Here is a 57,357-nt window from a genome sequence, read left to right as displayed (position 1 = left end):
CGACCGGCAGGCCGAGTTCGGTCAGGCCGCCGCCCAGTACGCGGTGCCCGAAGAGGTGCTGCTCGCGGTGTCCTACATGCAGTCGCGGTGGCGGGACCACGACGGTGAGCACAGCACCACCGGCGGGTTCGGTCCCATGCACCTGACCGACGTCGCCTACGCCACGGCGGGCGGCACCGGCCACCACCACGACGGTGAGGAGGATCCGCGCGGCGACGACCGGCGGCCCATGACGGTCACCGCCGAGACCCCGGACGCCCCACTGGACTCCGAGGCGTTGCAGACCGTCGACGCCGCCGCCGCACTGACCGGGTTCACGGCAGAGGAGTTGCGTACCGACAGCGCCGCCAACATCATGGGCGGTGCCGCGTTGCTCGCCGAACACCAGGACGGCTTCGGCGGCCCCAGTGCCGATCCGGCCGACTGGTACGGCGCGGTCGCGATGTTCTCCGGCGCCTCCGACACCGACACCGCCGCCCGCTTCGCCGACGACGTGTTCGCGTTGATCAACGAGGGCGCCTCGGCGGCCACCGACGACGGCACCGTCACCCTGGCGGCGTCCCCGGTGACCCCGGAGACCATGCAACTGGCCGACACGGGACTGCGCGAGGCGAGCGACGCGCCCACCGACTGCCCCGCCGAACTGGGCTGCGAATGGATTCCGGCACCGTACGAGCAGTACGGCGAGGGACCCGGTGACTACGGCAACCACGACCAGGCCAACCGGCCCGAGGACATGGAGATCGACTACATCGTCATCCACGACACCGAGGGCTCCTACGACACGACGCTGCGGCTCGTGCAGGACCCGACGTACGTGAGCTGGCAGTACACGCTCCGGTCCGCGGACGGGCACGTCGCGCAGCACGTCAAGCCCGAGGACGTCGCCTGGCAGGCCGGGAACTGGTCGGTCAACTCGCACTCGATCGGCCTGGAACACGAGGGTTACGCCGCCGACGGCTCCTGGTACACCGAGTCGCTGTACCGGTCGTCCGCGCGGCTGGTCAAGTACCTCGCGGACCGGTTCGACGTCCCGATCGACCGCGCTCACATCATCGGCCACGACAACGTCCCCGGTACCCGCCCCGCCACGATCCGGGGAATGCACTGGGACCCGGGACCGTACTGGGACTGGGCGCACTACTTCGAACTGCTCGACGCGCCGCTTGAACCGGAGTTCCAGTGGGGTTCCCGCCTGGTCACCGTCGCGCCCGACTTCGAGGACAACCGTCCCGAGATGATCGGCTGCGACTCCGGCGCCCCGGCGGAACCGTGCCCGTCCCGGCCGTCGTCCACAGTGTTCCTCTACAGTGAACCGAACCACGACGCTCCACTGTTGAAGGACATCGGGCTGCGGCCCGACGGCGGCGACTCCACCACGCAGGTCAGCGATCTCGGTTCCCGCGCGGGCACCGGCGCGACCTTCGCCGTCGCCGAGGTCAGGTGGAACTGGACGGCCGTGTGGTACCTGGGCCAGAAGGGCTGGATCTACAACCCCTGGTGGGAGCCGACCCTGATCCCCGCCGCAGGCCAGTGGATCGAACCCAAGCGGGACGACACGCCCGTCTACGGCGTCGCCTACCCCGAACCGGAGGCGTACGAGGGCACCGGCGTCCCGGTACAGACCGTCGAGGCACTTCCGTACACCTTGGACAAGGGCGAGGCGTACTCGGTCGGCATGACCGTGCAGTCGCAGTACTACTGGGCCAAGACCTTCGACGGACCGAACATCGTCGTCAACGGCGACCGGGTGTACTACCAGGTGCAGTTGGGCAACCGCGTCATGTACGTCGACGCGGCCGACGTGAAACTCAAGGGCCGCCCGTAACCGACGGCCCACCGAAGCCGCCCGGGTCTCGCCCGGGCGGCTTCTTCGTGTTCCCGCCTCGGCGGCCGGTCCGTTGCCGCGACGGGCCGTCACGCCCGAGTCGCCCCGGTGCGTACGCGCCGGTGAGTGACGGCCCCGGGGTTGCGGCGGGTGGCGCGCCTGCGACGTCGCCGGGTCGCGAGGGCGTGAACGTGATGCTGGATTCCGCCGTGCCAGCCGTGGACGCGGCGAAGATGCGCGATGAGCGGATTGCACGGCCACGGCTCACCGCACCGCGAATGGCCGCAACGCGGCAGGAACCACAGGATCGGAAACAGTCCGAGCGCGATCACGAAACGCAGCCTGCGCACCGGTAGGTGTTCGCGCGGGATGCGCGCGGCGGCCTCACGTTCGGCGCGGATCCGTGCCGCGCGACGGGCCAACGGCGCGTGCGGATAACGCAGCAGCGAGACCCGGAACTCCCGCGCCGGCCGGTACCCGACGGCGGGACGGCCGGACGTGGCGGTGATGGCGTGAACGGTGGTGCGGTGAACGCCGCCGCCGTGGTGAACGATGGACACGATGCCCCTCCATGATCGATCGGTGTCACCCGGTTCTCGACTCTCCGTTTCCGCGCCTTGGGTGGCCTGGAGCCCATCGACATGCCTCGAATAGGCGCGGATGTCCGATTTGACGCGGGCCTCAGACCACCCAAGCCGGGCCTCAGGCCACCCAAGCCGTGTTTGACAGCGGTGTGGTTCAGCCGTCGCAGTCGCGGACGGTCGCGGGCCGGCCGTTGCGGGTCTCCCAGTCGGCCCGTGCGGCGGCCTCCTTGCGCCGGAACCGTTCCGTGAAGTCCGCGGCGAGCCGTTCCCGCGCGGAACGCCGGAGCTCTCCGTCGAGCCGCCGGTCCCCGACCTGCTCCAACGCCAGGATGTCCACGGCGCGCAGCAGATGCCCGCAGACCCGCGCGTGCCCGTACCGGTCCGCCCATTCGATGTCGGCGGCGGTGACCTCGATGTCCATCACGAACTCCGTTCGGCCGTCTCGGCGGACGGTTCGGTCGCGGCGTCCGGAGCCGGAGCGAGCTGGGGCACGGATTCCGGGACGTCGTGCGCGCCGTCGTGGAACGGCGGCCGGAGACACCCCTCCCGTTCGCAGAACAACGACATCGGGCTGCCGGACTCGTGGCAGACCGTGGTGCCCTGCCGGAGTAGGCCGGGCTCGGACTCCGCCACGACGTCGAGGATGTCCAACGCCCGCGCCCTGGCGTCGGCGGCACCGAACGCGATCAGCGGCAGCGAGACGATCCAGTACCGCCCGTCCTGCCGTTCGGCTTCGACCGCCGCGTCCGAGCACAGTGCGGTGTCGCGGTCCGCGTCCACCCACACCAGGTGCATGCCCGGCAACGGCATCCGGGCCAGCGCGGAATCGACCGACACGTACCACCCGAACGGGTGCCCGCCGTCGCCCAGCAGCACCGCCGAACCGTCGACGTGCCGGATGCCGTGCACGATCAACCCGATCTCGGTCCGGTGGTCGGGATGGGTCGCGGCCTGCACGAACGCGAACCGGCGTGGCCGTTTCGCCCGGACTGCAGCGACCAGTCGCGCCTGCACCTCCGGGTCGGGATGCCCGGTGGCCTCGGGCGGATCGGCGTCGGGACGGTGGATCTCGTAGTCGCAGCGGCGTATCACCATGACGGCGGAACCTTTCGAGACGGAGAACGGTGAGCCGGAGCGGGCAGGGACGCACCGTGAAGTGGCCCGGAGGTGCCACCGGTGGACATCTGCCCGCCCCGGAGCAGCAGGGCGCCGGGTGTCGCCCGACTGCGGGAGACCGCCGGTACAACATGGACGGATGTCGTGCACGCCGGCGGGAGAATGAGGACGACGCGGAATCGCGCGTCGTGGAAGGCGAGCGCCCACCGGCCGCCCCCGACCGGGTACGAGCGCCACCGCTGTGCGCGACCGACCGGTCACGCATGGCACACTGAGAGCTGGATCCGGGGCCACACCTCCGATCTGTTCAGGGGGCCGGGGCGGGCTGGTTTGGGGACCTGTGGACCGCCCCGGTCGTCACTCCGATCCTGTCTCAATGGAGCGACTTGTGATTCGATGTTCACACACCGTACCATCACTGATGGTAACTAGCAAGTTGTGATTTATGGCGGAGGGGCGTCGCATGAGCCAGTCACAAGGACCCACCGTTCGACGGCGGATCGTCGCGTCCGAACTGCGGAGGCTTCGCCTGATAGCCGCGATGAAACAGCAGGATGTCGCCGCTGCCGTGGACATCGATCCCAGCGCACTGTCGCGGTACGAACAAGCGAAATCCTCGATGACCGTTCACGTGGCAGCGAGGCTTTTCGATCTCTACGGCGTTGAAGACGCCCAACGTGACGCGCTATTGGACCTGGTGAAAGGTTCTCGTCGGCGAGGATGGTTGAAGGGCTATACGGGTGTAGTCCCGGAGTGGTTCGAGGGGCTGGTGGCATTGGAGCGGGACGCTTCCGCGATCCACGAATTCGCGATACACGTGTTGCCGGGACTCGTGCAGACGGAGGAATACGCCCGAGCAGTGCTACGAGCCGGCGCGAGGGCGGACCGAGTCGAGGAGCATCTAGCGCTTCGGCTCAAGAGAACCGAGTTGTTGAACGACGAAACGGCGCCCGAATACTGGGTCATCATCTGCGAATCGGCGATGAGATGCCTGGTCGGAGGAACCGAGACATTGCGGGGTCAGCTCGAACATCTTCTGGTCTTGTCGCAGCGGCCCAACGTGACGATCCAGGTCCTCCCCAGTTCGTATGGAGCGCATCGTTCCATGACCAACCCGTTCTCGATCTTGAGATTCGCACTCGCGCCGCACTATCGTGTGGCATACCTGGACTATTTGACCGGTTCGCTCTACATGGACGATCCGGGCGAAGTCGAGCAGTATGACGGCGCCTTCAAACACCTCATCAAGGCATCGCTGTCTGAAACGGAGAGCAGAACTCTCATCAAGACGATCGCGAAGGAAGTATGATTCCCGGATTCCCCGCAACGGCGCGCATGACCTGGCGAAAATCCTCCCGATCAGGCGACAACGCTGGAAACTGCGTTGAAGTGAGCGCCCTCAACGACCACATCGCCGTACGTGACTCGAAGAATCCCGCGTTGGGGCTGCTGTATTGCAGTCGGGCCGACTGGCGAGGTCTGACGACCGCCCTACGTGCAGCCTCGTGACCCTGGCCCCCTTGAGGTCCAAGGCTTCAGGGGGCCTCCAACCTCCGCCCCATACTTTGAGCGTAGAACGGATTCGCGCGGGTCGTCCAGCCGGTCGGCCGCTGCTTGTGGATAACTCGCGGTTGTGGAAAACCGCCGGCTGAATCACGCCGATTCCTCGGCTTCGGCACTCCAACTCTGCGCGAGTCGTTCCGCGTCGGCCAGGAAGTCGCCCAGCCGCTCCCTCACCTCCGGAGTCTGGGTACCGACCTTGACGATGACCTGAAACTCCGCGCGGTACACGTCCGTGGCCGACAACTCCTCGAACAGGTGGTCCTCACCGCAATGCGCCCGGATGAGGGCTTCCACCACCAGGGGCTGCATCGGGGGGTTCGCGTTGCGGAAGTCGTGTCGCATCTCGTCGACGAATGTCGAAATCGTCTCGCGGCTTGAGTCGTCCTTGAACCGCTGCTCCAGCATGAGCGCGAAGAACGCCGACACGAATACGTGGAAGTCTCGCCGTTCGGTCTGTGGAATTCGTTCGTTGAGCTCGTCGGCGGTACGTGTGTCACCCGAGACGATCGCCCTGATGAAGTCGTGGTGTGTAGCCGAGATCTTCACTTCTTCTTCCTCCGGAATCTTCTGGCGAATGCCTCGAACGCGAATGCGGTCATGACAGCGGCGTTCCCGACGATATCGGTCGGGTCGATCTTGTCCGCCGTGATGGAGGTCGGCGGGGGTTCCGGGACTCCGACCGTGGTGTACGTACCGGAGGCGGGGGGATCGAAGATCCGTCGGTCGCTGACGACCACCTTCGTCGCCTCCTTGGAGTGCTTCTGCATGGTCTCCGCGTGGCGGATGGCGGCTCGCCCGGCACGACGGAACCTACTCTTCGACTTGTCCTCCTCGTCATGCCCCGCGAGTTCCTGCCGGTGGGGGTCGGGCAGGGCAGCCGGTGGCGCCGTGACCGGGTCACCGACCTTGGCGACCGGTTCACGCACCGCCGCCGGTGCGCGCGTCATCGGGGTCGGTGCCGGCCGGGCCACCGCCCCCGCCGCGTCGTCGAGTAAACCCTTCAACCCCTCCGCCGTCGCGATCGCCTCCTCCAGCTTCGCCACCACCGGACCCAGCAGCTCTTGCGCCTCCTCGACCTGCCGCTTCAACAACAACGACCCGTCCACCAGACCATGCGCCGCCAAGCCCTGAAACGTCGCCACCAACTCGTCCGCGACACTCCCACTCGACGCGAACGCGGCCGTCACCTCGTTCACCGCCGACACGTTCCCCCGCACCGACGAGATGAACTCATCCAACGACGCCATGTAAGCCCCTCCGCGTCTACTCCGTCACCGGCTCATCACGGTATCGGCATGTGGCAATGGCTGAATCGTCGGATGGATGTCACGCCCGAGTCGGGGGTGCGGGACGGATACAGTCACCGCATGGCGGCAGGAGACGACTCCGAGATCACCGAGCTGATCGGCGTCTACCATGCCGACGGCGGACTACTCGGCGAGCTGAGCTACGTGGTGGGGAAGCTGCGTGGCACCGCGCACTGCGGCCTGTGCGACATCACGCACCGCGGCCTCGGCCGCAAACCCGAATGGGACCGGATGGTCCAGGACTCGGGTGTGCCGTTCACCCTGTTGCACCGTAACGAATGTGACGAGCCGATACGCGCCGCCTGTAGTGGACGGACGCCGTGTGTGCTCGCCCGCACCGGCTCCGGTCTCACGCACGTCCTGGGAGCCGCCGAGCTCGACGCCTGCGGGAAGGACGTCACCGCGTTCAAGGTGGCCCTCACGGCGGCGCTGACCGCGCACGGCTTCAGGCTGCCCGACCGGCCGTTACCGGGTCAGGATCCCCCACGCGATCATCCCGCCGACCAGGGCGACACCGCCGATCGTGATGATCCAACCGGTGACCGACATTCGTGACGGTGAATCCTTCGATCGTCGTGACGGGCGGCTCGGTAGTCCCGCGCCGCTCCAGCCGGCACCCGAATCGCCTCCCATGTTGCCGTCCATGCCACTCCTTCCGGACGTCGTGTCCACATCGTACCGACCCGACACACCCCCTACCGATTCACAGCCGTCCACATTGCATCCCCGAGAACAATTCATCCATATATGGACCGGTTGTTGTCGCCGGTCATAGTCTGCCTCCGAGACGGTGAATCCGCCTCACATCCGCAGGTGGCAGCCCCGCGAGCGACCCGCACCCGGCATTTCACGGGCGCCGCGCCGAATGTGGATGACTGTCAGAGAGGAAATGACATGGCAGACGATCCCACCGACATCCGCCGCAGCAGGCGATGGCTGTTGTCCCGGGCGGGTCTGGCCGCCGCCGCGGTCGCCGTCCCCTCGGCCTTCGCGGCGGGCACCGCCGCCGCCGAGGACGTCGGCACCCTGGCGACCGTCGACATGGAGATGGTGCTGCTGGCGGCCCAGGTCGACCCCCGCAAGTCCGGCACCGGCATCACCCCCGGCTGCGGCGACCACGTCCTGCGCGTCGAACAACGCCTCAACGGACGCGGCCACCTCAACTCCGCGCAGGTCGACGGCCACTACGGCACCTCCACCATCTCCGGCTACTCCGCCTACCAGCGGTCGCTCGGATACACCGGACTCGACGCCAACGGCCTCCCCGGCCGGACGTCACTCACCCAGCTCGGCGGCAGCGCGTGGTCCGTGACCCGCCCGGTCAGCCCCGGTTCCCGCACCGACAGCTACGGCGGGAAACGCACCAACACCCGCACCGTCAACATGCTCGCGGCGGCCGACGCGATGCTGTCGTGGCGGATCACCCTCACACAGGGCTCGTACACCTCGTCCAACCCGGGTTCCGCCGGAACCCACGACGGCGGCGGCGTCATCGACATCAGCGTGAGCGGATTGACGTCCACGCAACGGTGGCAGATGGTGAAGGCGCTACGGACCGTCGGTTTCGCGGCCTGGCTGCGCACCCCGGACCAGGGCTTCGCGTACCACATCCACGCCGTCGGCATCTCCGACCCGGACCTGTCCTCGCAGGCACAATCCCAGGTCCACGACTACTACTACGGCAAGAACGGCCTCGCGAACCACGCCGCGGACAACACGCCCAGCGCGTACCGGGTCCCGTTGACGTGGTGGGAGAAGTACAAGCGGAGCTGACCAGAACGTCGGGTCCGTCGCGCCCGGTATCCCGCGCGGCCGGCGGACCCGCGACCCCCGGAGTCGAGGTGGGGCGGTGACCACCGTCCCACCTCCCGCCGATCGCAGGACATTGTGGATGGACGGTGTGGACACCGCCGACGCCCACCCTTCAGCCCGCGTTGCGCGCGACCCGGAAACCGACGTCGTCGATACGGAACGTCGGCATGCTGCGCCGCCTCACCCCGGCGCGGCAACTCCACTGCTCGTCACACCATCCGCCGCCGCGCAACACCCGGTAGTCGCCGTACACGGCGGTGTCGTAGAGGTCCCAGCACCACTCCCACACGTTGCCGAGCATGTCGTGGAAGCCCCACGGATTCGGCGCCAACTCACCCGCCCGATGCGGCCGTTCCCCGGAGTTGCCGCGATACCAGGCGATCTCATCCAGCGCGCCGTAGCGTGGACCCGTCGTGCCGGCCCGGCACGCGTACTCCCACTCGGCTTCGGTCGGCAGCCGGTAACCGGTGGCCGACTCGTCCCACACCACGTCGTCGTCCGTGAACCGGTACGCGACGGACAGCCCCTCCCGCTCCGACAGGGCATTGCAGAACCGGACCGCGTCGTTCCACGACACCGATTCCACCGGCATTCCGTCGCCCTCGGCGGCGCTCGGACGCTCACCGGTGACGTCCGCGTACACGCGTTGCGTCACCTGGAACCGGGACAGCAGGTAGGGCGCCAACTCCACCTCCCAGCGTGTCTCGGTACGCCGATCCGCCAGCGTCACCCGCCCGGCCGCCACGGTGATCATCTCCAACCCCACCGCCGCGATGCTACGCGACCACGCGGACGGCGCCGACCTGGGCGAACCGTTCCGTCACCACGGGCGGAAGGGGGCACCGGATCCGTTGTGTGGCAGGCTCATCAGCCCGCAGGGATACGTTCAGTCGTCACCGGGAGTGCATGCGATGAGGCGTTACGTGAAGACCATGGCGGTCGTCATGGGGGCCGTCGCCGTGACCGGCTGTCAAGGCCAGCCGGAGGGCGACTGCGGTCCGCTCGGTCTCCAGTGGATCTTCACAAGGGAGACGGACATGGACCAACCCGACCTCCATCGGCTCGTGGGCGACGAGATCGAACTCCTCACCCACGACCAGGCGTCGGGGATGCCGAGCCTGTCACCCGACGGTTCGCGTATCGCGTACACCCAGTACAGCGGTGACCTGTCGTCGTTCGGATACGGCGACTACCAGGTGTATGTCATGGACGTCGACGGGAGCGACCGTCGCCCGTTGGCGGACGAGTCCACATACGACCCGGTGTGGTCACCGGACGGAAGGTGGATCGCATATCAGGCGGACCTGCCCCCGGGCGACGAGGGCGACGGAAGGAACGAGACTCGTCTCGTCACGCCGGGCGGTGAAACAGATGTATTGCTGGTCGACGAGACGGCGACCAACCTGACGTGGTCGTACGACTCCACTCGACTCGCATCGGCGAGCGAGAACCGGATTCTCACGATCTCCGTTCCCGACGGACAGGTCGAGGAGATCGTGATCGACTCGGCGGTCTGGACCGACCCGGAATCCGGCGAACGGATCGACCACGTGGTCACCAGCGAGGGAGAGGTGCAGTTGAGGCAGCCGGTGTGGACGGCGTACGACACGGCATTCCTCACCACCGTCCACTGGGAATCCGACATGAAGAGCGGCATCTATCGGATCGATCCGGCGGATGCCACGATGTATCACCTCCCGAGTCCCTCCCACGGCGAGTTCCCGATGTTCCCACTGCCGGACGGTCGGTCCGCCACCCTGCACGAGGTGGACGAGGACCGGTTCAATCTCCTGGTCGTCGACGCGGACGGCCGCAGCGTCGCGGATCACGGCCCGGTGACCCCCTTGGTTCTCCAATACGTATACGGGCTGACCGTCGGGCCGTGCCATGCCTTACAGCCCTGATCGGGGCCGAGTGGCCGGTACGGACCCGGGTCGCCTACTACCCGACGGCACTTCGCCGCTGCGACAACGGCTCGCGGAGGGCCTTCGACGGAGCCGTACTCCGTGACATACCGAGACGAGGGATGAGGCGTCGACGGGACGGCCGAGAGTTGCGAGCCCTGGGCACTGTGAACGGGCACCGCTTCGGTGCGTCCGGTGACGATCGAACGGAGACCCGATGGAGTTCGTGTGGTGGTACCGGGTGTTCTCGTGGGCCGGCTGGGGACTCCTCGCCACCTGGGTGGTGTGGGGCGTACTGCGATTGGGCGTCGTGGCGGTGGTGCTCCCGTATGTGCCGCGGCAGTACTTCTGGGGCATGCTCGGTGTGGCGGTGTTCTGCCTGTTGGCGAAGGGCCGGGTACGTGCCCGACTGTTCGTGCGGCTGTTCGCCGAAGGCCGGCCCGGCAGCGGCACCATCACCCGCCTGAAATACCGAGGCCGGTGGGGAAGCGGTGAAGGCGAGCCGGAATACCACTGGTTCGACCTGTGGCTACGAGTCGTGCCCGCCGCCGACTCCGGCCGCGACTCGTTCGACGCCTTCACCACTCAGCGGGTGAAACTGCAACACCGCGACCTGCTGGCGGAAGGGGTGACCCTGCCCGTCGCCTACGACCCGCCGACCGGAATCACCGTGCTCGTGATCGGCGAGAGTATCGAGGACTTCGGCACCCGCACCCTCCGAAGAATCGGCCGCATCCGCCGGAACAACCGCCGCGCCGCCGCGCACCGGTGAGACGACGAAGCCGGACCATCCCCGCAGGGGGCGGGGAGCACGTGGGGGTGACCGCGAACAACTCGCCAACAAAAGGACCATCCCCGCGTGCGCGGGGAGCACGACCCACCCGGACCCCGGACACGACGGGTCCGGGACCATCCCCGCGTGTGCGGGGAGCACATTCCGTCCCTTCTGGATACTCTGGTGTCGCAGGGGCCATCCCCGCGTGCGTGGGGAGCACAGCGACGGGGCAGGGAACGCGGTCATCGACGCAGGACCATCCCCGCGTGCGCGGGGAGCACATCGCGAAGTACCCGACCATGACGAGAGAGCAGGGACCATCCCCGCGTGCGCGGGGAGCACGGGCCGTGACCAGGCGGTATGTGGCGGCATGCAGGGACCATCCCCGCGTGCGCGGGGAGCACTGGTAGACAGCCACGAGCGTGGCGGTCGGCACGGGACCATCCCCGCGTGCGCGGGGAGCACGCACCGACACCGAATTGAGCGATTCGCACCCAAGGACCATCCCCGCGTGCGCGGGGAGCACGCCTGGTGGCGCGGGGTGAGCCCTCAGACCGAGGGACCATCCCCGCGTGCGCGGGGAGCACCGATGTCGACCAGCGGCTCCCACTGCGCCGGCCGGACCATCCCCGCGTGCGCGGGGAGCACCGCGTTGCCGAAGGGCCGCATCGAGGCTGTCACGGACCATCCCCGCGTGCGCGGGGAGCACGGTTCCCGATGGTTCCGGGCGATGTACAGCGCCGGACCATCCCCGCGTGCGCGGGGAGCACGAGGTGAAGAAGTCCACGGGCATCGACAGCCACGGACCATCCCCGCGTGCGCGGGGAGCACCGGACTATCCCCGCCGCGGCGAGGTAGTCGAGAGGACCATCCCCGCGTGCGCGGGGAGCACACTTGGTGACCTGCGGGTCTACCCGCCGGTAACCGAGTTTCTTACCAAGATCATTTGTCGGCTCACCTGATCACCTTGAGAATACGGTGTTCTGTGATTCGGTGCCCCTCCACAGCAATGGTGTCGGGGGCCGCCACTCCTCCACCCCATGGCTTCAGCCTAGGGCTTGGAGAGTGGCGGCGTCCAGCGTGAGACTGTGCCGGTGTGGACGATCAACGGGTTGTGGAAAAGCTCATGTGGACGACTGGGCCTTCCACTCCGGGGCCAGGATCGCCCAGATCTGCTTGTCGTAACGCTTCCCCTGGTACGGCCAGGCTTCGCGTCGTTGCCCCTCCATCGTCATGCCGAGCCGCTTCGCCACCGCCGCACTGCGTTCGTTGTCGGCCCGGCACACCCACTCCACCCGGTGTAGACCGCGCGTGTGGAAGACCCAGTCGAGCAGCGTCCGGCTGGCGGCCGTGATGAGTCCGTTCCCCTCTGCGCCCGGCTCCAGCCAGCAACCCACCTCGCAGTTCCCCCAGTCGGCATCGAAGCCGACCAGGAGGACACCGCCGACGAGTTCCCCTCGCCACCAGATACCGAACAGGCCACCGGAGTCGGCGGCGCGGCGTTCCGCATATCGACGCAACAGGTCACGCGCCTTGTCGACGTCCTCGGTGACGAAGGTCGGACCGACCCACGGCCGGATGTGCTCCCGCGCCTTGTCCATGTGCGCCGCGAACTCCTCGGCATGCCACACCTCAAGGGGACGAAGTTCTGCGTCTTCACGCAACGCGACCGAGAACACGGGCGACCTCTTTTCACGGGGACACCGGTTCACGCGGAACCGGGACGTCCGGGGTTGACGGAGGCCAAGACTAGTCCTCCGAACCGTTGCGTCGGTGGTGTCGGTCATCACCGATCGCGGGTTCGCCGGTGCGGTGGTCGAGCGCACGGCCACCGGCGCTGGGGAACCGTCACGGGTAACCTTGACGGCAACGCGTCACGAAAGGCGGAGCGTAAATGATCTTGGTGAGAAATGCGGTTACCCACCGGTAGACCCGCAGGTCACCAAGTGTGCTCCCCGCACACGCGGGGATGGTCCGCGCACCCGCGCCTACCCGGGGGACCCTCGGCCGTGCTCCCCGCACACGCGGGGATGGTCCTCGTCCCAGTGTGGCGGCGCCGCGACGTGAAGGGTGCTCCCCGCACACGCGGGGATGGTCCCTGGGGTTGACCGTCACCCAGGATCGCCGTATCGTGCTCCCCGCACACGCGGGGATGGTCCTTCGTGACCGACACGATTGATCAGCTCTCGGCCGTGCTCCCCGCACACGCGGGGATGGTCCGCGCGCCAGCTTCGGGTGGAACTCGGTCATGTCGTGCTCCCCGCACACGCGGGGATGGTCCCACGGAGGCGGGACGCAAAAACAAGGGCGCGATGGTGCTCCCCGCACACGCGGGGATGGTCCCTGATGGCGCGGCGGAAGTTCGGGAAGATTCGCGTGCTCCCCGCACACGCGGGGATGGTCCTACCATGAGCCGCTAGGTGAGAATGACGAATGGGTGCTCCCCGCACACGCGGGGATGGTCCTCGGTCGGTGTCACGTGGGACGCCCGCACATCTGTGCTCCCCGCACACGCGGGGATGGTCCTTCCCGAAACGCGCCAATCAGGACAAAGTCATGGTGCTCCCCGCACACGCGGGGATGGTCCTGCGATGCACGCCAAGGCATTGACACCACATGAGTGCTCCCCGCACACGCGGGGATGGTCCGTGATTTCAGACAGGTTGGACGACATGTGTCCAGTGCTCCCCGCACACGCGGGGATGGTCCCCGACACTTGCGGGCGAACTGGGATTGAGAGACGTGCTCCCCGCGCACGCGGCGCCGACACCTCAACCCGGCGCCCGCAGACTCACGCCTGTAGGGCGGCGCCGGGGATGGCGGCGAGGAGTTCTCGGGTGTAGTCGTCCTGCGGGGCCGCGAACAGCTCGTCCGGTGTTCCACTCTCGACGATCTGTCCGGCCCGCATGACGTGCACCTGGTGCGAGATCATCCGCACCACCGCGAGGTCGTGGCTGATGAACAGGTAGCTCAAGCCGAGTTCGCGTTGCAGTTCGCCGAGCAGTTCGAGGATCTGCGCCTGTACCAGCACGTCGAGTGCCGACACCGCCTCGTCGAGGACGACGAGTTCCGGGTTCAGCGCCAGCGCACGCGCGATGGCGACGCGTTGCCGTTGCCCGCCGGACAGTTCGTGTGGCAGTCGTTCGGCCATGGCGGCGGGCAGCGCCACCTGGTCGAGCAGTTTCCGCACCGACTCCCGCCGGGACCGCTTGTCGCCGATCTTGTGGACCTTCAACGGTTCCGCGATCGACTCCTCCACCGTGTACCGGGGATCGAGTGAGGCGTACGGGTTCTGGAACACCGGTTGTACCCGCCGCCGCAGCGCGAACATCTCCTTACGGCGGAGTCCGGCGACGTCGACGCCGTCGAACTCGATGGTCCCGGCGGTCGGCGTCTCCAGGCCCAGTACGAGGTTGGCGGTGGTGGACTTCCCGGACCCCGATTCGCCCACGATGGACACGGTGAGTCCACGAGGGATGCTGAACGACACGTCGTCGACGGCGGTGAACTCGGTGGGTTCGCCGCCGCGCGCGGATCGGATCGAGAACCGTTTGGTGAGCCCGGATACCCGTACCAGGTCGTCGCCAGCGGGAGTGGCGGGTTCGGCGACCATGCTGACGGAGGTGAGGCTGGGCGCGGCGCGCAGCAGTCGTTTCGTGTACTCGTGTTGCGGGTCGCCGAGGATCTGCCGGGCGCCACCGGATTCGACGATCTCGCCGCGGTACATGACGGCGACGGTGTCGGCGCGTTCGGCGGCGAGCCCGAGGTCGTGGGTGATGAGGAAGACCGCGGTGCCCATCTCGTCGGTGAGCGCGTCGAGTTGGTCGAGGATGCGGCGTTGCAGGGTGACGTCGAGCGCGGAGGTGGGTTCGTCCGCGATGAGCAGGGTCGGTTTGCAGGCCAGGCCCATGGCGATGAGGGCGCGTTGCCGCATGCCGCCGGAGAACTCGTGCGGGTACTGGTCGGCGCGGCGCGCGGGGTCGGGGATGCCGACCATGTCGAGGAGTTCGACGGCGCGATCCCTGGCGGCCTTTCCGCGGGCGCGGCCGTGGACTTCGAGGGCTTCGGCGACCTGGTCGCCGATCCGCATGAGCGGGTTGAGGTTGGACATGGGGTCCTGTGGGACGAGTCCGATTCCGGCGCCCCGGATGGCGCCCATCTCGCGTTCGGTGAGGGTGGCGAGGTCACGGCCGTCGAAGAGGACCTGTCCGGACGTGATGCGGCCGTTCTCGGGCAGCAGCCGGTTGACGGCGGTGGCCGTGGTGGACTTGCCGGAGCCGGATTCGCCGACGACGGCGACGGTCTGGCCGGGCTGCACGGTGATGGACACGTCGCGGACGGCTTCGACCTCGGTCTTGCCGGTCCGGAACGACACCGACAGGTTGCGGATGTCCAGTACCGGTTTCGTGGTTTCCATGGTCACCTCTGCGATCTCGTTGTGAGCTCGGCGCTCGCGGCCTCGTGGGCCTGCGTCCAGAGTTCGTCGGTGGGGACGGGGGGCCGTCCGGTGGTGAGCCGGTTGCCGCACATCGCGAGCGCGGTCCCGGTTTCGGGCGCGAATCCGACGACGCAGCCGACGAATCCGGGGTGGCCGTACATGGTGACGGTGCGGCCGTCGACGGAGAAGGGGTGGCGGCGGAACCCGAGGGCCTGTTCGGGGTCGGGTCCGGGGGCCAGGAACTCGTCGACGACCTCGGGCCGCCACAGCCGGGTGTGGTCGCGGTAGTGGGCGAGGGTATCCGCGAACGTCAGCAGGTCGTCCAGTGTGGAGAACAGGCCGGCGTGTCCGGCGACTTCGCCGAACGCGTGGAAGGCGTTGCCGTCGTTGACCTCTCCGATCAGTGGCCGGGTCCGCCACCGCGTGAACTCCGGTGCCGGTGGCAGCACGGGGTGGGGTTCGCCGGTGGCGACCATGTCGTGTTCGACGTCGTCACCGGGGGCGCTCGCGGCGATGTCGGTACCGAGCGGTGTCGCGTACCGGGTGTGGTCGAGGCGGAGGGGTGCGGTGACGAGTGTGGTGACGGCGTCGGCGAGTCCGAGTCCGGTGACGGTCTCGACGATGCCGCCCAGCAGCATGAATCCGAGGTCGGAGTAGTGCCTGCCGGTGTCGGGCCGGTACCGCAGCGGGAGTCGCTGCACGTACGCGAGGGCGGCGTCGGGGTTGTCGGCGTGCAGGTAGACGGGTTGCCATTCGCGGAGTCCGCCGCGGTGCCGCAGGAGTTGCCGGACGGTGACGGATTCCCTGCCGTCGCCGGTGAAGCCGGGCAGGTGGTGGCTCACCGGGTCGTCGAGCCGGAGGTGCCGGTCGGACACCAGTCGGATGAGCGCGGTCGTGGTGGCGACGATCTTGGTGACGGACGCGAGGTCGTGCGCGGTGTCGCGGGTCATGGGCCGGGGGTCGTCGCCGAGGGTGCGGAATCCGGCGACGCCGTGTCGGCTGACCCCGGGGGCGCGTAGTCCCACGGAGGCGCCGGCGGGTCGTCCGGGTGCGCCGGAGGCGATGCGGGCCGCGAGCCGCCCGAACGCGTCGGCGGGTTCGGGGTCGAGGCGGCGGACGAGGCGGATCTCGGGTGCCCCGAAGGCGTCCTGGGTGCGGCCGGTGCCGTCGGGTATCCAGCCCTGGGCGCGGTAGAAGCCGATGGCGGGGGTGTTGGCCGCGAACACCCACAGTGCCGCCGTGTCGGCGCCGTGGTCGCGGAGCCGGCCGGTGGCCTCGGCCAGCAGGGCGCGGCCGGTGCCGTGTCCCTGGTGGCGTGGCGACACGTACAGGGATTCGACGACGCCGCGCCGATCGGTGACGGGGCCGTGGCGGGTGACGCCCACGATGCCGTCGTCGGTCTCGGCGACCACGACCCCGGCGGCCGCCGGTGACTCCAGTATGTCCGTCCACAGTGTCATGGCGCGGTCGGTGGTCATGGCGGCGGTGACGGGCTCCGGCAGCACGCCGGCGTAGCCGACCCGCCAGCAGTCGAGGAAGACCTCGACGATGCCGGGCAGGTCGGCGGTGACGGCGGTACGGAGCCGGGGGGTCATGGGGTCAGTTCCTCCGGTGCAGTCGCAGCGAGTGCGGTGCCTCGGTGGCCGGTTCGGGCAGCCGCAGCGGTCCGTCGCCGGGGGTGAGGGTGCCGAGGATGCGGCCGCCGCGTGCCCCGGTGCCGCCGGGGTTGTTGCCGGGGAGGCCGTGGAGGGTGCACCAGCCGATGAGGGCGAAGGCGATGGCCTCCTTGTCGTCGGCGGGGACGCCGTACTCGTCGGTGAGGACGACGTCGGTGCCGGGGAGGGCGGCGCGCAGGCCCGCGAGGATGACGGGGTTGCGGGAGCCTCCGCCGGAGACGGCGAGGGTGGTGATCCCGGCGGCGCGGACGTCGGCGGCGACGGTGCGGACGGTGAGTTCGGTGAGGGTGGCGATGAGGTCGGCGGGTGAGGGTTCACCGCCGGACGCCGCGACGGCCTGCCGCACGTAGTCGGCGTGGAAGAGTTCCTTGCCGGTGCTCTTGGGCGCGGGGAGCCGGTAGTAGGGTTCGGCGAGCAGGACCGCGAGGAGTCGTTCGTCCACTGTGCCGGACGCGGCGATGCGGCCGTCCTCGTCGTAGCCCTGCGGGTGGGCTCCGGTGGCGATGACGGCGGCGTCGATGAGCGCGTTGGCGGGGCCGATGTCGTAGGCGGTGACGTCGTCGGGTCCCCGGACGACGGTCATGTTGGAGATGCCGCCGAGGTTGAGGGCGGCGGGGGTGCCGCCGGCCGCGCCGAGCACCAGTCCGTCCAGGTAGGACACGAGCGGGGCGCCGTGCCCGCCGGCGGTGATGTCGCGGATCCGTACGTCGGAAAGAACGGGGGTGCCGGTGCGTTCGGCGATCCAGGCCGGCTGTCCGATCTGGAGGGTGCCCAGGGCGGTCTCCGCGCCGACCCAGTGGTACACGGTCTGGCCGTGCGACACGATCAGGTCGACCGGTCCGGCCGCGGCGATGGCGGTCTCGGCGGCGGCGGCGAAGGTCTGCCCGATGAGGGTGTCGAGTTCGCAGACCTCGGCGAAGCTGGTGTCGGCGGGCGGCAGCGCGGCGATCAGCCGGTTCCGCAGCGCCTTGTCGTAGGGGGTGCTGTCGGTGTGCAGGATCTCCCCGGTCAGGGCGGTCCCGTCGGCCTGGAAGTCGACCACGGCGACGTCGATGCCGTCGTGCGATGTGCCGGAGATCATGCCGAGGATCTTCATGCGGTGCTCCTTGTGACGAGCGGGGCGCGGCTCATCGCCGTCCCCGGTTGCGCGGGTCGAGGGTGTCGCGGAGCCCGTCACCGAGCAGGTTGAGGCCGACGACCAGCAGCACCACGACGGCGCCGGGGGCGATCATCGTCCACGGCGCGACGGTCAGCAGCGCGCGGGCGTCGTAGATCATCAGGCCCAGGGACGGTGCCGGCGGCGGGGTGCCGAGCCCGAGGAAGCTCAGCGACGCCTCCGTCAGGACCGCCCACGACAGCGACAGGGTGACCTGCACGATGATGATCGAGGTGATGTTGGGCAGTACGTGCCGCATCATGATCGCCGACTTGCGTTGCCCGGTGCTGGTGGCGGCCTTGACGTACTCGATCTCCCGCAGCGTCAGTACGGGTCCCCGCACGACGCGGATGAAGATCGGCACGTACACCACGGCGATCGCGACGGCGATGGTGAACCAGTTGCGGGTGAACACCGACGCCAGCGCCAACGCCAGCAGCAGCGGCGGGAACGCGAACAGGACGTTGGTGACACCGCCGATCGCGCTGTCGGAGAAACCCCGGTAGAACCCGGCGACGAGACCGCCGAGCGTGCCGACGACCGCCGCGAACGCGACCGCGACGACGGCGATGAGCGCGGAGTTGGCGACGCCCGCCGCGACCCGGGAGAACACGTCCCGGCCGAACTGGTCGGTGCCGAGGAGGTGGTCGCCCGACGGCGGCAGCAGCCGGCTGGGCGGGTCCTGGGCGATGGCGTCGTACGGCATGAGTCCCGCGAACGACGCGAGGCTGAACAGGACGAGCACGCCGACGATGATGAGTCCGGCGCGTCCGCTGCCGGAACGCCACAGGCTGCGGAGCCGTCCGGAACCGGACCGGGTCGCGGGCGGCAGTTGCGCGGTCTGGCTGATGTCGGTCATGAGCGCACCCGAGGATCGATGACCCGGTAGAGCAGGTCGGTCAGCAGGTTGACGATGACGAAGGTCAACGCGATGACGAGCACGGTGCTCTGCACCAGCGCGTACTCCTTCTGTTGGATGCCCAGCAGCACCTGCCGTCCGATGCCGGGGACCGAGAAGATCTGTTCGACGACGACCGCGCCGCCCAGCAGGTAACCGAACTGGAGGCCGGTCATGGTGACGATCGGGACCAGCGCGTTGCGCAGCACGTGCCGCAGTTGCAGCCGCCGCGGCGGGACGCCCTTGGCACGGGCGGTGCGGATGAAGTCGTCGGAGCGGACTTCGAGGACGGCGGTGCGGGTGGTGCGCATGATGGGGGCGGCGATACCGAATCCCAGTACCAGTGCCGGAAGCAGCATCTGCTGCAGGTTCAGTAGCGGGTCGGTGAACAGGGGCGCGAAGCCGCGGCCGTTGGGGTTGAACCCGAACCAGGTCGCCAGCAGTGACAGCAGCATCGTCGCCAGCAGGAACGCCGGGACGGACAGTCCGGCGAGTCCGACGGTCTGGCCGAGTCCGTCGCGCAGCGAGTCGGGTTTCGACGCCGACAGCATGCCCAGCGGGATCCCGATGACGAGCGCGAACAGGATCGACAGGACGGCCAGCTCGAACGTCACCGGCAGGGCCGCCAGGGTGAGGTCCAGGACGCTGGCCTGGGCGCGGGACGAGAAACCGAGGTTGCCGGTGAGCAGGTTCCCCATCCAGGAGAAGAACTGGGTGATAAGCGGCTGGTCCAGGCCGTAGTAGCTCTCCAGGGCGGCGCGTTGCGCGGGGGTGAGTGCCGCGGCCTCGGTGCCCAGGTTGGCGCTGATCTGGTCGCCCGGAATTGCCCGCAGCATCACGAAGACGAACACCGCGACCCCGAACAGGGTCAGCAGTGCCGCCGCGAGCCGCTTGACCACGCGGTTGCGGGCGATGGTTCGGAGCATGGCCTGGTCCTTCCGGTGCACCGGCGGGCCACGACGTCGTGGCCCGCCGGTGGTTCGGGTTACTTGAACGTGGTGGTGCGCAGGTACTGCAGGGATCCGGTGGCGACGGGGACGAAACCGTCGACGTTCGAGGTGGTCGCGGTGAAGGTGTAGCTGGTGAACAGCCAGATCCACGCCGCGTTGTCCTCCAGTTCCCGGCTGACCTGTGCGTAGATCTCCTTGCGTTCCGCCTCGTCGGAGGTGGCGCGTCCCTGCGCGAACAGTTCGTCCAGTTCGGGGGAGCTGTACCCGGCGACGGGGTTGAGGTTGCCGTCGCTGGTGAAGTACCGGCCGTACATGCCGTCCGGGTCCTGCCGTCCGCCGTTGAGGGCGATGGCGGCCTCGAACTCGCCGGCGATCCAGGCGTCGACGAACGCGCCGGACTCCAGGACCTCGAAGTCGAGTTCGATGTTCGCCTCGGCGAGCTGGTCCTTCAGGTTCTGCGCCTCGTCGACGGAGCTGGCGTACTCGCCCTGCGACACGATGGCGTCGATGGTGACGCCGTCCTCCATGCCGGCTTCGGCGAGGTACTCGGCGGACTTGTCGAGGTCACGTGTCGGGCAGGGCCGCGCCGCGGGGTCCGACTTGTACGCCGGGGAGGTGATGGGGCCGGTGACCTCGCCCTCGCCGAACGCGGCGGTGTCGAGGACCTCCTGGCGGTCGATGGCGCACTGGATCGCCAACCGGACGTTGACGTCGGAGACGTCGCCGTTGTGGGCGTTGAGCTGCAGGGTGTGGTAGCTCAGCTGCGGCGTCTCGGCCACGTCGAGGCCCATGTCGGTGGCGGTCTGGGCGACCAGCGGGTTGTCGAACACGGCCAGGTGGACGTTGCCGGACTGCATCGCCGACAGGATCGAGTCCTCGTCGGGGATGACCCGGAACTCGACGGTGTCGAGCGCGGCGGCGTCACCCCAGTAGTTCGGGTTCTTCTTGAGGGTGAGGGACTGGCTGGCGACACGGCCGTCGAACGCGAACGGGCCGGTGCCGTTGGGGGTGGTGTTCAGTTCCTCCTCGGTGTCGTCGCTGGACAGCATCGCCATGTTGACGACGGCGAGGTTGGAGGCGAGCGCGGCGTCGGGAGCGGTCAGCGAGACCTCGACGGTCGCGGGGTCGACGGCGGTGACCTCCTCGACGGAGCCCAGCGAGGACGCGGCGACGGCGGCGGTCTCCTCGGCCTTGATGGCGTCGAGGGAGAACTTGACGTCTTCGGAGTCGAAGTCGCTGCCGTCGGCGAACTTGACGCCCTCCCGCAGGTGGAACGTCACGGTGAGGCCGTCCTCGGACACCTCCCAGGACTCGGCGAGACCGGGGACGACGTTGAGGTCGGCGTCGTACTCGGTGAGGGTGCCGTAGATGTTCTGCAGCACGTTGACGGCCTGGAACTGGGTGGCCTTCCAGGGGAAGAGCGTGTCGGGGTCGGTGGTGACACCGATCACGAACGGCCCTTCGGCTTCGGATTGGGGTGAGCCGGAGCAACCGGCCAGGGCGAGCGCGACGGAGGCGGCGATACCGATCGTCGCGACCGTGCCCCGCCGTGCGCGAGTACCTACGGACATGGTGGCTCCTGGGAGGGAACTGAGCACGATTGACTTCTGACCTCCCGGGCGGCGCCGCCACCTGGGAGAGGGCACAAAAGTACATCATGATCGAGATTCGTGTAACTATGGTTCGCGTAACAATCTCGCGACGGAGCGGTTACCGTGCCGATGCGACGAACATGGATACTTATCGCGATCACCCCACGACCCATCCGTATACGGAGCCCCTGTGACCAGTGATGTAGCCGAGAGGTCCGAGTCCCGTACCGTGCTGGTGCGGATGCGGGCCGCACTGCCGTCGCTGCGGCCGTCGGAACGACGGATCGCGGAGGCGTGCCTGGCCAGTCCGCTCGACGCCGCCAACCGCTCCGTCGCCGAACTCGCGGAGCACTGCCGCACCTCCACCACCTCGGTCGTGCGGTTCTACCACCGCATCGGCTACTCCAGGTACCGCGACCTGCGCGCCGACCTCATCCAGGAGTCCACGAGGGAGAACCTGGAGACGGCGAACCTGCCCTCGGCGTCGGGCGACATCGACCGCGGCGACACCATCGACGACATCGTGTCCAAAGTGGTGTTCAGTGAGACGCTGTCCATCTCCGACACCGGGAACGCCCTCGACCGGGACGCACTCGCCCAGGCCGTCGAGTACGTCCTGGCGGCCCGCCGCGTCGACGGCTTCGGCGTCGGCGCCGGATCCTTCGTCGGCCTCGACCTGCAGCAGAAACTCACCCGGATCGGCCGCACCGCGCTCAACTGGCCCGACTCCGACGCCGCCTGGTCGGCCGCCGCCACCCTCGATCCGTCCTGTGTGGCCGTCGCCATCTCGCACTCGGGCACCACCGCCGCGACCGTGGAGTTCCTGGAACTGGCCCGTTCCGGCGGCGCCCGCACCATCGCCATCACCAACCACGGCGACTCCCCGCTGGCGGAGGCCGCGGACGTCGTCCTCACCACCGCCGCCCGCGAGACCCGGTTCCGGTCAGGCGCCTTCGGCAGCCGCATCGCGCAACTGATGGTGGTGGACTGCCTGTTCATCGGGGTGGCGCAGGCGTCCTACGACCGGTCGCTGTCGGCGCTGCGCAAGACCTACGCCGCGATCCACCGCCCCATCGCCAAACCCCGCTGACACGACGACGCCCCCGCGGTCGTCCGCGAGGGCGTCGGTACGTCGTGCCGGGTCAGTCCTGTCGTGCCCACCGGTCGAGCATGACGCCGTCGAACGGGTCGGTCGCCGACATGGTCGACACCCCGGTCGTGTCCACAGAGCACAGACCGGCGTTGAGCAGGTTCCCCAGCGCCACGGCGACCTCCTGCGACGGTGCCGCCTGGTCGTCGAGCGTCATCGTGAACGAGAACTGCCGGTCGCCGTCGGGGGAGTGGAAGGACATCGTGCTGTAGCCGAAGGTGCCGCCGGTGTGGCCGTAGGCGATGTCCTCCGGAATGGGATCGCAGCCTCCGACCGGGATCGCCTGCAGACCCAGGCCGTAGGAACCCTCCGACTGCGGCGACAGGTCACGCATCGTCGCCAGCGACTCCGGCGACAGCAGCGTCCCGTCCGACAACGCCGCGAACAACCGGTTCACGTCCGCCATGTCGGACACCGCGACACCGGCCGCCCACAGCTGGTTCGGCGCGAACTCGGTGGTGTCGTACCGTTCCGGGTCCTCGACGCCGGACACGAAGTAGGCGCGCGGATGCGGCCCGAGGATGAACGGGCTGTACTGCGGAAGCTGGGTGTCCGACATCCCGGCCGGTGCGAACACCCGGGTCTTGACCTGCCGCTCCCACGAGGTGCCGGTGAGCTCCTCGATGATCATGCCGGCCAGGTAGTAGTTCGTGTTCGAGTAGCTGAACTGCGAACCCGGCGTGAAGTACAGCGGATCGGCGGTGGCCTTGCTCACCAGCCGCTGCGGCGTGTAGTACCGCCACCGCTCCGTCTGGATGTCCTCATAGGAGCCCTCGAGGAGCGACGGGTACACCTTCAGGAAGTAGTCCGGGATTCCGCTGGTGTGGTTCAGCAGCTGGGTGACCGTGATCGGCTCGGTGTAGGGCACCGTGCCCGGCAGCAGCTCCTGGACGGTGTCGGTGAGCTCCAGTTTCCCCTCCTCGACGAGCTGGAGCACCACGGTCGACACCATCGTCTTCGTCACCGAACCGATGCGGACCAGATCCGTGGGCCGGGTGTCGATGCCGGTCCACGGGTCCCGGTCGCCCGCCGCGCCGGCCCACGTCTCGTCACCGTCGCGGGCCTCCGCGACGACCGAGGGGACACCCACGTCGACGAGGGCGTCCATGGTGCGTTCCAGCAGGGCGGGGTCGAGCGCGGAATCGGACGGGGTGGCCGCGGGGTCGGCGGAGGCGACACCGGGGAGGACGAGCGCTCCCAGCATCGCGGCGGCGGCCAGGGTCAGTGGTCTACGCATGTCGCAAGATTAATGATCATGACGTGTACCGGCGTCCTTCCCGGTGGCGAAACCCCTCTCCACCCACAGGACTACCCGCTCGCCCTCCGGGAGTAGAAACGTCCCGTCACCGGAGTGGACACACAGGACGGTCGCGGCTCGATTCTGGGGAATCGCCTCACGGTGGTCGTAACCTCGTCAACCTTCGCCACCCCGACTTCATCCAGCCGTCGGTGAACGGCGTGAACTCCCAACCGGTCGGCCAGGTATGGCCCACGTTCATGACCGCGCACGCGCCATCACAGTCGAGGACGACACCCTTTGCGAGCTGGACGCCGCCGAACCAGGCCCGCGCGCCGAACCGGGTTCCGACGAACCATGCGTCCGTCTCGAACCGGGCACCGTTGAACCCGACGTCACCACCGAACTCCGTTGCGGAGAACCGGCTGCGACCGGCGAACTCCGTCCCGGTGAACCGGGCGGCCCCCGCGAAGACCGCACGGCTGAAATCGGCTTCGGCCTGGAATGTGGGAGCCCCGATCATGCGAGCGGGATTGGACCTACCTCCACCGCCGTAGGTCGCTCCACTGCCGAACCAGGCGTCCGAGGCGAACCGGGCCTTCCCGAACCGGACGTCGGCGGCGAACCGCGTCTCCCCGAACCACGCCTGACCGTCGAAGCGTGCCTCCGTGAACCGTGTCTCCCCGTGGAACCGTGCCCGCTCGAATCTGGCCACGCCACCGAACCGTGCCGCGACGAAACCGGTGCGTCCGGGGAACTCCGCGTCGTCGAACCACGTCGCCCCGGCGAACCGTCCACTTGAGAAGTCGACGTCTCCGCCGAACCGCACACCGCTGAACCAGGCTCCTCCGAGGAGCCCCCTACCGGTGAACTCCGCTTCGGTGAATCGGGCGTCCCCGGCGAACCACGCCTTCCCGAACCCGGCGCCGCCCAGGAACCGCGTCGCCTCGAATCCGGCGTGCCCGGAGAACCACACGCCGGTGAACCCGGCGCGCCCGGAGAACCACGTCATATCGAACCGGGCCGTCTTTCCGAACCGCGCCTCATCGAAGACGGCGTCGCCCTCGAACCGTGCCCGGCTGAATCGGGTGGACTTGTCGAACCGCGCCTCGTGGAACTCGGCCCGGCCGCCGAACCGGGTGTCCTCGAACCTCACCGACCCGCCGAACCACGCCTTCCCGAACCCCGCGTCTCCGACGAATTGAGCGTCGTTGAACCGGCAGGCCCGGTGGAACTCCGTCTCCGCGAAATCCGCAGTCCCGTCGAACCAGGCCCGGTCGAACTCGGATTCACGTGTGAAGCGTGCCTTCCCGAACCCCGCGTGCTCGGCGAACCGCGCATCGCCGAACCCGGCCTCCCGGTCGAACTCCACCCCGGCGAACCCGGCCGCGTCCTCGAACCGTGTCCCACGGAAACCCGTGACCCCGGCGAACCGCGCCCGCCCGAACTCGGCGTCCTCGGCGAACAGCGCCCTGTCGAACCGGGCCGCACCCGCGAACCGTGCCGCGACGAACCGGGAGTCGCCGTGGAACCGGGTGCGGGTGAAGTCGGCTTCGGGGAGGTGGCAGTCGCTGAGGTCGACGTCGACGAGGGTGGCGCCGCGCAACTCGATCCGGTCCAGACGCCAGTATCCGGCGGGCTCTTCCGGTGGTGGATCGTCTCGGCAGGCGGCGGTATCTCGGGGATCGGTGAGGTGGCGCTGTAGGAGGCGTTGCGCGGTGGCGCGCACCTCGTACTCCTGTTCTCGCGTCTCCTCGGCCGCGTGGTCTTCCACGGAAGCCGTGAGATAGGCGTCCACCGTGGAATCGATCGGCCCCGATCCGGTGTCGGCCGTCTCGCCGAACACCCGTCGCGGTGGGGTGAACGGCTGCCGCAGGTAGGCGCACCAGATGTCGGCGATGACCTGCCGATGACCGGAATGGTTCTGGCCCAACCGGTCCAGGGCGTACAGCGCCGCCAGTCTCACCGGTGCCCTCTCGTGCCCGAGCTGTTCGGCGGCGGCCATGTAAAGGTCGGTGATGCGACGTTCGGTGGCGTCGTGCCTCACCTGGTCCGCGTTCTCCAGATCGAGGCGGTGCCTGCGGTCGGCCTCTTCCCTGGTGTGGTGCAGCGACTCCAGTTCGATCCGGTGCCGCCGGTCGGCCTCGGTGCGGTTGTCGTCGGCGACCCGGGTCGCGAGTTCGTGCGCCCGCTCCTGGCTCCACTGCCGGCGGATCACCACGACCAGCGTCACCAGGCCACCGGCACCCACCATCGCGGTCAACACGGTGCGGATCGCATCCACGTTGCCCGACGCGGCCCCGCCGGTCCCGGTGTCCACCAGCAACCAGGTGCCCCAACCCATGACCGCGATGAAGCCCAGGCCCGAGCAGACGGCACCCGTCCATATGACGGCACTCCGCCACCGCGCCAACCGGACTCGGCCCATCACACCATCGTCCACGCCCGCGCGAACCACGGCAAGCGGCAGGAGGGCGCTCCGGCCTTCAGACGTCGGCGGAGTCCATTATGGTGTAAGCGTAGCCCTGTTCCGCCAGGAAGCGCTGCCGGTGCGCGGCGTACTCGGTGTCCACGGTGTCCCGTGACACCACGGTGTAGAAGTGCGCGGTACGGCCGTCCGCCTTCGGGCGGAGCACCCGGCCGAGCCGCTGCGCCTCCTCCTGCCGGGAACCGAAACTCCCCGACACCTGGATCGCCACCGTCGCCTCCGGCAGGTCGATGGAGAAGTTCCCCACCCGTGACACCACCAGGGTCCGCAGTTCTCCCGACCGGAACGCCGCGAACAACTCCTCACGCTGTTTCGTGCGGGTGTTCCCCTGCACCAGCGGCGCGTCCAACCGCGCCGCCAACGCCTCCAACTGGTCCAGGTACGCGCCGATCACCAGGATCTGCTCACCCGGATGCCGCGCCACCAGCGACTCCACGACCGGGAGCTTGCTGTCCATGGTCGCGGCGGCCCGGTACCGGTCCACCTCCTCGCACACCGCGTACGCCATCCGCTCGGCGTCGGTGAGGGTGACCCGCACCTCCGTGCAGCGCGCCGGGGCGATCCAGCCCTGCGCCTCCACGTCCCGCCACGGCGCGTCGAACCGCTTCGGGCCGATCAGCGAGAACACGTCCGCCTCCCGGCCGTCCTCGCGGACCAGCGTCGCCGTCAGCCCGAGCCGCCGCCGCGCCTGCAGATCCGCCGAGAACCGGAAGATCGGTGCGGGAAGCAGATGCACCTCGTCGTACACGACCAGACCCCAGTCCCGGGCGCCGAACACGTCGAGGTGACGGAACTCGCCCCTGCTGCGCGCCGTCAACACCTGGTAGGTCGCGATCGTGACCGGCCTGATCTCCTTGCGCTCCCCCGAGTACTCGCCGATCTCGTCCTCGGTGAGGCTGGTCCGGGCGACCAGTTCCCGCCGCCACTGGTGCACCGACACGGAGTTGGTGACCAGGATCAACGTCGTCGCCGACGCCTGCGCCATCGCGGCGGCGCCCACGAGCGTCTTCCCCGCGCCGCACGGCAGCACCACGACCCCGGAACCACCCGCCCAGAACGCGTCCACCGCCTGCCGCTGGTACGGGCGCAGCGTCCAGCCGTCCTCGGCGAGCTTGATCGGGTGGGACTCGCCGTCGACGTGACCGGCGTGGTCCTCGGCGGGCCAGCCCAGCTTCAACAGCGCCTGCTTCAGCCGGCCGCGTTCACTGGCGTGTACGACGACGGTCTCGTCGTCGATGCGGGTTCCCAGCATCCCGGCGAGCTTGCGGCTGCGGGACACCTCCGTCAGGACCACCTTGTCGACACCGTGCAGGACGAGGCCGTGCGTGGGGTGTTTCCGCAGTTCGAGGCGCCCGTACCGGTCCATGGTCTCGGTGAGGTCCAGCAGCAGCGCGTGCGGGACGGGGAACCGGGCATACGTCAGGAGGGCGTTGACGACGGTCTCGGCGTCGTGGCCGGCGGCACGCGCGTTCCACAGCCCCAGCGGCGTCAACCGGTACGTGTGGATGTGCTCGGGGGCACGTTCCAGCTCCGCGAAGGGCGCTATCGCGAGCCTGCACTCGTCCGCGAGCGGGTGGCCGGTCTCCAACAGCAACGTCTTGTCGCTCTGCACGATCAAAGGTCCACCGGTCACCGTCACCTGCTCCTCACCGCACGGGGCCGCCGAGTCGATCTACCAGTCTGGCACGAACCGCCGACGTCAGCCGGAACGCGAATGGCACGACCTGGGGAGTCCGCGGCCCCGAACCCGCGCGAGGCTGGACGAGTCGTGACGGTGACCACTTCGGTCACGTTTCTATTACGACGGCAACCAGACGGGTGCCCGCTTCCGTCTCAGATGCAAAGCCCGTTCCCGGGGGAGTGATCCACATGAAAATCCGTCGGCCCATCGTGGTGGCCGCCGCCCTCGCCGTCGCGTTGACCGTCGGCGTGAGCGCCTTCGCCTGGGCCGGTTCCGGCGACGACCGAGGCGTCATCGCCGAGCCCGTCTCCGACACCGCCGAGCCCGAGACCGACACCGAGACTCCCGAGCCCGACCCGCAGGAGGAGACCCAGACCGCCACGCCCACGGTCGACCACGACTGCGGCGACACCGGTCCCCACCAGAAGCAGGTCGAGGAGATCCTCGCCGACCTGGGCGGCTACGGCGAGGTGTTCGTCGACGGTGAGCAGTCCAGGGAGGACTGCGAGGCCATCACCGAGTTCCAGGAGCGGATGGGCATCTCCCCGGCGGAGGGTCACGCCGGTGACCTCACCCGGGACGTCGCGGTGCGCATCCACGAGTCCGACCTGGACAAGTGCGACCCGGGCGGCGGCATCGTCGTCTGCATCGACCTCACCCACCAGACCCTGTGGGTGACCGACGTCGGGGAGATCGTCTACGGCCCGACGATCGTGCGCACCGGCATGGCCGGCCAGTACAAGACCCAGACCGGCAAGCTGGAGATCACCAACCGGGCCGAACAGGAGTGGTCCAAGCCCTACAAGGTGTGGCTGCCGTACTGGCAGCACTTCTACATGGGACAGGGCCTGCACGAGACCACCACCTACATCCACGACTCCTTCGGCTCGCACGGCTGCGTCAACCTGCTCCACGAGGACGCCGTGGCCCTGTACGAGATGCTCGACGTGGGAGACGTACTGCACATCTTCGGCAACAAGCCGGGGACCTGATACCTGGGGCGGGGCACGGTGGCGGCACGGGACCGCGGTGGGTCGCGGTACCTCCGCCACCGACGCGCCGTGACCGGGTCGGGCTTTCACGAGCAGCCCGACCCGGTCGCGGTGGCGCACGACCCACGCGCACGTTACCGGTCGGTAATATCACGGTGTGTCGCCGCCGGTGTGAGAATGACCGGGTGACGGGGAGCGACAACACACCACACCACCCCTCACCCCACCACGCCCCCGGGCCACCCACCCTCTCCGACACCGGTGAACTCCCCGCCGTCGAACTCCCCGACCCCGCCACCCGGCCGCCGCCCTGCGAACCCCCCTACCTGGAGGCACACGGGCTCACCGCCACCGGCCCCGCGGGACCGGTCTACCGCGACGTCGACCTCACCGCCGCCCGAGGCGAACTCGTCGCCCTCGTCGGCGACTCCGGCAGCGGCAAGACCAGCCTCCTACTGACCCTGGCGGGCCGGTTCCGGCACCGCCGCGGACACGTCTCCGTCGGCGGAGACCGTCGCCCCGAGGCGATCCGCCGCAAGGTCGCCGTCGCCGCCGCCGCGCCCGCCGTCACCCTCGACCCCCACCACACCGTCGGTGAACTCATCACCGAGACCATCCTCACCGGTTGCCCCGCCACCCGCGACAACCTCCGCCGCGTCTGGGAACTGCTCGGAGTCGACGCACACACCGGCACCCGGTGCGGCGACCTCGCGCCCGTCGACCGGACGCTGCTCGCGCTCGCGTTCGCCGCCGCCGCCCGCACCCCCGTCATCGCCGTGGACGACGTCGACGCCGGCCTGGGCGGTGTCGCCGCCGCCCGGGTCTGGGCGGCACTGCGGCTACTCGCCGACCAGGACCACGTCGTCATCGCCACCGCCGTCCGGCCCGATCTGACCCCCGACGTCGTCGTCCGGCTCCACCCCGCCACCGGCGGCCTCCCCCGCCCCCACGGCGTCCAGGCCCACACCGTCGTCACGCGGGTCGTCGGAAGGGAGCCGCCATGACCGCGCTACGCCTCGCCCTACTGGAACTACGCCGGTTCCGGGGCCGACCGCTCCGGTGCGTCGTCCTCGGCCTGGTGGTCGCGGTGCCGATCCTGGTGGGCGGCCTGGCCCTGTGGTCGCAGTGGGACCCCTACGGATCGACCGAACGCATCCCCGTCGCGCTCGTCGACCGGGACACCGGCGCGGTCGTGGAGGGACGCCACATCGACGCAGGAGCCGAACTCGCCGGGCAACTCCAGGCCGGCGACGCCTTCGACTGGCATCCCGTCACCGAGACCGAGGCGATCCGAGGCGTCACCGAAGGCGACTACGCCTTCGCCGTCGTCGTACCCGCCGACTTCTCACGCGCCCTCGCCGGAAGCGAACGACCCCACGTCACCGTGCGGCGCGACGACTCCAACGGCTACCTGTCCGGCGTCATCGCCGACACGGCCGCCCTCGACCTGCGGCAGCAGATCGACACCGCCGTGTACGTGACGGCCGCCAAGGCCGCCGTCGGCGACCTCACCCGACTCGACACCGGTGTCGAACAGGCCGCCCACGCCGCCGGCGACCTCACCGACGACGCCCGGAACACCGCCGACCAGGCCGACCGGCTCCACACCGGCCTCACCGACCTCGAACTCGCCGCACAGCGGCTCTCGGAGGACGTCGCCGACCTGCGCGGCGACATCCGACCCGCCGAGTCCACCCTCGCCGGGCGGTGGCCGGCGATCCAGTCGGACTCCCGCGCCGCCGCCGAACTCACCGACGGATTCGCCGGACGCCTCTCCGACATCCACGGGCTGCTGTGCGACGGCGACACCGGCGACGCCTGCCGCGACCTCGACGCCGCCGTCGCCGACGCCCGGGCCATAGACGACGGCGTCACCACACTCGACGAGGACATCCAGTCGTTGTCGCCGGGCGGCGGTGGCGTGACCGACGGACGCATCGACGACCTGGTCGCGGAATCCCAGCGCCTCACCGGCGACACGGCGGCGGCCCGCACCGGCGCCGAACGGCTCGCCGAGGCCACCGACGACTTCGCCTCCGAGTCCGGCGGCCTCGCCGACACGCTGACCGGGACCGCCCGGTCGCTGCCCGCCATGGACCCCGCCCGCAACGCCGCCATCGCGGACCTGCTCGGTTCACCCGTCGACGTGCGAAACGTCAACGCGCACCCGGCCGACGTGTACGGCCGGGGCATGGCGCCACTGTGGTTCGGGATCGCGCTGTGGCTGTTCGCGACCGCCGGGTACCTGGTGTTGCGTTCCTGCAACCCCCGTGCCCTCGCGGGCCGGACCCGCACCGCGACGATCGCGCTCGCGGGATGGCTACCCAGCCTGCCGCTGGCGGTCGCCGCCGTCGCGATCCTGTACGCGGCCGCCGGGCTCGGGCTCGGACTCGACGCGGTCGACCCCGTCGCGACGGTAGCGGTCGCGCTGTCGGGGGCGGCGGTGTTCACCGCGGTCGGGCAACTGCTGCGACTGGTGTGGGGCGGTATGGGGGGTGTCGCCATGCTGGTGCTGTTGACGGTGCAGGTGCCCGCCTCCGGCGGGGCGTATCCGATCCAGACGTCTCCGGCGTTCTTCCAGGCGCTGCATCCGCTGATGCCGATGACGTACCTGGTGGACGCCCTGCGGATCACCGTGACCGGCGGCGAGCCGCGACGGTTGTGGCAGGCGGTGCTGGTGCTCGCGGTGTTCGGTGTCGCGGCGCTGCTGGCGTCCACCCTCGTGACCGCGTATCGCCGCCGCTGGACCGTCGCTCGCCTGCACCCGGTCACCCTGCCGTAGCCGGGGGGCCGGTGGAACGGGGGGCGGGCGTCGCGGCCCGCCCTGGTTCGGGGGCCGCCACTCCTCCTCCCCATGGCGTCGAGCCTACGGCCGGAATCGGGCGGTGTGAAGCCGGTGAACCGAGGGCTGTGGATAACCGGGCGGTTGTGGACGAGGAACCGCGTGGTCCGGTGGCTCAGTGGCCGTCGAGGGCCTGGCGGGCGAGTGCGGCGATCCGTTCGACGTGGGCGACACCGGTCTCGTAGTCGGTGTGGCCGCCGGTCAGCACCGCGATCCGTACCGGCGTCGGCCCACCGACGACACCGACGCTGTGGACCAGCCAGCCGTCCCGTTCGTCCCAGCCGTTCTTCAACCACACCGCCTCGCCGTCCCGCGCGGCGGCACTGATGCCCCACACCTGCCACGGCACCACCTGCGACATGAGGTCCCGCACGACCTCTCGGCTCTCCTCGCTGAGCAGTCCCGGGTCCCACGCCGCCGCCAGCACGTCGAGTTGGTCGGCGGCGGTCGTCTCGTGGGCACCCCACCAGCCGTCCGAGGTGCACAGGCCCGTCCCGCCGGGGACGTCCTCGGGGGCGGTGTCACCGATGATGTCGATGCACAACGTGTCGGTGGCCTCGTTGTCGCTCTCGCTCATCATGCGTCGCGCCAGCGCGTACTCGTCCTGGGGAAGTGGTCCGGACTGCCGGGCCAGCAGCCACCGCACCAGGATCTCCAGCTTGGCGACGCTTGCCGACTCCAGGGCGGGACCGGCGATCTCGTGGCGACCGAGGTCGTCGCCGATCGCCACGGTCGCGGTGAATCCGGGGTGGGCCGCCAGGTAGTCGCCGACCAGTTCCTCCAGCCGGTCCTGCCGGTCCCCGGCGGGGTCGGTCGAGGACTCCGGTTCCGGGGTCGAGGGGATGTCGGAGGCGGACGTGCCGGGGTGCAGCCGCCCGGTGGCGGGGGCGCTCGCGAGGACCGACGCGGTGAGGATGAGCGCCACCAGCGCGGCCACGGCGACGCCGGGCAGCCTACGCGTGAGCTGCCTCCGGTCGGGGAGGAATGAGGGGAGGTTCGGCATCGGATTCGGTTCGGGTTCGTGGGGCGACTCAACTGTCGCCGGTGGACGGCTTCGCCGTCAACACCGCGAGGCGGGTTTCACACGGCGTGGCGTCGCGGGCACCATGTGTCGCCGCGAGCGCGGGGAATGCGCTTGCCGTCCGGGTCTCGCCGCCCCGGCCCCCGACTATGATCACCGCCATGACCGCTGCCGCACTCCCCAACATCGTCCTGATCACGGCCGACCAGTGGCGTGGCGACCACCTGTCGGCCGCCGGTCACCCGGTGGCGCGCACCCCGTTCCTGGACGACCTGGCGCGGCGCGGCACCCGGTTCGATCGCGCGTACACGCCGTCGCCGAGCTGCATCCCCGCGCGTGCGTCGCTGCACACCGGCCTGGCACCCCGCACGCACGGCCGGGTCGGATACGAGGACGGCGTCCCGTGGGACTTCCCGGTGACGATGGCGGGGGAGTTCGGCCGGCAGGGCTACCAGACCCGCGCGATCGGGAAGATGCACGCGGCGCCCGCGCGTAACCGGGTCGGGTTCGACGAGGTGGTGTTGCACGACGGCTACATGCACCACAGCCGCCGTAGGCGTGAGGACCCCCGGTTCACCGACGACTACCGCACCTGGTTGACCCGGCAGCCGGGCCAGACCGTGGACAGCGACTACGCCGACCACGGTGTCGACTGCAACTCGATGGTGGCGCGTCCGTGGCCCCGCGCCGAGCACCTCCACCCCACCAACTGGGTGGTGACGGAGGCCGTGGAGTTCATGTACCGGCGCGACCCCACGCGCCCGTTCTTCCTGAACCTGTCGTTCCACCGGCCGCACCCGCCGTTCGACCCGCCACAGTGGGCGTTCGACCAGTTCATGGCCGCGCCGCCCTACGCACCGGTGGTGGGGGACTGGGCGGGCCGCTTCGACCGGTTCCGCCAGGACGACCGGCCCGACGCACCGGTCGCGGAGTACGACCGGGAGAGTCTGCACCGTGCCCGGGCGGGCTACCTCGGCAACATGGTCCACATAGATCACCAGATCCAGCGGTTCATGGAGGCCGCCGCGGAGTTCGGCTTCACCGTCGAGAACACGTGGTTCTGCTTCACCTCCGATCACGGCGAGATGCTCGGCGAACACCGGTTGTGGCGCAAGTCCTTGCCGTACGAGGGTTCGGCGCGGATCCCGTTCCTGTTGGCCGGGCCGGAGTCGGAGCCGGGCGGCGTCAGCGGTGAACTGGTGACGTTGCAGGACGTGATGCCGACCCTGCTGGACTGTGCGGGTCTGGAGGTCCCGGACGGCCTGGACGGGCGGTCGTTGCGGGCGGTGGCCGCCGGCGGCGCACCCGAGACGCCCCGCGAATACGTCCACATCGAACACAGTTACCAGGGCGGGCAGTCGGTTCACGCCGTGGTGGATCAGCGGTTCAAGTACGTGTGGTTCTCCGGCGACGGCCACGAGCAGTTGTTCGACATGGTGGACGACCGGGAGGAACTGCGGGACCTGGCCGCCGCGCCGGAGTCGGCCGGTGCGCTCGCCGACCGCCGCTCGGTCCTGGTGTCGCTGCTGGCCGACAGCCCGGAGGGCTACGTGGCGGACGGCGCGCTGGTGCCGGGTCGCGAACCGGTGGAGGTGCTGCCCGGCGCGCGCCCCGTGGTGAATTTATAGGTACATATCTAAAAAAGGGGATTTGCCTCTATCACGATACGTCCTCCTTCGATAACCTGGCGTACTCCGCCGTGCCCGCCGCCCGGAGCGACACGGCATCACGTCAGGAGAAGGAAACGATGGACCACACCCCCGCCTCCCCGCCGCTGATCAGCCGCAGGCGGTTGCTGACCGGAGCCGCCGCCGCCACCGTGGCTGGCGCCTTCGCGGGCGGAGCCCTCCGGCCCCGCGCCGCACACGCCGCCGTCGACGGACACGGCCTGCGCATCGTGGACCGGAACGAGAACCCCGGCCGCCTCCAGTACTACCGGTTCGCCACCGACGCCATCGAATGGGACCCCGGCGTCAACGTGCTGCTCCCCGACGGATACCACACCAGCGGGAAACGCTACCCGGTGCTGTACCTGCTGCACGGCGGGAACTCCGACTTCCGGCACTTCCACATGCACGAGAACATCGTCAACCTGACCGCGGGCCGCGAGATCATCGTCGTGATGCCCGACGCGTCCACCGGCTGGTACTCGAACCCGGTGAGCACCAACACGGGACCCCGCAACTGGGAGTTCTTCCACATCGAACAGTTGTTGCGGTGGATCGAACAGAACTTCCGCACCTTCCCCGAATACGACGGCCGCGCCGTCGCCGGGTTCTCCATGGGCGGATTCGGGGCGTTGAAGTACGCCGCCAAGTACTACGGCCATTTCTGTTCGGTCAGCTCCCACTCCGGCCCCGCGAGCCTGCGCCGCGACTTCGGGCTGGTGGTGCACTGGGCGAACGCCACATCCGCCGCGCTCGACCTCGGCGGCGGCACCGTCTACGGTGCGCCGCTGTGGGACGAGGCGCGCGTCAGCGCCGACAACCCGATGGAACGCATCCCGAGCTACCACCACAAGCGGGTGTTCCTGGTCGCGGGTACCTCACCGGACCCGGTGAACTGGTTCGACACCGTCAACGAGACCCAGGTCCTCGCGGGACAACGCGAATTCCGCGCCGCACTCTCGCAGGCGGGCATCCCGCACGAGGGCCTCGAAATGCCCGGCGGGCACGTCTTCCGGCACGACATGTTCGTCCACGACCTCAACGGCATGCTGGCGCGGCTGCGACGCGCCGGCTGACCGGATACGGGCGGGTGGCCCCCTCATGCCAGGGGGCCACCCGGGTCAACGCGGCCGCGATTCCCGTCCCGTGTCTCTTGTGGCCGTTCGAGCCGATCCGTCACATGGCGGGCTTGCGCACGTGTCGCGTACTCCGCGGACAGTCACAGCCACAGTGGACTGAAGGTGAGCGTGCCGGCGGCGTCTCGGCGCGCTCGTCCGTGCCCGCCTTCCGCGTCCCGGCCGTCGGCGGCCCGCGCCGCGCTAGGCTCGCGGCGTGACCACAGCGAACGCCCTCGACACCGACACCGCCGCCCGGCTCGCCACGCTGGAGGACCGGCTGCGTGAACTCGGCGGCGTACTCGTGGCGTTCTCCGGCGGCGCCGACTCCGCGTTCCTGCTGGCAGCCGCCGCCCGCACCCTCGGCACCGACCGGGTCGCCGCCGCCACCGCGGTGTCGGCCAGCCTCCCGGCGGCCGAACTCGCCGCCGCCGCCCGGTTCGCCGCCGACCTGGGTGTCCGGCACCTCACCCCGACCACCGACGAACTGTCCCAGGAGGGATACCGCGCCAACGCCGGCGACCGCTGCTACTTCTGCAAGTCGGAACTGCTGGACACCCTGCTGCCGTTGGCCGCCCGGCACGGTCTCGACCACGTCGCGACCGGCACCAACGCCGACGACGCCGTCGCCGGTTTCCGGCCGGGCATCCGGGCGGCGGCCGAACGCGGCGCGGTCACACCGCTGCGCGACGCCGGGTTCCGCAAGGACCAGGTCCGTGAGGTGTCCCGGATGTGGGGCCTCCCGACGTGGGACAAACCGGCGGCGGCGTGCCTGTCCAGCCGGATCGCCTACGGCGTCCCGGTCACCGGCGGCGGGCTCGCCCGCGTCGGGCGCGCCGAGACGGCACTGCGGCTCGCACTCCACGACGCGGGCCTACCCGTCCGTGACCTGCGGGTACGCGACCTCGGTGACGACACCGCCCGGGTGGAGGTCGACGCCGCGCTCGTGCCACGGTTGCGGGAACGCCCGGAACTGTGGCGGAACCTCGACGGGTTCACCACCGTCGTCCTGGACCCCGCCGGTTTCCGGTCGGGGGCGATGAACGAACTCCTACCCGACCCCGACCGGTACCGCTGAGCATCACCGCGAACCCCGTCCCACCGGGCCGAGACGATGTCACAGTGGAGGCGTCACGTCGTCGGGGGAGGGAGTGGACGTGGACCCGTCGAGCCCACGGGCCGAACGGCGCCGGGCGGTGCGAACCCTCGCGCGCCCGGTCGCCGGTGCGGTGGCCGTCACCGCCGGGTACTTCCTGATCCCGCTCGACACCGGCCGTGACGCCGCCGTCTGGTGGTGGCCGGTGACGTTGGCGGCGGTCACGGCCGTCACGGTGTGGCAGCTGCGCGCGATATCCCGCGACCCGCGGCCCCGGCTGCGGGCGGTGGGCGCGTTCGGGTTCTCGGTGCTGTTGTTCCTGCTGGCGTTCGCCACCGGTTACCGGCTGTCCGGCGACGGCGCGTTCTCCGAACCGCTCGACCGCGTCGACGCCCTGTACTTCACCGTCACGGTCTTCGCGACGGTGGGATTCGGGGACATCACACCCCGCACCGGTGCCGCCCGGCTGCTGGTGACCATTCAGATGCTGTCCGGCCTGGTGATCCTCGGCGCCGCGGTGCGGCTGTTCCTGGCGGCCGTCCGCACCGGGTTGCGACGCCGGACCGGACGGGCGTGAACGCCACCTCGGAGCACCCCGCCGTCACCGGAACGCCGTCACTGCTCCGGTTCCCGCGCCACCGCGTGAACCACCTCGGCGATCTCGGCGGCCTGCTTGCGGTCGGGCGGCGGGCGCCGCACGGACGCCCGCCGGGTGCGTCAGCCGCGCGCCGTGGCGCGCCGGTGCCGCAACGCCAACAGCAGTGCCCCGCCGACGAGGGCGAGGGCGGCGCCGGTGACGATGAGCGGCGTCATCGGAGAACCCGTCACCGGGAGGACGCCTTCGGCCGGTTCCGTGGACTCATCGTCGGACGGTGAGGCGTCACCGGACGGGCTCGCACCGTCCGAGGGGCTCGGCGACTGATCACCGGAGTCGGCCGGGCAGGTGTGGGTCAGGTTGAACTTCGCGCCCGCGCCGACGCCGGTGACCTCCGCGGTCGCGGCGGTCAACGTCCATCCGGCGGGCGTCAGGATGTAGGCCTTGGAGGTGGCCGAGGCGCCGGGGGAGGTGACGATCCCACCCTCGGCGTCCGTGGTGTACACGTGGGTCACTCCGTCGAGGTCGGTGTACGTGGCCGTCACCGAGACGAAGGCGCCCTTGTCTCCACGGTCGGAGGGCAACACGAAGACCCATCCGTCCTGAGTGGAGTCGGAATCGTCCGGCAGGCCGTCACACGAGATGTCGTCGTGGCCTACGGCGGTCGTCGGCACGTTTCCTGGGTTGATGTCGATGCCGACCGTCTCGTCGGCCTGGGCGGCGACCGGCGCGGCGAGGACGACGGCCGCGACGGCGAACGGAACGAGCCGACGCGACACGATGTTGCGGGACAACGTCACTCCTGGGGGATCGGGCGGTGGGGAAGCGCAAGACTAACGGCCCGGCCAGGTGAGGGCAACCGGCCCCGCGGACGGGACCGGTCGGTCACTGCTCCAGTTCCCGCGCCACCGCGTGGACCACCTCGGCGATCTTGGCGGTCTGTTTGCGGTCGGGGCGGCGGCCGTGCCGCAACGGCGGCATCACCTGGTCCTCCAGGACCTTGATCATGTCCTCGATGAGGCCGTGCAGCTCGTCGGGGGAGCGGCGCTGCGGCGCCGGTTCGGCCTTCTTGAGTCGCTGCGGCGCCTCGACCAGCGTCACCGACATCGCCTGCACACCACGGCGGGTGTCCACGATCCCGTACTCCAGTTTCTGGCCGGGCTTGAGATCGGTGACGCCCTCCGGCAGCGCGTCCCGGTGCAGGAACACGTCACTGCCGCCGTCGTCCCGGGAGACGAAGCCAAAACCCTTGTCGGTGTTGTACCACTTGACTCGACCGGTAGGCACAGGCAAACCTCTACTCGCGACGCAGGAACCCATTCGGGCCGCCTCCGTTCCGGTGGCGGCGTGTCCCTAGCGTAGCTGTCCGCTCCGCGCCGCCACCACGCTGTTATGGCCCGGTGGCTCCCGCCGCGGGCGGGTCCGCGTCACCGCAGCCCGGCGATCGGGGGCACCAACCCGGCGGCGGCGGCCCGGCCCAGCAGGTCCGCCACGGCGGCGTGACCGGCGTCGCCGAGGTCCGCGGTGAACTCGTTGACGTACAGGTCGATGTGCCGTCCGGTGACGTCGGCCGACATCTCCTGCGCGTGGGACGCCACGTAGTCGGCGCTCGCCTCCGGATGCCGCCACGCGTACTCCACACTGGAGCGTATCCAGCCGGTGAGGGCGTCGGCGTTGAGTTCCCGGCGCGCCAGGATCGCACCCAACGGGATGGGGTGCCCGGTCTCGCCCTCCCACCACTCACCCAGGTCGGCCAGCATCGTCAGACCGTGCTCGGGGTAGGTGAACCGGGCCTCGTGGATCACCAGCCCGGCGTCGAACCTACCCGCCGCGACACCCGGCATGATCTCCGCGAACGGCACGACCTCGATACGGCCGGGCGCGAACCCGGCCGACCACAACCGGAACAGCAGGTAGGCGGTGGTGCGCTCACCCGGGACCGCGACGGTGGCACCGGCCAGATCCTCGGGGCGGCGCCGGTCCCGGGTGAGGACCAGCGGGCCGCAACCGTGCCCGAGTGCGCCCCCGGTGGGCAGCAACCGGTACCGGTCGAGCAGCCACGGCAACGCCGCGTACGACACCTTCACCACGTCGAACGCCCCGTCGAGGGCGCGCGTGTTGGTGACGTCCACATCGGCGTACGTGACGTCGACGGCGGGGGCGCCGGGGACGAGACCGTGCACCAGCGCGTGGAACACGAACGTGTCGTTCGGGCAGGGCGAGAACGCCAGATTCAGCACGATTTCAGTCCTTCGGGGCGGGAAGCGTCGCGGCGGCGGCGGCCAGGGCGGCGAAACCGGCGTCCCAGTCCCACCCGGCGACGTCACGGTCGCCGACGGCGTTGGAGACGGTCCGGATCTCCGCGAACGGCAGTGCCGCCTGCCGCGCGGCCGTCGCCACACCGAAACCCTCCATGGCCTCGGCGAGCGCGGCGGGGTAACGGGCGGCGAGGGAACCGGCGAGTTCGGCGGTGCCGGTGATGGTGGCGAGGGTCAGCACGGCCCCCCGGTGACCCGCGACGTCACGGGTCAGTGCGGGGTCGCAGCCGATCGTGTTGGTGCCGAAGCCGAGCTCGTCCAACGGTTGGAACCGGTCGGCCAGGGCCACGCCCAGTTCCGCCGAGACCGACTCGGTGGCCACGATCGTGTCACCGATCCGGACCCGGCCGGCGAGGCCACCGGCCACACCGGCGTTGACGACACCCGCGTAGCGGACGCCCTCGGCGGCGGCGGTCGCGATCGCGCGCGCCGTTCCGGCGGCCGCGGCGGCGGGTCCGACGCCCACGCTGACCACCTCGTGCCCGGGTGCCAGGCCGCGCCTGACGGCGTCGGCCTCGGCGGATACGGCGGTGACGATGAGGAGCCTCACGCCGATCACGCTACCGCCGTACCGGTGGCGTCATCGGGCGGCCGGGGCGCCGGTGACCCGCGGCATCCAGGTAGGCCGTCGCGGACCGGGCCGGACGTCGTATCCTTGGCGGGTGTCACAGTCATCCACCATCGCCCGCCGTGCCCGGCTAGACCGGGTGTGCGCGGAGGCCGTCGACCTTGCCCGTTCCGCGGCGGAGGAGACCGGCGACGGTGTGGGCGACCACCTGTCGGCGGAGGCCGAGGCCGACCGGGTCGTGACGCACCTGTTCGACTGCGAACTGCCGGGTTACCGCGGCTGGCGGTGGGCCGTCGTGGTCGCCCGGGCACCCCGGGCGCGCAACGTGACGGTGTCGGAGGTGGCGTTGCTGCCCGGCCCGGACGCGTTGACGGCCCCGGTGTGGGTGCCGTGGGCGGAGCGGCTGCGCGCCGGGGACGTCGGTGTCGGCGACCTGCTCCCCACCGACGAGGACGACGAACGGCTCATGCCGTCCTATGTGCTCTCCGAAGACGACGCCGTCGAGGACATCGCCTTCGAACTGGGCGTGGGCCGCGCCCGGGTGATGAGCCGGGAGGGGCGCGGCGAGACGGCGCAACGCTGGTACGACGGCGACCGCGGCCCACAGGCCGACATCTCGGTGTCGGCGCCCGCCGACGCCCGGTGCGGCACGTGCGGCTTCTACCTGCCGTTGGCGGGATCGCTGCGGCAGGTGTTCGGTGTCTGCGGGAACCTGTACGCCTCGGACGACGCCAAGGTGGTGTCGGCCGACCACGGCTGCGGCGCGCACTCGGAGGTCCTCACCGGCGGTGAGGTGGCCGAGGAGGACGTCGAGCACCTGGACACCGTGTACGACGACAACCTGATCGAACAGGTCGACCCGGTGAGCCGGGACGACGAGACCGCCGACCAGGTCGTCGCGGTGGACTCCGCGCAGGCGAAGGAACCGGTGGCGGACCCGGTGGAACCCACCGCCGCCGCCGAGAGCCCCGAAACGGAGACCGCCTCCGTCCCGGAGGAGCCGACCGTCTCGGGCGAGACCCCCGGCGAGGGTGATCCGGAGGCGACCAGGAGCGGCTTATTCGGAGGCGGCGCGACGGTGGCGGTTCCGGCCGCGGTCGTGCACGATCATGGTGATGGTGCCGGGAACGCCCAACGCGGCACCGGCAAGGGCGCAGTGGATCCACCAGGAGCGGCCGGTCGCGGCCAGCTCGTCGGCGAAGAACAGCCACAGGATCGCCGCGGCGATCAGCCACAGCGCGGTACCGCCCAGCGCCAGGGGCGTCATGGGGAAGTCGACCGGTTTGGGGACGGCACGGGTCTTGATCGGTGGCACGGGGCAAACTTACCCGGGTTTCCAGGCGTGCAGATCGGTCGGACGGCCGAAACCTGGAGATATTTGCGATCTTGCGCTCTTTGATGCCGCGGTGGCGGGTGTTGTACCTGTACCGTGGAGCGTACTGTCAAGTGGTGTCGCCGTGTCCTTCCGCGATCACGGTGACCGAGGCGCTACTTGGCGGCAGTGATGCCGAGACCGCAGAGGGGTGCGTGGGAGATGCGACCGGTACGCTTCGTCGCCCTGTCGGAAGACGGCCAGGCACTGGTTCTGGCTGACGAGCTGGGCCGCCTGTTGGGTTTGCCGCTGGACGAGCGGGTCAACTCGGCCGTCCGGGGGGACGCCGCCGCCGACTCCGAGTCCGGCTCCGCCGGTTCCGCCGCCCCGGAACGCCGCGGCGGCCTCGTGACCCTGTCGCCGCGTGACATCCAGACCCGCATCCGCTCCGGTGAGTCCGCCGAGGACATCGCCAAGGGGGCGGGTGTGCAGGTCGACAAGGTCCTGCGGTACGCGGGGCCGGTGCTTCAGGAGCGCGCGATGCTGGCGCAGGCCGCCCGCCGCGCCCGCCTGTCCACATCGGATCGCGGCGAGCGGATGTCCGATGTGGTCGACGTCAAGCTCGGGCAGCACGGCGTCGACGCCGCCGCCGTCTCCTGGGACGCCTGGCGCCGCGAGGACGGCACCTGGCGCGTCACCGCGACCTGGACCAGCGGCAAGTCGACCGCCAAGGCGATGTGGGAACTCGACCGGAGCCGCCAGACCGTGCAGCCGCACGACGAGATGGCCCAGTTCCTGTCCACGCCGTCGCCCGCGTCCGCCCGCAAGGAACCGGATTCGACCGTGACCCGTGCGCCGTCACCGGCGCCGTCGCCGACGGCCCGGCCCTCGCGCGACCCGCTGTACGGCGTCACCCGCCGCGACAAGCCCGAGACCCCGGCGGCCGACAAGACCCGGCCCGCGTCACGTCCCGACCCGCTGCGCCGCGACGCCCTGCGTGCCGCGCTGGAGCGGCCGCTCGGTGAACCGGCCCGGGGCGAACGGCAGCCGGCGGCGCTGGGCCTTCCCGGGTCCGAACCGGCCGAGGTGCGCGACACCCCGAGTGTCCCGTCGTTGGCGGTCCTGCGGCCCCGCCGCAACGACCCCGCGTCGGACGACACCGGCGAGGACAACGGCAAGGTCGCGGTGGTCGCCGGAGCCGGGAGCAAGCCCCGGAACCGGTTGCCCGCCTGGGAGGACGTCCTGTTCGGCGGCGACACGACGCCACGGTCGTCACACTGACCACCCACCGGTGGTCCCGACACGAGACGGGGGCGCATCCCCACCGGATGCGCCCCCGTTCACGTGTGCGCCGTCAGGCCGCCTGCTCGACGGGCGTCCTGGCCGGTTCGATGATGCGGACCCGGGGACGCGGCCGGATGTCGATGCTGATCTGCACGTCGCGGCGGCGGCACCGGATCGCGAAGGCCGCGATCGCGCCCAGCAGCGCACCCGCGCCGCCGACCCACAGGCCCGAACGCGGACCCACGACCTCGCCCAGCCAACCGATCATCGGGGCGAAGATGGGGGTGGAGCCGAGGAACACCAGGACGTACAGCGCCATCACCCGGCCGCGGAAGGCCGGGTCCACGCCCAACTGCACCCGCTGGTTGGCGGCCTGCGCGAGATAGACCATGGCGAACCCGGTCGGTATCAGCAGCAGCGACGCCGTCCAGAACGAGGGCGCGAACGCCGTGACGATCTCCAGGGCGCCGAACAGCGCCGCCGCCCCCATCACCACGTGGGCGCTGGGACGGGCGCGCCGTTTCGAACTGGCCAGAGCCCCGGCCAGCGCACCCACCGCCAACATGGTCGTCAACAGGCCGAACGCCTCGGGGCCGGTCGCGAACACGGTCTTGGCCAGCAGCGCGAGGGTGATCGGGAAGTTGAAGCCCAGCCCGCCGACGACGAACATGAGCGCGAGCGGGAGCAGCAGATCGGGTCGGCGCGCCGTGTAACGCAGCCCCTCCCGGATCCGGGTGTCCTTGGGGCGGGAACTCGCCCGGTACAGCCTTCCGGCGCTCATCATCAACAGCGCCACCAGCGGCGCGATGTACGCCACCGCGTTGACGGCGATGACGACACCCGAGCCGAACAGGGCGATGAGGCCACCGGCGACGGCCGGGCCGACGATCCGGGAACCGTTGAACGTCGCGGCCGACAACGCCAGGGCGTTCGGCAGCAGCGCCGGCTCCACCAGTTCCGACACGAACGACTGCCGGACCGGGGTCTCCAGTGCGTTGACCACGCCTAGCAGCAACGCGAACACGTAGATGTGCCACAGCAGTGCCGCGCCCGACAGGACCAGGACGGCCAGACCGGTCGACAGCAGCAGCCAGGCGACGTTCGCGCCCAGCAGCAGCCGCCGCTTGTCGTACCGGTCGGCGAGTTTCCCGCCGTAGAGGCTCAGCAGCAGCACCGGAAGGAACTGGAACGCCATGACGAGGCCCAGCGCGGTACCGGAGTCGCCGGACATCTCCAGGACGAGCCAGTCGATCGCGATGACCTGCATCCATCGGCACACCAATGAGGTCAGTTGACCCGAGGCGAACAGCCGGTAGTTACGGACTTTGAGTGATTCGAAGGTGTCTGCCAGCTGTCGTCTCATGGGGTGCGGGTCGGCCTCCTCGGGGCGGTAAGGAGTGGAATCGCTTTAGACCCTAACGCGGCTACTGGCATACCGCTAGCGTTATGTCGGCTGCGTCACCAAACATCCCGAAGTAGGCACACGTAAAGCCGAGTGCGGATGTCACCCCCGACTGCCACACTGGCGATCATGGAGTTCAGTCGATTCACCACCGGAACCGCCGCCGAGGCCTCCGCACTAGCGGCGGCGGCCGAAGGGCGGTCGGACGCCGTCGTCCCCACCTGTCCGGAGTGGACCGTCGCCGATCTCGTCCACCACGTCGCCATGGTGTATGAACACAAGACCCTCTGCATGCGGACCGGCGCCCCGCCGCAGCCGTGGCCCCCCGCCGACGAGGGCGACCCGGTCACCCGGCTGAGGATCGCCCTGGGCGACCTGCTCGCCGAGTTCACCGGACGCGAACCCACCGACCCCACCTACACCTGGTACGACCCCGACCAGACCGTCGGATTCTGGATGCGCCGCATGGCGCACGAGACCACCATCCACCGCGTCGACGCGCAACTGGCCGCCGGGATTCCCGTGACCCCCGTCGACGCCGCGCTCGCCGAGGACGGCATTGACGAGTTCCTCGACGTCTGCGCCGTCTGGGGCGCCGGGAGACGGCCCGAACGCCTCGCCTCCGCCGCCGCCGACGCCACCGGTGAAGCCGTCGCGCTGGTCACCCCCGGCCGCCGCCGGCTCGTCACCGTGACCCCCGAAGCCATGGTGATCGCCGAATCCGACGCCCCCGCCACGGCCACCGTCACCGGCGACGCCTCGGCCCTGTACCGCTGGGTGTGGCGCCGCCACGACCCCGAGACCGTCACCGTGGAAGGCGACACCGCGGCCGTCACCCGCCTCCACGACGTGTTCGCGGCGTTCTCGCAGTGACCCCCGGCGCCGCACGATGTGACGGACGTCGATGAAACCCGCACCCCGTCCTAAGGTGGAGCAGTGGACGTGAGACACCCCGCCGCCGTCGCGGCGGCACTCGTGACGCTCGCCAGCCTGCCCTGCCTCATCGCCTGGCTGATCGTCTCCGGCGACGACGCCCGCGAACGCGCGAACCAGGCGGTCGCGCGCCTCCGGCCGACCGCGCCGACCGTCCCGCCGGTGGAGCACACCGCGGCGCAACTACGCGCGCTGTCGGCTCGGCTCGCCGACACCCCCCTCACCGAGGCCACCCGCCGCGCCGACCTCACCGACCGGTACGACGTCGCGCTTCGGCGCGCCTGCGCGGCCCTGGACGTCCCGCACCGGTTGGGCCGGCTCAGCGGCATGGACCTGGAACTGGAACGCCTCCGCGTCACCGAGGAACTGCACCGGGCGGGCCTCGTCGTCGGCACCCGCCGCGACGAACAACCGAGGGACTGGGCGTGACCGGGCGGCGTCGGCTGTTCGCGGCACTGCGCCCACCGGTCACCGCGATCACCCACCTCACCGAGGTCGTCGAGGAGCTGCACGTCGCCGAGGCGTGGCGGCGCGTACTCCGCCACGACCTGTGGCACGTCACCGTCGCGTACGTCGGCGACCTGCCCGCCGAGCGGCTACCGGAGGCGACCGGGGCGATGGCCGAGGCGGCCGCCGAGACACCCCCGTTGACGCTGGCACTGGCGGGAGGCGGGCGCTTCGGGCGCGGCCGGAGCAACATCGTCTACACCGGACTCGCCGCGGACGTCGCCGGGCTCACCCGGTTGGCGGAACGGACCAGGACCGCGTTCCGCGCCGCGGGGATCCCGTACGACGAACGCCCGTACCGCCCCCACCTGACACTCGCCGGCGCCGGAGCCGGAATCGGCAACGCCGAGTCGGCCGAGGACCTGGTGCGGCTGCGGCGGTATCGCGGACCGGACTGGACGGCCGACCGCATCGGGCTCTACCACAGCCACGCCGGCGACACGCCACACTACGAACCGGTCGCGGAGGCGCCGTTCACCGGAGCGGCCTGAACGGCTGACGGGGAGGGGCCGCCACGAGCCGGCCGGGCGGTGGGGGGGAACCCAGGGGGCCGTGACCGGCCGAGACGGTGCGAAGCCCGGCGGCCGTGGTCGTCGATGCCGTAGTTCGGCACGACACCGGTGTCACGCGGACCGGCGGACGGAACGGCGAGACGCCGCGACGGTACCGGAGTCACCGTGCCGGGCCTCGGGCCGGGGCACGACCCGTCCCGCCATGCCTCCACAGTGGGTTGTCCACAACCGGGTGGTCGTCCACAACCCGCCCGCCGCCGCCTCGACACCCACCACCGCGGCGCCATAGGCTCGACGCCATGGGGAGGAGGAGTGGCGGCCCCCCGGCACTGCGCGGGACGGGAACGGACGTCTCGCCCGCTCCGCGTCCGCGCCGTCTTACAGGCGTTCCAGCACGTAGTCGATGCACTCGGTGAGTGCGGTGACGTCGGCCGGGTCCACCGCCGGGTACAACGCGATGCGCAACTGGTTGCGCCCGAGCTTGCGGTACGGCTCGGTGTCGACGACACCATTGGCGCGCAGCACCTTCGCCAGCTCCGCCGCGTCCACCGACTCCGCGAAGTCGATGGTCGCCACCACGTTCGACCGGATGGCCGGGTCCGTGACGAACGGCGTCGCCAGTTCCGACTTGTCCGCCCAGCCGTACAACCGTTGCGCGCTGTCGGCGCACCGCTCCACCGCCGCCGGCAACCCACCGGCCGCCAGCATCGCGTCGACCTGCTCGGCGGCCAGGAACACCGTCGCCACGCTCGGCGTGTTGTAGGTCTGCTCCTTGCGGGAGTTGTCGACCGCCGTCTTAAGGTTCAGGAACTCCGGAATGTACCGGCCCGACGCCGCGATCCGCTCCACCCGGTCCAACGCCGCCGGTGACATCAACGCGATCCACAGGCCACCGTCGGACGCCAGGCCCTTCTGCGGCGCCAGGTAGTAGCAGTCGGTGTGGGACAGGTCCACCGGGAGCCCGGCCGCCGCCGACGTCGCGTCGTGCAGCATCAGGCCGTCACCGGCCACCCGCGTCACCGGCACCGACACGCCCGTGGACGTCTCGTTGTGCGGGATGCCGTACACGTCCACCCCGTCCTGCGCCACCAGTTCGGCGGCACGGCCCGGCTCGGCGGTGCGCTCCACCGGGTCGGCCAGGAACGGGGCCGCCTTGACGGCCTTGGCGAACTTCGCGCCGAACTCACCGAACGACGCCAACTGCGCGCGCTGCTCGATCAGCCCGAACACCGCCGCCTCCCAGAACGCGGTGGTGCCGCCGTTGCCGAGGACGACCTCGTAACCGTCCGGTAGGGAGAAGAACTCGGCGAGGCCGCGACGCAGCCGCGCCACCTGGTCCTTGACCGGCTTCTGCCGGTGGGACGTGCCGAGCAGACCGGGCGCCGCCGCCGCGAGCGCCGTCACCGCCGCGCCGGGGACCTTGCTGGGGCCGCAGCCGAACCGGCCGTCGGCGGGAAGAAGTCGTTCGGGAATGCGGATTTCGGCCACCGCTCACTCTCCTGTCGTGGATGTTCACCAGAGGGGTGACGGCCGCGCTGCCGACCCGGCGATTCTCGCACGCCACCGCCGGCGGCCATCGGGGGGCCGCCGGCGGCGTGCCGGGTCACGGCATGAGTTCGGTGAGTTCCACGACCTGGTCGGCGGGGGGTTCCTGCGCGTCCACGGCGACGTCGTAACCGGTGACCTCGATGGCGACGGGGAGGGTGGAGCCGTCTTCCGCGAGGGGGTCGGGGATGTCGGCGGTCACCGACTGGAGGCGCCCCGAGTCGTCGAGGACGATCACGGCCTCGACCGGCGCGTCACCGCCCAGGTCGGACATCTTCGCCGGGTCGATGGTCGCGGTGTAGGTGTTGTCGCCGGTGGCCTCGATGTTCTCGAAGGACGCGAGCAGTTCCTCGGTGAGCCGCTTCATGTCCATTCCGACGATGTCGGAGGCGGCGCCGTCGGTGGTGGTGTGGATCCACTTGCCCTCGGTGCCCAGTTGCGTGGCCAACGCCCCGGACGTCTTGATCCACATGTCGGTGCCGATGCCGACGACCTCGGTGGTGATGTCCCCGACGCCCTCGACGCCGAACGTGGCGGCGTCCGTGGTCGTCTGCGCGTGGTAGTCGCCGGTGGCGGGGTCCACGGAGAAGGTGCCGTCGATCAGGTCGCCGACGGTCATGGTCAGCGAGTAGCTGGTCTCCTCCAGGGTCGCCACGCTGGCGTCCACGGCCGCGGCCGGGTCGAGCCGGGTCTCGGTACCGGTGTCGCCGGAGTCGGCGCCGGTGTCGTCGATCGCGCCCTGGTCGCCGGAACACGCGGCCAACGCCAGGGCCAGCCCGGCGATGGCGGTGAGGCCGGCGATCCGGCCGGTCACTGTGGGGGGTTTCATGTGGCGTCCTCCCGGAAGGGGTGTCGGTCCCCGCACCAGGCGGGCTTCCGATCCCAGGGTAGAGGCCCACCGCACCCCCGCCGGGGCGCCGGGGCGGCCCGGCGGTGAACACGACGGAACCGGCCCGGTGGGGTGGCCCGGGCCGGTTCCGGAGATCGCGGGTCGGGCGGCCGTTCCGAGAGGGCCGCCCGCGGTCACGCCTCGATGATCTCCCCGTCGGGCTCGTTCGCCTCCACGGTCACGTCGTAGCCGTTGACGGTGATCGTCATCTCGGTGCCGGCCTCGTCCACACCGGTCATGCTGGCGAGTCGGCCCTGGTCGTCCAGGACGACGGTGAACTCGGTGGGCGCGGCGGGTGCCTTGGCGCCGGTCAGTTCGCTCAGGCCCATGTCGAGGACCGATGATCCCTCGCCGAACTTGACGGTGTAGGTGTTGGGGCCGGTCTCGGTGACCGGTCCGATCTCGCCCATCTCCTTCGACATGGTGGCGCCGAAGTCTTGCAACTCCGCCAGCTCGGTCATGTCCTCCGACGTGGCGTCGGTGTGGACCCACGAGTCGCCCATCAGGGTCGCCATCTCGTTGTCGCCGCCGTACTGCATCCAGATGTCGGGGCCGTTGCGGATGATGGTCATCTCGACGGTGCCCTCCATGGTGGGGTCAGCCGCCGCCATGTCCATTTCCATGGTCATCGTCATCAGTTCGTTGGCGGCGTCGGTGTCGATGGTCATGGTCATCAGGCCGGGACTGTCCATGGTGACCGATATCGGCGTGCCCTCCAGGGCGGCGAAACCGGCTGCCACGGCCTCCGCCGGGTCGACCGCCGGGCTGCTGGACTCCGTGGTCGACGGTTCGGCGGATCCGTCGGCGGGGGATTCGGTGCCGCCGCAGGCGGCGAGGGCGAGGGCGAGGCCCGAGGCGGCGACGATGGCGCTGAGACGGGCAGGGCGGATCGGGGTCACGGTTCTCCTATGTCGTGAATGGACAAGCCTTGCCGGTAGGCGTGTCGGACCGACAAAGGTAACCGGTGAAGGAAACGATCAAGTCTCCGTATAGTGGAGAAACGGTCACCGGGCGCCGTTCCCACTGGACACGGCGCCCGGTCGACGTCTCAGGACTTGCGGCCCGGGATGTCGTTCCAGCCCTCGACACTGTCGGGAGTGCGGGGAGCCGGACCCACATAGGTGGCGCTGGGCCGCACGATCCGGCCGAGCCGCTTCTGTTCCAGGATGTGCGCGCTCCAACCGGCGACCCGCGCGCAGGTGAACATCGCGGTGAACATGTCGGCGGGCACCTGGGCGAAGTCGAGGACCACCGCGGACCAGAACTCCACGTTGGTCGCCAGCACGCGGTCGGGCTTGCGGGCCTTCAGTTCGGCCAGCGCCGCACGCTCCAACGCCTCGGCGACCTCGAAACGTTCCGCGCCCAGTTCCCGGGCCGTCCGGCGCAGCACGCGCGCCCGCGGGTCCTCCGCCCGGTACACCCGGTGACCGAAGCCCATCAACCGTTCACCGCGGTCGAGGACGCCCTTGACGTACGCGTCGGCGTCCCCGGTGCGTTCCACCTCCTCCAGCATGTGCAGGACCCGCGACGGCGCGCCGCCGTGCAGGGGACCCGACAGGGCACCGATGCCCGAGGAGATGCACGCCGCGACGTCGGCGCCCGTGGAGGCGACCACCCGGGACGTGAACGTGGACGCGTTCATGCCGTGCTCGGCCGCGGAGATGAAGTAGGCGTCGACCGCCTGGACGTGCCGCGGGTCCGGTTCACCGCGCCACCGGCGCATGAAACGTTCCACGATGGTGGCGGACTTGTCGATCTCCTTCTGCGGCACGGCGGGCCGGCCGACACCCCGCGCCGACTGCGCGACGTACGACAGCGCCGTCACCGACACCCGCGCCAGGTCGTTCCGGGCCTGCTCGTCACCGATGTCGAGCAGCTGGCCCAGGCCCCAGTAGGGCGCCAGCATCGCGACGGCACTCTGCACGTCCACGCGGATGTCGCCGGTGTGCACCGGTACCGGGAACGGTTCCGCCGGCGGCAGACCGGGGCCGAACCGGCCGTCGACCAGCAGACCCCACACGTGCCCGTAGGACACGTTCCCGATCAGGTCTTCGATGTCGACGCCGCGGTAGCGCAGCGAGCCACCCGCCTTGTCGGGTTCGGCGATCTCGGTCTCGAAGGCGACCACGCCCTCCAGCCCCGGCTTGAAATCAGACATCGTTGTACTCCTGACGAGGGTTCGTGCGTGGGCGAACCGGCCGTCCCGCGCGGATGTCTCCGGGCCGCGGTGGGGCGGCACTCGGTGACGGTTCGGTTCAAAGGCTGCCGCCCATCTTGCACCGCCGCCGCGATCGCGGTTGCACTCAGGGCGTGTGGAATGTGGCCCAACCGCGCGCATATGCGCAGGAGAACGCGCCGAGATGCCCGATATGACCGCATTCGCGGCTGTTGTCGAACGCCTGAAGTGCGTGAACGTGACGGTACCGAATCGTTGTGATTCCGTGACCGGATCATCCCGGCGCGTCCCGCCGATGGCACGCTGTGCGGGTGACAGATTTCGCCGCCGACCCGGCCGCCATGCGCCGCGACTACACCGGCCGGACCCTCCTGGAGTCCCACGCGCCCCGGGAACCGTTCACCCTGTTCACCCGCTGGTTCGACGACGCGGTCCGCGACGGCGGCCTGGAACCGAACGCGATGGTGCTGGCCACTACCGGCCCCGACGGCGCACCCCGGCAGCGGACCGTCCTGCTCAAGGCGTTCTCCACGGACGGATTCGTGTTCTACACCAACTACGAGTCCGACAAGGCACGACAGATCGACGCCCGCCCCGGGGTCGGGTTGCTGTTCGGCTGGTACCGGCAGCACCGCCAGGTGATCGTGTCCGGCACCGCCTCGCGGGTGCCGCGTCCGCAGACCGAGGCGTACTTCGCGACCCGGCCGCACGGTTCGCAACTGGCCGCGTGGGCCAGCCGCCAGTCCCGGCCGCTACCCGACCGGGACAGCCTCGACGCCGAGTACCGGCGCGCCGCCGCCCGCTTCCCGGGTGATGTGCCGGCGCCGCCGCACTGGGGCGGATACCGGGTGGTCCCCCACGAGATCGAGTTCTGGCAGGGCCGCGCCGACCGCCTGCACGACCGGTTGCGATACCGGCGCGCCGAGTCCGGCGGTTGGGTGGTCGCGCGCCTGGCGCCGTAAGCCAATAAGCTTGTGCTCTGCCCGACCGACCGCCCGGGCGTGGCCACCGCGCGGCAACCCGGCCCACCGTCTCCGCGTGGTCGGCGTGGCGACGTCCGAGTTCGTGAGCGGCAGAGAACCACTCGTCTCTAGTGTACGGAGATCCGCGGTATGGCGTTGTCTGGTGAACAGTGGACGATCAGTTACTCCGGCTGGGAGGCGGTGATCGCCTCGGTCGGGGGCGGTGTCAGGTTGTTCAGCCTCGACGGCCGGGCCTACATCGACGGATACGACGACGACGAGATCGCGCCCGGCGCCGCCGGCCACGTCCTCGCGCCCTGGCCGGGCCGGATCGGCGACGGCACCTACCGGTTCGGCGACACCGAACACCGGCTGCCGTGGAACGAGCCCGCCACCCGCAGCGCCATGCACGGCCTGGTCGGCTGGCTGCGCTGGGAGGCCGTAGACGTCAGCGATTCCGCGGTGAGCCTGGAGTGCGCCCTGCCGGCGCAACCGGGTTACCCGTTCCCGCTGCTGCTGCGGACCCGCTGGTCGGTGGGCCCCGGTGGGCTCCGCGCCGCCCACTACGTCAGCAACGTCGGCGCGACCGCCTGCCCGTTCGGGCTCGGTGTACACCCCTACCTGCGGCTTCCGGGCTCCCCGTTGGAGGAGTGGCGGCTCAAGGTGCCCGCGAAGACCGAACTGACCACCGACGACCGGATGCTTCCCAACGGCGTCACCGACGCCCGGTTCCGGGACTCCACCGTCATCGGCGACACCGTGCTCGACACGACCTTCGGCGACCTCACCCGCGACGCCGACCGGATGGCCCGGGTGGTGTTGACCGACGCCGACGACACCGAGCAGCTCACGGTGTGGGCCGACGAGTCGTTCCACTGGTTCCAGGTCTACACGTCTGACACCCTGGACGGCGACCGTCGCCGCCGCGCCGTGGCCGTGGAGCCGATGAGCTGCCCGCCCGACGCGATGCGTACCGGCACCGACCTCGTCACGCTCGGCCCCGGCGAACTGTGGTCCGGCATCTGGGGGATCACCCCGCGTAGGTGAGACCGGTCACCGACTTGACCCGGCGGCGTACCGTGCGGCGTCTTATCGTGAAACGAGAGGGCCTCGACATGACCTGGGGGAACGTGTGATCTTCAAAGCGGTGCGGGACGGCCGCCCGTACCCTGAGCACGGTTTGACGCTCAGGGAGTGGGCGACCGTCCCGCCGCGTGCGGTCCGGCTCGACCAGCTCATCACGACCAAGCGCGAGCTGGCGTTGGACAAACTGCTCGCCGAGGACTCCACCTTCTACGGAGACCTCTTCCCGCACGTCGTGGCCTGGCACGGCGGCCTCTACCTGGAGGACGGGCTGCACCGGGCGTTGCGTGCCGCGTTGCAGCAGCGCACCACCATCAACGTGCGGGTCTACGACATGTCGGCTACTGCCAGCCGCCCTGCTGGGGCTGCTGACCCGGGTACTGCTGCGGGTTGACCTGCTGCGGCACCTGCTGGATCACGCCGGTGTGCTGGTGACCGGCCGCGACCGCGGGACGCTCCGACATGGTCAGGGTCGCCGCCGCCAGCAGGCCCAGGCCCGCGACGAACAGCAGTTCACCGATGATGACGGCGCCGTCGGCGTTGCCGCCGCTGCCGAGCAGTCCACCGATCGTGCTGCCCAGTTCCAGCACCACCAGGGCCAGGACGATCACCCGCAGCGTGCCGCGGAACTTCGGGCCGGTGGTGATGACGATCGCCGTGAGCACCACGACCGCCGCCCACAGCGACAGCATCCCGCCGCCGATGAGGTCGGCGTCCTTGGCTCCGGCGACGAGCAGACCGATCAGCATCGCCGCGACACCGCCGGCGGCCAGTCCGAACGTCAGCATGTTCATCGGGAGCTTGTCGAACATCTGCGACGCGGGCTGAGCCGGTGGTTGCGCCTGCTGGTACGCCGCCGCCTGTTGCTGTTGTGCCGCGTACGCGGCCTGCTGCTGTTGGGCGTAGGCCGCCTGCTGCTCGGCCGTCGGGTATCCGGGCTGTTGTTGGGGAGTTGGATCAGTCATGCCTCTCATGATGCCCTGCCGAGACCATCGCCGGTGGGGAGGTCTGGACGTACGTCACACCCGTCTGCCAGCGGCGCCGCCCACGGCGCTCCACATGACGGGTCACGACCGGTCACCCCGCGTGACGGGTGCCCGCCGGCCGCGGGAATCACCGCTCACGGTCTCACCACCGCCGCACCCTTTACAGTGAGCCCATGACCGCCACACCGTTCTGGATCGCAGGCCGCCCCGAACACGGTGACACGGAGGTGGTGGTGCGGCACCCCTTCGACGACCAGGTCGCGGGCACCACCACCTGGGCCATGCCGACGCAGGTGGAGGCCGCCGTGTCGGCCGCCGCCGGGGCCGCCGACGAGACCGCCGAACTCCCGGCCCACCGGCGCGCGACGGCGTTGCGGCACGTCGCCGACGCCCTGCGGGACTCGGCCGAGACCGTCGCCGAACTGATCACCGCCGAATCGGGGAAACCCATCAGGTGGGCGCGTGTCGAGGTGACCAGGGCCATCGGCACGTTCACGTTCGCCGCTGAGGAGGCCCGCCGCTTCGACGGTGTCACGCAGCGACTCGACACCGACCCGGGCGCCGCCGGGCGCATGGCGTTGACCCGTCGGTTCCCGCTCGGACCCGTCCTCGGCATCACGCCGTTCAACTTCCCGCTGAACCTCGTCGCGCACAAACTCGCCCCGGCGATCGCCGTCGGCGCTCCCGTCGTGATCAAACCCGCCCCGGCGACCCCGCTGTCGGCCCTGCACCTGGGAAGACTGCTCGCGGACACCGACCTCCCGGCGGGAGCGGTGTCGATCGTGCCGGTGCCCAACGAGGCCGCGGGCGACCTCGCCGCGGACGACCGGTTCGCCGTCGTGTCGTTCACCGGTTCCGACACGGTCGGTTGGGCGTTGGCGGACCGGCTGCCGCGCCGCAAGGTCGTCCTGGAACTCGGCGGGAACGCCGCCGCGCTGATCTGCGACGACTGGGACGACCCCGCCGACCTCGATTACGCGGCCGAACGCATCGCGACGTTCGGGAACTACCAGGCCGGGCAGAGCTGCATCTCGGTGCAGCGGGTGTTCGTGCCACGTGACCGGTGTGACGACTTCACGGAACTGCTGGTGTCGAAGGTGAGGGCACTGCCGTCGGGCGACCCCCGCGACGACGCGTGCGTCGTCGGACCGCTGATCTCACGCGACGCCGCCGGACGGGTGGCCGACTGGATCGACGACGCGGTCGCGGCGGGCGCGACGCTGCACTGCGGTGGCGAACGCGACGGTAACACGGTGGCCCCGGCGGTGCTGTCGGGCGTACCGGCCGGTCGTCCGCTCGCCGAACGGGAGGTGTTCGGTCCGGTCCTGGTCGTGGAGCCCGTCGACGACACCGACGCGGGTCTCGCGGCCGTCGACGACTCCCGTTACGGACTCCAGGCGGGGGTGTTCACCCGCCGCATCGACGTGGCGGCGCGGGCGCACCGCCGGTTGCGGGTCGGAGGCGTGATCATCGGTGACGTGCCGAGTTTCCGCGCCGACCAGATGCCATACGGCGGCACCAAGGCCAGCGGAATCGGCCGGGAAGGGGTGGCGGCCACCATGGCCGACTACACCGAGCCCAGGGTGATGGTCCTGCCGGACATGCTGTGAGGGTGAGCGTGCTCGGGTTCGGTGGCCGGTGGCCGGTCAGCGTGACTCCGGTGGCGCGTGGCCGGTGAGCGGATTCCCGTGCCGGTGAGCGGCGGCCCGACTCGGCCGCCTTGCGCGGTGATTCGCGCGTGCCGGGTATGTGCGGTGACGGGATCACGCCCGACTCACAACGGTGACCCGACCCGGTGGTGTCACTCCCGCCCCCACGGCGGCGTTCTCTCCGCAGGGCCACCGGCCTCCGCCCCACTTGGCTTGGAGCCTATCGGACGCCACGCCTGGCGTGTCCAGCGTGAAGACCGGCGGTTGTGGATAACCGGCGGATTGTGGACGACGGGGTCGTGGGCATGTGGCCGGGAACGGGACGGCGGGTCCGGCGGGCATGCGGCCCGGCGAGGCGTGGCTCACGAAGCCGGCGGCCGTGGTTCACCACAGCGTGACGAAGCCCAACACCGCCAGGCCGACCACCGAACCGGTCGCCAGCCACGCGGTCGGCAACCCCATTCGGACCGGACGCGGTGACGCAAACGCCTGGATCCGCCGGTGCGCCCCCGCCAGCATCCCCAACCACACCAGGGCGAGCCCTCCGACGACCAGCAGGTCGGCGGGAACCAGCGGCGGCATGACCGCGCCCCGCGCCGCCAGCAACACGAGGACCGTCGCCGCCAGCAGGGTGCGCCGCCACGCCAACCGGGTCCGTTCCGGTTGCGCGCCCGGGTCGCGGCTCATTCGGCGAACGCCCCGGTCAGCACCGCCGCCAGCAGCCCCAAGGCGCCGACGGCGACCAGCAACGCCAGCGCGGTCGGGAACCGCGACGTCGGCAGGTCCCCGCCCTGCCGCATGGCCCGCTCGCATGCCGCCCAGTGCAGGATCGCGCGGGCGGCGCAGGCGGCCCCCAGCACCAGCAGGGTGACGGCGATGCCCTCCCGGAGGCCGGCGAGGCGCAGCGGTGGCAGGAACTGGGCGACCGCGATCCCGCCGCCGACGAGGGCGAGTGAGGTCCGCAGCCACGCCAGGAAGGTGCGTTCGTTCGCCAGGGAGAACCGGTAGTCGGGGGTGGTACCGGTGTCGCGCAACCGTTCCGGGTCGATGGAGGCTTTCAGCACGCTCACCTGCGACTTGTTCCGGTCTGCCATGGCCCCAGTATCACTCGCCGTCGTACCGGGTGAGGGGTTGATCCGGTCCTCGGCTGCCGGTATGGTCGCCGACGACCCCCGACTCGGCCCGCACGGTGGCACTTTTTGGGGAGTTCTCGACCCCCGCAGGCTGCGTAATGTCGTCTGCAACAACACACCGAATGGGAGAGGCGCGATGAGCGACGGTTTCGAGGACACGACGACGGATGAGCCGGTGGAGGACGACTACACCGCGGATGACGCGTCGGGTGACTACTTCGACATCAACGGTGATGGTATCGAGGACGCCACGACGGTGGCCGGTGAGGAGACCTTCATCGATGTGGATCACGACGGGGTCGCCGACGGGGTGTTGACCGCCGACGGGGAGTTGTTCTCCGACACCGATGGTGATGGTGTGCTGGATTCGCAGTTGATCGACGTCGATGGTGACGGTCTGATCGATGAGGTGCACACCGACCTGGACGGTGACGGTGACGTGGATCAGGTCGCGGCCGACACCAACGCCGATGGTCTGGTGGACTCGGTGGGTACCGATGTCGACGGTGACGGGGCGTTGGACACCTACGCGGTGGACGCCAACGCCGACGGCCTGGTGGACTCGGTGATCACCGACCAGGACGAGGACGGTGTGGCGGACGTGACGATGACCGA

The 57,357-nt window shown here is 70.2% G+C and carries 53 protein-coding genes, 1 pseudogene and 1 CRISPR repeat array (1 of these 55 only partly in view); of the genes and pseudogenes, 25 read left to right on the top strand and 29 right to left on the bottom strand.

Annotation, left to right across the window (positions count from 1 at the left end; genetic code table 11):
• Positions 1-1,828, top strand: the 3' portion of a protein-coding gene (locus tag LX16_RS25555; RefSeq protein ID WP_147144536.1) for an N-acetylmuramoyl-L-alanine amidase. Its footprint begins 116 nt before the window's first position; the window shows 1,828 of its 1,944 coding nt (coding positions 117-1,944); the start codon falls outside the window, past its left edge; its stop codon occupies positions 1,826-1,828.
• Between the two features lie 89 nt (positions 1,829-1,917).
• On the opposite strand, the gene LX16_RS25550 is transcribed toward LX16_RS25555, so the two are convergent.
• The 3 genes from LX16_RS25550 to LX16_RS25540 all read right to left on the bottom strand — a co-directional run bounded on the left by LX16_RS25550 (position 1,918) and on the right by LX16_RS25540 (position 3,507).
• Entirely contained in the window at positions 1,918-2,388 is a 471-nt protein-coding gene (locus LX16_RS25550; RefSeq protein ID WP_147144535.1) for a hypothetical protein, read from the bottom strand.
• 178 nt (positions 2,389-2,566) lie between these two features.
• Positions 2,567-2,833, bottom strand: coding sequence for a hypothetical protein (locus LX16_RS25545; RefSeq protein WP_147144534.1), 267 nt, complete (start codon positions 2,831-2,833; stop codon positions 2,567-2,569).
• The gene (locus LX16_RS25540; RefSeq protein ID WP_147144533.1) at positions 2,833-3,507 is read right to left on the bottom strand and encodes a Rieske (2Fe-2S) protein; all 675 of its coding nucleotides are present in this window, start codon (positions 3,505-3,507) and stop codon (positions 2,833-2,835) included. Before LX16_RS25540 ends, LX16_RS25545 begins: the two co-directional genes overlap by 1 nt.
• 484 nt (positions 3,508-3,991) lie before the next feature.
• On the opposite strand from LX16_RS25540, the gene LX16_RS25535 reads away from it, so the two are divergent.
• Together LX16_RS25535 and LX16_RS25530 are read left to right on the top strand one after the other, a co-directional pair.
• Complete coding sequence (locus LX16_RS25535; RefSeq protein WP_158645745.1) at positions 3,992-4,837, top strand: helix-turn-helix domain-containing protein; 846 nt, start codon at positions 3,992-3,994, stop codon at positions 4,835-4,837.
• Positions 4,834-5,037, top strand: a complete 204-nt coding sequence (locus tag LX16_RS25530) for a DUF397 domain-containing protein (RefSeq protein ID WP_147144531.1) — start codon at positions 4,834-4,836, stop codon at positions 5,035-5,037. The genes LX16_RS25535 and LX16_RS25530 overlap by 4 nt, the downstream gene beginning before the upstream one ends.
• Before the next feature lie 144 nt (positions 5,038-5,181).
• Here LX16_RS25530 and LX16_RS25525 read toward each other — a convergent pair whose 3' ends face one another.
• Positions 5,182-5,637 carry a hypothetical protein gene (locus tag LX16_RS25525; protein WP_147144530.1) on the bottom strand — a complete coding sequence of 152 codons (456 nt, stop codon included), beginning with the start codon at positions 5,635-5,637 and terminating at the stop codon, positions 5,182-5,184.
• The gene (locus tag LX16_RS25520) at positions 5,634-6,338 is read right to left on the bottom strand and encodes a hypothetical protein (protein ID WP_147144529.1); all 705 of its coding nucleotides are present in this window, start codon (positions 6,336-6,338) and stop codon (positions 5,634-5,636) included. Before LX16_RS25520 ends, LX16_RS25525 begins: the two co-directional genes overlap by 4 nt.
• 120 nt (positions 6,339-6,458) lie before the next feature.
• Between LX16_RS25520 and LX16_RS25515 the strand changes: the two genes are divergently transcribed.
• Positions 6,459-6,953, top strand: coding sequence for a hypothetical protein (locus tag LX16_RS25515; RefSeq protein ID WP_147144528.1), 495 nt, complete (start codon positions 6,459-6,461; stop codon positions 6,951-6,953).
• Positions 6,954-7,292: 339 nt separating this feature from the next.
• Positions 7,293-8,171, top strand: a complete 879-nt coding sequence (locus LX16_RS25510) for a peptidoglycan-binding domain-containing protein (protein ID WP_147144527.1) — start codon at positions 7,293-7,295, stop codon at positions 8,169-8,171.
• A 151-nt stretch (positions 8,172-8,322) separates the two neighbouring features.
• Here LX16_RS25510 and LX16_RS25505 read toward each other — a convergent pair whose 3' ends face one another.
• Positions 8,323-8,964, bottom strand: a complete 642-nt coding sequence (locus LX16_RS25505) for a formylglycine-generating enzyme family protein (RefSeq protein WP_147144608.1) — start codon at positions 8,962-8,964, stop codon at positions 8,323-8,325.
• Positions 8,965-9,121: 157 nt separating this feature from the next.
• Here LX16_RS25505 and LX16_RS25500 point away from each other — a divergent pair, with 157 nt between their 5' ends.
• Positions 9,122-10,114, top strand: coding sequence for a TolB family protein (locus LX16_RS25500; RefSeq protein WP_158645744.1), 993 nt, complete (start codon positions 9,122-9,124; stop codon positions 10,112-10,114).
• Positions 10,115-10,331: 217 nt separating this feature from the next.
• Positions 10,332-10,886, top strand: a complete 555-nt coding sequence (locus LX16_RS25495; protein WP_147144525.1) for a hypothetical protein — start codon at positions 10,332-10,334, stop codon at positions 10,884-10,886.
• A gap of 1,127 nt (positions 10,887-12,013) precedes the next feature.
• Here the strand turns inward: LX16_RS25495 and LX16_RS25490 are convergent.
• The 7 genes from LX16_RS25490 to LX16_RS25460 all read right to left on the bottom strand — a co-directional run bounded on the left by LX16_RS25490 (position 12,014) and on the right by LX16_RS25460 (position 21,578).
• A complete protein-coding gene (locus LX16_RS25490; protein WP_147144524.1) occupies positions 12,014-12,568 on the bottom strand; it encodes a GNAT family N-acetyltransferase in 555 nt (184 codons plus the stop codon).
• 269 nt (positions 12,569-12,837) lie between these two features.
• Positions 12,838-13,598: direct repeats of the CRISPR family, unit length 28 nt; unit sequence GTGCTCCCCGCACACGCGGGGATGGTCC.
• Positions 13,599-13,680: 82 nt separating this feature from the next.
• Positions 13,681-15,306 carry an ABC transporter ATP-binding protein gene (locus tag LX16_RS25485; RefSeq protein WP_147144523.1) on the bottom strand — a complete coding sequence of 542 codons (1,626 nt, stop codon included), beginning with the start codon at positions 15,304-15,306 and terminating at the stop codon, positions 13,681-13,683.
• A gap of 2 nt (positions 15,307-15,308) precedes the next feature.
• Positions 15,309-16,922 (bottom strand): GNAT family N-acetyltransferase, encoded by a 1,614-nt coding sequence (locus LX16_RS25480; RefSeq protein WP_147144522.1) that lies wholly within the window; start codon positions 16,920-16,922, stop codon positions 15,309-15,311.
• Between the two features lie 4 nt (positions 16,923-16,926).
• Positions 16,927-18,099: an anhydro-N-acetylmuramic acid kinase gene (locus LX16_RS25475; RefSeq protein ID WP_147144521.1), complete on the bottom strand. Its 1,173-nt coding sequence runs from the start codon at positions 18,097-18,099 to the stop codon at positions 16,927-16,929.
• Positions 18,100-18,130: 31 nt separating this feature from the next.
• Entirely contained in the window at positions 18,131-19,018 is an 888-nt protein-coding gene (locus tag LX16_RS25470; RefSeq protein WP_147144520.1) for an ABC transporter permease, read from the bottom strand.
• A complete protein-coding gene (locus LX16_RS25465; protein ID WP_147144519.1) occupies positions 19,015-19,983 on the bottom strand; it encodes an ABC transporter permease in 969 nt (322 codons plus the stop codon). Before LX16_RS25465 ends, LX16_RS25470 begins: the two co-directional genes overlap by 4 nt.
• A gap of 59 nt (positions 19,984-20,042) precedes the next feature.
• Positions 20,043-21,578 carry an ABC transporter substrate-binding protein gene (locus tag LX16_RS25460; RefSeq protein WP_147144518.1) on the bottom strand — a complete coding sequence of 512 codons (1,536 nt, stop codon included), beginning with the start codon at positions 21,576-21,578 and terminating at the stop codon, positions 20,043-20,045.
• A 262-nt stretch (positions 21,579-21,840) separates the two neighbouring features.
• Here LX16_RS25460 and LX16_RS25455 point away from each other — a divergent pair, with 262 nt between their 5' ends.
• Positions 21,841-22,689 (top strand): SIS domain-containing protein, encoded by an 849-nt coding sequence (locus LX16_RS25455; protein ID WP_147144607.1) that lies wholly within the window; start codon positions 21,841-21,843, stop codon positions 22,687-22,689.
• Positions 22,690-22,741: 52 nt separating this feature from the next.
• Here LX16_RS25455 and LX16_RS25450 read toward each other — a convergent pair whose 3' ends face one another.
• From LX16_RS25450 to LX16_RS25440, 3 genes are all read right to left on the bottom strand, one after another.
• Positions 22,742-23,986, bottom strand: coding sequence for a serine hydrolase domain-containing protein (locus tag LX16_RS25450; RefSeq protein WP_147144517.1), 1,245 nt, complete (start codon positions 23,984-23,986; stop codon positions 22,742-22,744).
• 157 nt (positions 23,987-24,143) lie between these two features.
• Positions 24,144-26,414: a pentapeptide repeat-containing protein gene (locus LX16_RS25445; RefSeq protein WP_147144516.1), complete on the bottom strand. Its 2,271-nt coding sequence runs from the start codon at positions 26,412-26,414 to the stop codon at positions 24,144-24,146.
• Between the two features lie 58 nt (positions 26,415-26,472).
• Positions 26,473-28,107 (bottom strand): DNA repair helicase XPB, encoded by a 1,635-nt coding sequence (locus tag LX16_RS25440; RefSeq protein ID WP_147144515.1) that lies wholly within the window; start codon positions 28,105-28,107, stop codon positions 26,473-26,475.
• Between the two features lie 236 nt (positions 28,108-28,343).
• Here LX16_RS25440 and LX16_RS25435 point away from each other — a divergent pair, with 236 nt between their 5' ends.
• The 3 genes from LX16_RS25435 to LX16_RS25425 all read left to right on the top strand — a co-directional run bounded on the left by LX16_RS25435 (position 28,344) and on the right by LX16_RS25425 (position 31,929).
• A complete protein-coding gene (locus LX16_RS25435) occupies positions 28,344-29,147 on the top strand; it encodes a L,D-transpeptidase family protein (protein WP_147144514.1) in 804 nt (267 codons plus the stop codon).
• 185 nt (positions 29,148-29,332) lie between these two features.
• Positions 29,333-30,151, top strand: coding sequence for an ATP-binding cassette domain-containing protein (locus tag LX16_RS25430; protein WP_158645743.1), 819 nt, complete (start codon positions 29,333-29,335; stop codon positions 30,149-30,151).
• Positions 30,148-31,929, top strand: coding sequence for a YhgE/Pip family protein (locus LX16_RS25425; RefSeq protein ID WP_147144512.1), 1,782 nt, complete (start codon positions 30,148-30,150; stop codon positions 31,927-31,929). Before LX16_RS25430 ends, LX16_RS25425 begins: the two co-directional genes overlap by 4 nt.
• A 175-nt stretch (positions 31,930-32,104) precedes the next feature.
• Here the strand turns inward: LX16_RS25425 and LX16_RS25420 are convergent, their stop codons facing one another.
• Entirely contained in the window at positions 32,105-32,992 is an 888-nt protein-coding gene (locus tag LX16_RS25420) for a serine hydrolase (RefSeq protein WP_147144511.1), read from the bottom strand.
• 179 nt (positions 32,993-33,171) lie between these two features.
• On the opposite strand from LX16_RS25420, the gene LX16_RS25415 reads away from it, so the two are divergent.
• From LX16_RS25415 to LX16_RS25400, 4 genes are all read left to right on the top strand, one after another.
• Entirely contained in the window at positions 33,172-34,638 is a 1,467-nt protein-coding gene (locus LX16_RS25415) for an arylsulfatase (protein ID WP_147144510.1), read from the top strand.
• A gap of 119 nt (positions 34,639-34,757) precedes the next feature.
• Complete coding sequence (locus LX16_RS25410; protein ID WP_147144509.1) at positions 34,758-35,753, top strand: alpha/beta hydrolase; 996 nt, start codon at positions 34,758-34,760, stop codon at positions 35,751-35,753.
• 256 nt (positions 35,754-36,009) lie between these two features.
• Positions 36,010-36,870, top strand: a complete 861-nt coding sequence (gene larE, locus LX16_RS25405; protein ID WP_147144508.1) for an ATP-dependent sacrificial sulfur transferase LarE — start codon at positions 36,010-36,012, stop codon at positions 36,868-36,870.
• Between the two features lie 118 nt (positions 36,871-36,988).
• Positions 36,989-37,465: a potassium channel family protein gene (locus LX16_RS25400; protein WP_211354773.1), complete on the top strand. Its 477-nt coding sequence runs from the start codon at positions 36,989-36,991 to the stop codon at positions 37,463-37,465.
• 140 nt (positions 37,466-37,605) lie between these two features.
• Here LX16_RS25400 and LX16_RS25395 read toward each other — a convergent pair whose 3' ends face one another.
• The 4 genes from LX16_RS25395 to mqnB form a co-directional block, all read right to left on the bottom strand.
• The gene (locus LX16_RS25395; protein ID WP_147144507.1) at positions 37,606-38,277 is read right to left on the bottom strand and encodes an LPXTG cell wall anchor domain-containing protein; all 672 of its coding nucleotides are present in this window, start codon (positions 38,275-38,277) and stop codon (positions 37,606-37,608) included.
• Between the two features lie 91 nt (positions 38,278-38,368).
• Positions 38,369-38,770, bottom strand: a complete 402-nt coding sequence (locus tag LX16_RS28335) for a cold shock domain-containing protein (protein ID WP_147144506.1) — start codon at positions 38,768-38,770, stop codon at positions 38,369-38,371.
• 140 nt (positions 38,771-38,910) lie between these two features.
• Positions 38,911-39,726, bottom strand: a complete 816-nt coding sequence (locus LX16_RS25385; RefSeq protein ID WP_147144605.1) for an MqnA/MqnD/SBP family protein — start codon at positions 39,724-39,726, stop codon at positions 38,911-38,913.
• Position 39,727: 1 nt separating this feature from the next.
• The gene (gene mqnB, locus LX16_RS25380) at positions 39,728-40,351 is read right to left on the bottom strand and encodes a futalosine hydrolase (protein ID WP_211354772.1); all 624 of its coding nucleotides are present in this window, start codon (positions 40,349-40,351) and stop codon (positions 39,728-39,730) included.
• Positions 40,352-40,463: 112 nt separating this feature from the next.
• On the opposite strand from mqnB, the pseudogene LX16_RS28330 reads away from it, so the two are divergent.
• Positions 40,464-41,309 (top strand): annotated as a pseudogene (locus LX16_RS28330) (DUF3027 domain-containing protein); the annotation flags it as partial.
• A gap of 594 nt (positions 41,310-41,903) precedes the next feature.
• A complete protein-coding gene (gene sepH, locus LX16_RS25365) occupies positions 41,904-42,962 on the top strand; it encodes a septation protein SepH (protein WP_147144504.1) in 1,059 nt (352 codons plus the stop codon).
• Between the two features lie 73 nt (positions 42,963-43,035).
• Here the strand turns inward: sepH and LX16_RS25360 are convergent, their stop codons facing one another.
• Entirely contained in the window at positions 43,036-44,328 is a 1,293-nt protein-coding gene (locus tag LX16_RS25360) for an MFS transporter (RefSeq protein WP_147144503.1), read from the bottom strand.
• A gap of 168 nt (positions 44,329-44,496) precedes the next feature.
• Between LX16_RS25360 and LX16_RS25355 the strand changes: the two genes are divergently transcribed.
• The 3 genes from LX16_RS25355 to thpR all read left to right on the top strand — a co-directional run bounded on the left by LX16_RS25355 (position 44,497) and on the right by thpR (position 46,298).
• Complete coding sequence (locus LX16_RS25355; RefSeq protein WP_158645742.1) at positions 44,497-45,240, top strand: maleylpyruvate isomerase family mycothiol-dependent enzyme; 744 nt, start codon at positions 44,497-44,499, stop codon at positions 45,238-45,240.
• A 63-nt stretch (positions 45,241-45,303) separates the two neighbouring features.
• A complete protein-coding gene (locus LX16_RS26810) occupies positions 45,304-45,729 on the top strand; it encodes a hypothetical protein (protein WP_158645741.1) in 426 nt (141 codons plus the stop codon).
• On the top strand, positions 45,726-46,298 hold the full coding sequence (gene thpR / locus LX16_RS26805) for an RNA 2',3'-cyclic phosphodiesterase (RefSeq protein ID WP_158645740.1): 573 nt from the start codon (positions 45,726-45,728) through the stop codon (positions 46,296-46,298). Before LX16_RS26810 ends, thpR begins: the two co-directional genes overlap by 4 nt.
• Positions 46,299-46,697: 399 nt before the next feature.
• Here thpR and serC read toward each other — a convergent pair whose 3' ends face one another.
• The 4 genes from serC to LX16_RS25330 all read right to left on the bottom strand — a co-directional run bounded on the left by serC (position 46,698) and on the right by LX16_RS25330 (position 50,911).
• On the bottom strand, positions 46,698-47,807 hold the full coding sequence (gene serC / locus LX16_RS25345) for a phosphoserine transaminase (protein WP_147144500.1): 1,110 nt from the start codon (positions 47,805-47,807) through the stop codon (positions 46,698-46,700).
• A 115-nt stretch (positions 47,808-47,922) separates the two neighbouring features.
• Entirely contained in the window at positions 47,923-48,693 is a 771-nt protein-coding gene (locus LX16_RS25340; protein ID WP_147144499.1) for a hypothetical protein, read from the bottom strand.
• 194 nt (positions 48,694-48,887) lie between these two features.
• The gene (locus LX16_RS25335; protein ID WP_147144498.1) at positions 48,888-49,652 is read right to left on the bottom strand and encodes a hypothetical protein; all 765 of its coding nucleotides are present in this window, start codon (positions 49,650-49,652) and stop codon (positions 48,888-48,890) included.
• 149 nt (positions 49,653-49,801) lie between these two features.
• Complete coding sequence (locus tag LX16_RS25330; protein ID WP_147144497.1) at positions 49,802-50,911, bottom strand: citrate synthase 2; 1,110 nt, start codon at positions 50,909-50,911, stop codon at positions 49,802-49,804.
• Between the two features lie 359 nt (positions 50,912-51,270).
• On the opposite strand from LX16_RS25330, the gene pdxH reads away from it, so the two are divergent.
• The 3 genes from pdxH to LX16_RS25315 all read left to right on the top strand — a co-directional run bounded on the left by pdxH (position 51,271) and on the right by LX16_RS25315 (position 53,368).
• Positions 51,271-51,891, top strand: a complete 621-nt coding sequence (gene pdxH / locus LX16_RS25325) for a pyridoxamine 5'-phosphate oxidase (RefSeq protein WP_147144603.1) — start codon at positions 51,271-51,273, stop codon at positions 51,889-51,891.
• Between the two features lie 150 nt (positions 51,892-52,041).
• On the top strand, positions 52,042-52,938 hold the full coding sequence (locus LX16_RS25320) for an aldose 1-epimerase family protein (protein ID WP_147144496.1): 897 nt from the start codon (positions 52,042-52,044) through the stop codon (positions 52,936-52,938).
• Between the two features lie 85 nt (positions 52,939-53,023).
• Positions 53,024-53,368: a type II toxin-antitoxin system VapB family antitoxin gene (locus LX16_RS25315; protein ID WP_147144495.1), complete on the top strand. Its 345-nt coding sequence runs from the start codon at positions 53,024-53,026 to the stop codon at positions 53,366-53,368.
• Here LX16_RS25315 and LX16_RS27315 read toward each other — a convergent pair.
• Complete coding sequence (locus LX16_RS27315; RefSeq protein ID WP_211354769.1) at positions 53,316-53,939, bottom strand: hypothetical protein; 624 nt, start codon at positions 53,937-53,939, stop codon at positions 53,316-53,318. The two genes, LX16_RS25315 and LX16_RS27315, sit on opposite strands and share 53 nt — an antisense overlap.
• 194 nt (positions 53,940-54,133) lie before the next feature.
• On the opposite strand from LX16_RS27315, the gene LX16_RS25305 reads away from it, so the two are divergent.
• Positions 54,134-55,570 carry an aldehyde dehydrogenase family protein gene (locus LX16_RS25305; protein ID WP_147144494.1) on the top strand — a complete coding sequence of 479 codons (1,437 nt, stop codon included), beginning with the start codon at positions 54,134-54,136 and terminating at the stop codon, positions 55,568-55,570.
• 423 nt (positions 55,571-55,993) lie between these two features.
• Here the strand turns inward: LX16_RS25305 and LX16_RS25300 are convergent, their stop codons facing one another.
• On the bottom strand, positions 55,994-56,296 hold the full coding sequence (locus LX16_RS25300) for a DUF202 domain-containing protein (protein WP_147144493.1): 303 nt from the start codon (positions 56,294-56,296) through the stop codon (positions 55,994-55,996).
• The gene (locus LX16_RS25295) at positions 56,293-56,703 is read right to left on the bottom strand and encodes a YidH family protein (protein WP_147144492.1); all 411 of its coding nucleotides are present in this window, start codon (positions 56,701-56,703) and stop codon (positions 56,293-56,295) included. The genes LX16_RS25300 and LX16_RS25295 overlap by 4 nt, the downstream gene beginning before the upstream one ends.
• 175 nt (positions 56,704-56,878) lie before the next feature.
• On the opposite strand from LX16_RS25295, the gene LX16_RS27310 reads away from it, so the two are divergent.
• Positions 56,879-57,357 (top strand): hypothetical protein (locus tag LX16_RS27310; protein ID WP_211354768.1); only part of this gene is annotated, 479 nt, incomplete at its 3' end.

Source organism: Stackebrandtia albiflava, assembly GCF_007994225.1.
Taxonomy (GTDB): domain Bacteria; phylum Actinomycetota; class Actinomycetes; order Mycobacteriales; family Micromonosporaceae; genus Stackebrandtia; species Stackebrandtia albiflava.
This window is presented reverse-complemented; position numbering and strand designations above follow the sequence as displayed.

Excerpts from the sequence above, each read along its gene's own strand:
- LX16_RS25460 (WP_147144518.1), bottom strand. The coding sequence starts at position 21,578 with ATGTCCGTAGGTACTCGCGCACGGCGGGGCACGGTCGCGACGATCGGT.
- LX16_RS25410 (WP_147144509.1), top strand. The coding sequence starts at position 34,758 with ATGGACCACACCCCCGCCTCCCCGCCGCTGATCAGCCGCAGGCGGTTG.
- LX16_RS25320 (WP_147144496.1), top strand. The coding sequence starts at position 52,042 with ATGGCGTTGTCTGGTGAACAGTGGACGATCAGTTACTCCGGCTGGGAG.
- LX16_RS25495 (WP_147144525.1), top strand. The coding sequence starts at position 10,332 with ATGGAGTTCGTGTGGTGGTACCGGGTGTTCTCGTGGGCCGGCTGGGGA.
- LX16_RS25500 (WP_158645744.1), top strand. The coding sequence starts at position 9,122 with ATGAGGCGTTACGTGAAGACCATGGCGGTCGTCATGGGGGCCGTCGCC.
- LX16_RS25485 (WP_147144523.1), bottom strand. The coding sequence starts at position 15,306 with ATGGAAACCACGAAACCGGTACTGGACATCCGCAACCTGTCGGTGTCG.
- sepH (WP_147144504.1), top strand. The coding sequence starts at position 41,904 with ATGCGACCGGTACGCTTCGTCGCCCTGTCGGAAGACGGCCAGGCACTG.
- LX16_RS25450 (WP_147144517.1), bottom strand. The coding sequence starts at position 23,986 with ATGCGTAGACCACTGACCCTGGCCGCCGCCGCGATGCTGGGAGCGCTC.
- LX16_RS25360 (WP_147144503.1), bottom strand. The coding sequence starts at position 44,328 with ATGAGACGACAGCTGGCAGACACCTTCGAATCACTCAAAGTCCGTAAC.
- LX16_RS25510 (WP_147144527.1), top strand. The coding sequence starts at position 7,293 with ATGGCAGACGATCCCACCGACATCCGCCGCAGCAGGCGATGGCTGTTG.
- LX16_RS25530 (WP_147144531.1), top strand. The coding sequence starts at position 4,834 with ATGATTCCCGGATTCCCCGCAACGGCGCGCATGACCTGGCGAAAATCC.
- LX16_RS25540 (WP_147144533.1), bottom strand. The coding sequence starts at position 3,507 with ATGGTGATACGCCGCTGCGACTACGAGATCCACCGTCCCGACGCCGAT.
- LX16_RS25330 (WP_147144497.1), bottom strand. The coding sequence starts at position 50,911 with ATGTCTGATTTCAAGCCGGGGCTGGAGGGCGTGGTCGCCTTCGAGACC.
- LX16_RS25455 (WP_147144607.1), top strand. The coding sequence starts at position 21,841 with ATGCGGGCCGCACTGCCGTCGCTGCGGCCGTCGGAACGACGGATCGCG.
- LX16_RS25300 (WP_147144493.1), bottom strand. The coding sequence starts at position 56,296 with ATGAGCCGCGACCCGGGCGCGCAACCGGAACGGACCCGGTTGGCGTGG.
- LX16_RS25480 (WP_147144522.1), bottom strand. The coding sequence starts at position 16,922 with ATGACCCCCCGGCTCCGTACCGCCGTCACCGCCGACCTGCCCGGCATC.
- pdxH (WP_147144603.1), top strand. The coding sequence starts at position 51,271 with ATGCGCCGCGACTACACCGGCCGGACCCTCCTGGAGTCCCACGCGCCC.
- LX16_RS25465 (WP_147144519.1), bottom strand. The coding sequence starts at position 19,983 with ATGCTCCGAACCATCGCCCGCAACCGCGTGGTCAAGCGGCTCGCGGCG.
- LX16_RS25295 (WP_147144492.1), bottom strand. The coding sequence starts at position 56,703 with ATGGCAGACCGGAACAAGTCGCAGGTGAGCGTGCTGAAAGCCTCCATC.
- LX16_RS25435 (WP_147144514.1), top strand. The coding sequence starts at position 28,344 with ATGAAAATCCGTCGGCCCATCGTGGTGGCCGCCGCCCTCGCCGTCGCG.
- LX16_RS27315 (WP_211354769.1), bottom strand. The coding sequence starts at position 53,939 with ATGACTGATCCAACTCCCCAACAACAGCCCGGATACCCGACGGCCGAG.
- LX16_RS25445 (WP_147144516.1), bottom strand. The coding sequence starts at position 26,414 with ATGGGCCGAGTCCGGTTGGCGCGGTGGCGGAGTGCCGTCATATGGACG.
- LX16_RS25535 (WP_158645745.1), top strand. The coding sequence starts at position 3,992 with ATGAGCCAGTCACAAGGACCCACCGTTCGACGGCGGATCGTCGCGTCC.
- LX16_RS25415 (WP_147144510.1), top strand. The coding sequence starts at position 33,172 with ATGACCGCTGCCGCACTCCCCAACATCGTCCTGATCACGGCCGACCAG.
- LX16_RS25425 (WP_147144512.1), top strand. The coding sequence starts at position 30,148 with ATGACCGCGCTACGCCTCGCCCTACTGGAACTACGCCGGTTCCGGGGC.
- LX16_RS25305 (WP_147144494.1), top strand. The coding sequence starts at position 54,134 with ATGACCGCCACACCGTTCTGGATCGCAGGCCGCCCCGAACACGGTGAC.
- LX16_RS25545 (WP_147144534.1), bottom strand. The coding sequence starts at position 2,833 with ATGGACATCGAGGTCACCGCCGCCGACATCGAATGGGCGGACCGGTAC.
- LX16_RS25355 (WP_158645742.1), top strand. The coding sequence starts at position 44,497 with ATGGAGTTCAGTCGATTCACCACCGGAACCGCCGCCGAGGCCTCCGCA.
- LX16_RS25505 (WP_147144608.1), bottom strand. The coding sequence starts at position 8,964 with ATGATCACCGTGGCGGCCGGGCGGGTGACGCTGGCGGATCGGCGTACC.
- LX16_RS25515 (WP_147144528.1), top strand. The coding sequence starts at position 6,459 with ATGGCGGCAGGAGACGACTCCGAGATCACCGAGCTGATCGGCGTCTAC.
- LX16_RS25340 (WP_147144499.1), bottom strand. The coding sequence starts at position 48,693 with ATGAAACCCCCCACAGTGACCGGCCGGATCGCCGGCCTCACCGCCATC.
- LX16_RS25420 (WP_147144511.1), bottom strand. The coding sequence starts at position 32,992 with ATGCCGAACCTCCCCTCATTCCTCCCCGACCGGAGGCAGCTCACGCGT.
- LX16_RS25470 (WP_147144520.1), bottom strand. The coding sequence starts at position 19,018 with ATGACCGACATCAGCCAGACCGCGCAACTGCCGCCCGCGACCCGGTCC.
- LX16_RS25520 (WP_147144529.1), bottom strand. The coding sequence starts at position 6,338 with ATGGCGTCGTTGGATGAGTTCATCTCGTCGGTGCGGGGGAACGTGTCG.
- LX16_RS25475 (WP_147144521.1), bottom strand. The coding sequence starts at position 18,099 with ATGAAGATCCTCGGCATGATCTCCGGCACATCGCACGACGGCATCGAC.